A 47038-nucleotide genomic window follows, 5' to 3' on the forward strand; every position below is an offset into this window, starting at 1 on the left:
GCGGCGGGCCGCCGTCCGCGGTCGCGACCGTCGACCAGCTGCAGACGCGCATCGACAAGCTCCGCGAGTGGGCGATCAGCGGCCGCTGACCTTCCTCGTGTGGAGCGTCGTGGATCAGGCCGGCTCGCGCAGGCGTGCGCCGGGGCCCGGCTGGGGGACCACGTCGCGCACGGCGTCGAACTCGTGCCCCTCGGTGCAGGCGAACCGCGTGTGCACCTCGGCGCCGCAGTCGCGGTGGACGAACTCGACCGGCGGGCCCTCCGGGTCGGCGAGGTAGCGGTTGCCCCACTCCGCGATCGCTACCAGGACCGGATAGAGATCAAGGCCCTTGGGCGTGAGGCGGTACTCGTGGCGCGGCCGCTGGCCGGTGACCTGGTAGGGCACCTTCTCCAGGACGCCCTGCTCGACCAGCAGGCGGAGCCGGTCGGTGAGGACCTGCCGGGGGATCGCGGTGCGCTCCCGCATGTCCTCGAAGCGGCGTACGCCGTTGAAGACCTCGCGGGCGACGACGAAGGTCCAGCGCTCACCGAGGACGGCCATGGCCCGACCGACGGTGCAGTTCTCGGCGCTGTAGGCCATGGCGCTGGGCCGCTCGCTGGTGGTCATGGTCACATGCTAGGTCTCGTTGACAGACTCAGCAACGCGCAGGATGCTGGATCCATGAACGAGACCCAGCAGGAGCAGAGCTTCCCCCGCGAATGGCGCACGCATGAGTGGACGCCGCCCTCATGGGTCGACCCCACCCCACTCGCCGGGCTGGACGGGCTCGGGCAGCTGCACGCCCTGACCCGCGGTGAGATGCCGCCTCCGCCGGTGATGTCGCTGGTCGGGATGACCAGCTTCGAGGCCGAGTTCGGCAAGGTCGTTGTCGAGATGCCGGCGGCGGAGTTCCACTACAACCCATTGGGCAGCGTCCACGGTGGGGTGATCTCCACGCTGCTCGACACCGCTGCGGGATGCTCGGTGCACTCCACGCTCGCGGTGGGGGAGATGTACACCTCGCTCGACCTGACGGTGAAGTTCCTGCGGCCGGTCACCGTGGCCTCCGGCCTGCTCCGCTGCGAGGGCACCGTGATCCAGCGCGGCCGGCGTACGGCGCTCGCCGAGGCCCAGCTCTTCGACGAGGCGGGCAAGCTGCTCGCGCACGCCACGTCGAGCTGCATGATCTTCAGCTGACCCCACGAACGACGAACGCCGCCGCCCGGAGCCCGGGAGGCGGCGTTCGTGCGTCGTACCGGGTCAGAGGACCTTGGAGAGGAACGCCTGCGTGCGCTCGTGCTGCGGGTTGCCGAGCACCTCGTGCGGGTCGCCCTCCTCGACGATGACTCCGCCATCCATGAAGACCAGCTTGTCGCCGACCTCGCGGGCGAAGCCCATCTCGTGGGTCACGACCATCATCGTCATGCCTTCCGAGGCGAGGTCCTTCATGACCGCGAGGACGTCGCCGACGAGCTCGGGGTCGAGCGCCGAGGTGGGCTCGTCGAAGAGCATCAGGTCGGGGTCCATCGACAGCGCACGGGCGATCGCCACGCGCTGCTGCTGGCCGCCGGAGAGGTGGGCCGGGTAGGCACCCTCCTTCTCGGCGAGGCCGACCCGGGCGAGGTTGTGGCGGGCGATCTGCACGGCCTCGGCAGTGCTCCTCTTCTTCACGCGCTTCTGGGCGATCGTGAGGTTCTTCAGCACGCTCATGTGCGGGAAGAGGTTGAACTGCTGGAAGACCATGCCCATGCGGCTGCGCATCGCGTCGAGATCGGTCTCGGGGTCGGTGATGTCGACGCCTTCCACCAGGATCCGGCCGGAGGTCGGCTCCTCGAGGCGGTTGACGCACCGGAGCAGGGTCGACTTGCCCGAGCCGGAGGGCCCGATCACGCAGACGACCTGGCCGTTGTCGACGTGGAAGTCGATGCCCTCGAGGACCTCGTTGTCGCCGTAGCACTTGTGGAGGTCGCGGACCTCGATCGCCGGTGCTGTCGGCTGGTTGACGGTCGTGGTCATCGTGCTGCCCTCATCTGTCGTCGCTCGAGCCACGCCACCAGCTGGGTGAGCGGCAGCGTGATGATCAGGTACATGACGGCGGCCATGGTCAGTGTGGTCGCGTTGCCCGAGAACTCGCCCGACATGAAGTCGCGACCCACGGACGTCAGCTCACGCTGGCCGACGCCGACGCCGATCACGAAGAGCAGTGCCGTGTCCTTGATCAGAAGCACGAATTCGTTGGTGAGGGGCGGGATGACGATCCGGAAAGCCTGGGGCAGGACCACTGAGATCGTCGTCCAGAACGAGCTCATGCCGAGGCTGCGCGACGCCTCCTCCTGGCCCTTGGGGACAGCCTGGATGCCCGCGCGAAGCGTCTCGGCCATGTACGCACCCGCGACCATGATCAACGCGAGTAGACCGGCGCCGACCAGGCCGCCGGGCGGGGTCCACTGAAAGGCGATCGGGACGGCGAAGGCCATCGCGAGGATCACGATCAGTGCCGGCAGCCCGCGGAAGAACTCGATGTAGGCGGTGGCCACCCACCGATACAGCAGGATCGGCGAGAGCTTCATGAGAGCAAGGACCAGCGCCAGGGCGAGGCCGCCCGAGAACGCGATCGCGGTGTACATCAGCGTGTTCACGACGCCGATGAAGACCATGTCCTTCCACGCCCCCGCGACGACGTCGGGGTTGAAGAAGTAGTCGCCCACGGTCGCCCAGTCGCCAGCGAGCGCGACGACGATCACGAGCGCGATGAGAACCGCATACAGGCCAAGATGGATGAGCCGGGACCGGGTGGAGCGCTTCATGCGGACCACCCGGCCTGGCGGAGACTCTGCACCATCACTTGACGGCGAAGTACTTGTCGTACAGCTCGTCGTAGGCGCCGTCGTCGCGCATCTCCTCGAGCGCGCCGTTGACATCCTCGACCAAGGCGGTATTGCCCTTCTTCATCGCGAGGCCGTACTCCTCTTCAGTGGAGTACTCCTCGACGATCTCGTAGCCGCCGGCCTTCACGTGGTCGAGGTTGACAGGAAGGTCCTGGAGAAGAGCATCGACCTGACCGGCCTTGATGGCTGCGAACATCTCCGCATCGCTCGGGAAGGTGATGAGCTCCGCGCCCTTGGCGTTCTCCTCGGCGTAGTCCTTGCCCGTCGTGCCCTGCTGGACGCCGACCTTCACACCGTCGAGGTCGTCGATGCCGGTTATCTTCGAACCCGCCGGCACCAGCAGCGACTGAGCCGAGTCGTAGTAGCCGTCGCTGAAGTCGAGGTTCTTCTTGCGGTCGTCGTTGATCGTCATCGCCGACGCGGCCAGGTCGCACTGGCCCGAGTTCAGCGCGAGGCCGCTCTGGAGGGCGTCGAACGACGAGTCCTTGATCTCGATCTCGAGATCGAGGCGCTCGGCCACCTCGCTGACGATGTCGATGTCGAAGCCCTTGAAGCCGGTCTCGGAGTTCTTGTCGAAGTCCTCGAACGGCGGGTAGGGGACGTCCGAGCAGACGGTGAGGGTGCCGGCCTTGATCAGAGCGGCGCCCGAGTCGGTGGTCTCGCCGCCGTCGGAGCCACAGGCGGCGAGGCCCAGGGCGAGCACGGCAGCAGCTGCAGTGGAGGAGAGGGTCCGGAGTGTCATGCTCGGCACACTAGGCGATCGCCGGTCACAAGTGGATGCCGGTTGTGTTGCATGTCCGTCTGGGATCCGAGATTCCCGCGGGAGCGGGGCGACTGCTCCTCCGCGCTCCCGCAGGAGTCGCTCAGACGGTCGTCAGCGACGGGTAGTCGGTGTAGCCCTCGGCGCCGCCGCCGTAGAAGGTCGCGAGGTCGGGCTCGTTGAGCGGGGCTCCGGTGCGCAGGCGGTCGTGGAGGTCCGGGTTGGCGATGTAGGCGCGACCGAACGCCGCCGCGTCGATGTGGCCGGCCTCAATCAGCCGCTCGGCCTTGGCCACGTCGTACGCACCGGCGCCGATGATGATGCCGGGGAACGCCGCGCGGAGCTGGTCGCGGTACTCGTCGGTCAGCTCGGGGCCACCGGCCCAGTCCGGCTCGGAGAGGTGCAGGAAGGCAATGCCGCGCTTCGCGAACTCCGCGGCGACGTAGAGGCCCGCCTCGGCCCCCTCCGGGTCCGAGGTGCCGTTGAAGGAGCCGATGGGGGAGATCCGGATGCCCACGTGCTCGGCGTCCCAGGCGTCGATCACGGCGTCGAGGACCTCGAGCATCAGCCGGGCCCGGTTCTCCAGCGAGCCGCCGTACTCGTCGGTGCGCTGGTTGCTGTCGGCGGCGAGGAACTGGTGGAGCAGGTACCCGTGAGCGCCGTGGATCTCGGCCATGTCGAAGCCGGCCGCACGGGCGTTGACGGTGGCGCGGCGGTAGTCCTCGACGACGTCGGCGATCTCCTCGCCGGTCAGCGCGTGCGGCACCGGGCAGTCGGCCCGGTAGACCTTGCCCTCGGCGTCCTTGAGCGAGGTGCGGTTGCGGAAGGGCATTGCGCTCGCCGAGACGGGGAGCGCGCCGCCCTCGTGCAGGGACTCGTGCGAGACGCGACCGGTGTGCCACAGCTGCGGCGCGATGCGGCCGCCCGCGGCGTGGACGGCGTCGGTCACGAGGCGCCAGCCGGCGACCTGCTCGGCGCTGTAGATGCCCGGGGTGTCGGCGTACCCCTTGCCCTGCGGGGAGATCTGCGTGCCCTCGGTGATCAGGAGGCCCGCGCCGGCACGCTGGGCGTAGTGCTCCGCCATCAGCTCGTTGGGCACGTCGCCCGGCTGCGTCGCGCGCATCCGGGTCAGCGGCGCCATGACGACGCGGTGGGGGAGCTCGACGGCTCCGACGGTCAGGGGCTGGAAGAGGCGGCTGGTCACGAGGGGGCCAACACGTGCGCGCGCCAGGTTCATTCCCTGTGACGCGCACCATGACGACGACGCCGTCATGGGAGTGCTCCCGGGTCGTTTGACTCCTGGGCCGAACGCGGTCTCCTCCCTTCCGGACTCGGGTCCGTTCCAGCAACGAAAGAGCGACTCACACCCCATGGCATCCACCCTCCCCGGCATCCGTCGCACGACCGCCCGCGGCGGCGCGGTTGCACTTCTCGCCACCGCTGTCGCCTCGGCGGCCGTCCTGATGCCGGCGACCCCGGCCCAGGCTGCGGTCACCAACCAGACCCTGACGGGCACCGCGGCCGGCACGCGGATCGTCGTCCTCGGCGGTGCCGTGGAGTCCGGCCCGACCGCCGCGAGCAGCCTGACGACGCCGTACACCGGGAAGTCCGCGACCAACTCCCTGGCCTCGGTCGACGTCACCGGCATCGCGAGCACGGGCGTCCTCAGCACGAAGGTCGCGACCTCCACGATCACCGGCGGCAGGCGGATCAGCTCCACGGCCCGCGTCGCCGGCCTCAGCCTCCTCGGTGGCCTGGTCAAGGCGACCGCCGTCGAGAGCACCAGCACCGTCTCCGTCGTCAACGGCATCGCGACGCCTTCGGGGTCCGCGAAGTTCGTCGACCTCGCCGTCGCCGGTACGACGATCCCGCTGAACGTCCCGAAGAACTTCACCGTCAACGTCCCGGGCATCGCCAAGGTCGTCATCAACAAGGCCGTCGGCACGCAACTCTCCGACAATGCGGCTCGTGAGACCGGTGCCGGCATCGAGATCACGTTGCTCGAGGCGCTCGCCGGCCACGGCGCGGGCACGGTGGTCCAGGTCGCACCGACGGCGGCGGCTGCGGTGCTGCCCGCGCCCGCGCTCGGCGCCCCCGTCGGCGGCCGCGGCTATGCGACGCGGGTCACCGCGAACGTCGGCGGCACCGTCCAGGTGACGTCCGGCCCGACCGGCCTCGCCACGATGCCGGTGGGTGGTACCGCGGGACGCGACGTCACCAACAACACCGTGGGTGTCCACCTCGGCACGGTCGCCGACGCCGGCACTGTCGCGGGCACCGTCAACGGCTCGCGTACGCAGGCTGCCTCCCGCTCGACCGTGAGCTCGCGCGTCGCGGCGGTCCGGCTCCTGGGCGGCCTGATCAAGGCCGATGCAGTCACCGCCGTCGCCCAGGCGTCCAAGACCTCGACCGGCTCGGTCGTGCTCACCGGCCAGTCGAAGCTCGTCAACCTGACGATCGGCGGCATCGCGGTCCCGCTCGACGTCGCCCCGAACACCCGGATCAACGTCCTCGGCCTGGTCACGGTCACGGTCAACCAGCAGATCCGCACCGCGACGGGCATCACCGTGCGCGCCCTCGACGTGAAGGTCATCGGCTCCGGCCTCGGCCTGCCCGTCGGTGCGCACGTCGAGGTCGCCACCGCCAACGCGTGGGTCGTCTCCGCCGGCTGACCTGACCTCCGCGTCGCCGCCCCCGTGCCCGCCGGCACGGGGGCGGCGTGCGTCCGGGCAGGCCTCACGCCTGTGGAACCATGGGGGCCGTGTCGACCGCAAGCCCCGAGGTCGGATCCGAGACGGTCCCCGACGAGATCACCTTCCTCAGCAAGCCCTGGGTGACGGTGGTCTGGAACGACCCGGTGAACCTGATGTCGTACGTCTCCTTCGTCTTCCAGAAGTACTTCGGCTACTCACAGGCCGAAGCGGAGAAGCTGATGCTCGAGGTGCACAACGACGGTCGCTCCGTCGTCTCCACGGGCACCCGCGAGGAGATGGAACGCGACGTCCAGGCGATGCACGAGTACGGCCTCTGGGCGACGATGGAGAAGCAGTGACCGAGGGGTTCCACAAGCACCGCCGGAGCGGTCGCGTGATCGCGGAGTTCACCGGCTTCGAGGCCGACCTGCTGCGCTCCCTCGCCTCGCAGCTCGTCGAGCTCCTGCACAGCGAGGTGGCGACCCCCGTCGAGCACGACGACCCGATGGCCGCCCTCTTCGACTTCACGGGCCCGACCGACGCGCCCGAGGACCCGGTGCTCCAGCGCCTCTTCCCCACGGCGTACGTCGAGGACGCCGAGGCCGCGGGAGAGTTCCGGCGGTTCACCGAGGGGACCCTGCGCGACGGCAAGTCACGCGGTGCACGAGCCGTCATCGACGCCCTCGAGGAGGGCGGCCTGCCGGTGGACGACGTCGACGACGCGGTCCACGTCGACGTCGAGCTGGACGAGGTCGAGGCGCTGACCTGGCTCAAGTCGTTCACCGACATCCGGCTCGCGCTCGCCACGCGCCTCGGTGTGGAGGAGGGTGACGAGGAGCGCTGGGCGCGGCTGCCCGACGACGACCCTGCCGCGCAGGCGCACGACATCTACGAATGGGTCGGCTACCTCCAGGAGACGCTTGTCGAGGCGATCTCGAGCTGACCACCTCAGCCTTCCGGCACCCGCTCGATGAGCGTCGTGACGCCGTTCTCGCCTAGGCTGTGCGCCGTGTTGACCATCGACCAGGCGACGTACGACGCGATCGTCGCGCATGCCAAGCGGGACCACCCCGACGAGTGCTGCGGCATCGTCGCCGGCCCCGAGGGCAGCGACCGCCCCGAGCGCTTCATCGAGATGGTCAACGCCGCCGGCAGCCCGACGTTCTACGAGTTCGACTCCACCGAGCTCCTCGCGCTCTACAAGGAGATGTGGGCGAACGACGAGGAGCCGGTGATCGTCTACCACTCGCACACCGCGACGGAGGCGTACCCCAGCCGCACCGACATCGGCCTGGCCAGCGAGCCCAACGCGCACTACGTGCTGGTCAGCACGCGTGAGCACGGGAATAACGAGGGCCCCGTGGAGTTCAGGTCGTATCGCATCATCGACGGCGAGGTGACCGAGGAAGAGGTCGCCGTCGTCGCCCAACTGCCCGCGAGGAGCAACTGACATGGCCATCGAGGTCCGGATCCCCACCATCCTGCGCACCTACACGGGCGGTGAGAAGGCCGTTCCGGCGGAGGGCACCACCCTCGCGGCGCTCATCGACGACCTGGAGTCGCGCCACACCGGCATCAAGGGCCGCCTGATCGAGGAGAGCGGCGAGCTCCGCCGCTTCGTCAACGTCTACGTCAACGACGAGGACGTCCGCTTCATCGGCGGCCTCGAGGCCGCGCTCTCGGACGGCGACCAGGTTGTCGTCCTCCCCGCCGTCGCCGGCGGCTGAGCCGCACCCCGCGCACGCCCTCCGCGGCGTTGTCCTCGCTCGACGGCCAACCCCGGGCCGCCTTCGCTCGTCCGCCTTGCGGAGCACGCACGCGGAGCACGGCTCCCGACTGAGAGAATGCCGCCATGGCCCGCTACGACAACCTCCTCGCCTCCGTCGGCAACACCCCGCTGGTGGGGCTGCCGCGGCTCTCCGCGATGGTCGGCGGCGGTGACGACGTCCGGATCTGGGCCAAGCTCGAGGACCGCAACCCGACCGGATCGATCAAGGACCGCCCGGCCCTGAAGATGATCGAGGAGGCCGAGAAGAGTGGCCTGCTCCGCCCGGGCTGCACGATCCTCGAGCCCACCTCGGGCAACACCGGCATCTCGATCGCGATGGCCGCGAAGCTCAAGGGGTACCGCACCGTCTTCGTGATGCCGGAGAACACCTCCGAGGAGCGCCGCCAGATCCTGCGCATGTGGGGAGCCGAGATCCACTCCTCGCCCGCGGCCGGTGGCTCCAACGAGGCGGTCCGCGTCGCCAAGCGCATGGCCGACGAGCACCCCGACTGGGTGATGCTCTACCAGTACGGCAACGACGCCAACGCGCTGGCGCACGAGCTCGGCACCGGGCCGGAGCTCCTCGCGGACCTGCCGTCGATCACGCACTTCGTCGCGGGCCTCGGCACCACCGGCACGTTGATGGGCGTCTCCCGCTACTTCCGTGCGGCCAAGCCCGACGTCCGCATCGTCGCCGCCGAGCCGCGCTACGGCGAACTCGTCTACGGCCTGCGCAACCTCGACGAGGGCTTCGTCCCGGAGCTCTACGACGCCTCGCTCATCGACACGCGCTTCTCAGTCGGCCCGCGTGACGCCGTACGCCGGGTCCGGGAGCTGCTCGAGATGGAAGGCATCTTCGCGGGCATCTCGACCGGGGCGATCCTCCATGCCGCGCTCGGCCAGGCCGCGAAGGCCGTGAAGGCGGGGGAGAAGGCAGACATCGCCTTCGTCGTGGCGGACGGTGGCTGGAAGTATCTCTCCACCGGCGCCTACGAGGGCACGGTCGACGAGGCGGAGGATCGCCTCGAGGGCCAGCTCTGGGCGTGACGGCCATCTCTGCGTGACGCGGCTCGCAAGTTGCGGCGCGCAAACGTGAACAGGCCGTAACGTGGTCTCCCGTGAAGGTGACGGTGATCGGCTGCGCGGGTTCCTACCCCGGGCCAGAGGCTCCCGCGAGCTGCTACCTGGTCGAGGCTGACGACGAGGGTGGGCGCACGTGGCGCATCCTCCTCGACCTGGGCAGCGGTGCTCTCGGCGAGCTGCACAACCACGTCGACCCGCTCACCATCGACGCCGTCTTCGTCAGCCACCTGCACGCTGACCACTGTCTCGACCTCTGTGGCTACTACGTCATGCGGAAGTACCACCCGACCGGTCCTGCTCCCCGGATCCCGTGCTGGGGCCCGCACGACACCGACCGCCGGATGGCGAAGGCCTACGACCTCGACGAGGACCCCGGCATGAACGAGGAGTTCGAGTTCCTCGTCTACGACGGTCCGGTCTCGCTGGGTCCGTTCACTGTGACGCCCACGCCGGTGCTGCACCCCGTCGAGGCCTACGCGCTGCGCGTCGAGGCCGACGACCGCGTGCTCGTCTACAGCGGCGACACCGACGTCTGTGACTCGCTGGTCGACGCAGCCCGCGACGCCGACCTCTTCCTCGCCGAGGCCGCCTTCCGTGAGTGCGACGAGAACCCTCCCGGCATCCACATGACCGGGCGGCAGGCTGCCGAGGTGGCGCTGAAGGCCGGCGTCGACACCCTCGTGCTCACCCACGTCCCCGCCTGGCACGACAAGAACACGGCGGTCGAGGAGGCATCCGAGGTGTGGTCGGGCCCGATGCACCTCGCCGCCAAGGGCGCCGTCTACGAGGTCTGAGATCGTGCCGCGCGAAGTCCCCGCGCTCGCGCGCGAGCTCGGTCTCGAGCCGCACCCCGAGGGTGGCTGGTACCGCGAGACCTGGCGCTCGCCCGTCGCGGTGACGCTGCCCGATGGCCGCGTGCGTGCCACGGGGACGATGATCCACTTCCTGCTTCCGGCTGGGGAGCGCTCCGCCTGGCACCGCGTCGCCTCCGACGAGATGTGGATCGCCCAGACGGGCGTGGTCACGCTCGAGATGGGCGGCTCCGCCGACAGGCCTGCGACCGCGTCGGCGCACCTCGTCGGCACCGACATCGCCTCGGGTCACGCGTCGCAGGTGCTCGTCCCGGCCGGCGTGTGGCAGCGCACTGTGCCGTCGGCGTACGACGCGCTGGTGAGCTGCCTGGTGTCGCCCGGCTTCGACTTCGCCGACTTCGAGCTGGAGGTCTGAACCTCAGAGCAGGTCGGCGTCGTGGACGCAGATGGCGATCTGCACGCGGTTGGTCGTGCCGAGCTTGTCGAAGAGCCGGCCGACGTGCGCCTTGACCGTCGGCACCGAGAGGTAGAGCTCCTTCGCGATCTCTGCGTTGGACAGGCCGCGGCCGACCGCGAGCGCGACCTCGTGCTCCCGCTCGGTGAGCGAGGCGAGCCGGGCCAGCGCGGCGTCGGCGCGGGCCTCGGTCGGGTTGCCCGCGGCGGAGTCGGCGCGGATCTGCCGGATCAGCGACGCCGTCGCGGAGGGCGACAGCATCGGGTCGCCGGCGGCCACCTGGCGGATCGCGGTGACGATGTCGGCCGGAGGCGTGTCCTTGAGGAGGAAGCCGTCCGCACCGGCCGCCAGTGCGGTGGTGACGTACTCGTCGGCGTCGAACGTGGTCAGCACGATGACGCGGGGTGGTGACGGCCTGGCATGCAGGTGGCGGGTCGCCTCGAGACCGTCCATCACCGGCATGCGGATGTCCATCAGCACGACGTCGGGCTGCCGCTTCGCGCAGAGCTCGAGCGCCTCGGCACCGTTGCTGCCCTCGCCGACGAGCTCGATGTCCGCCTGGCCGCCGATCATCAGGCCGAGTGCCGACCGCACCAGCGCGTCGTCGTCGACCAGCGCGACACGAATCATTTCTCCCACGGGATCCATCCTCTGATCACCCACGTCGACAATTCCCTCCCGGCATCCAGCCGTCCACCCACGAGCTCGGCGCGTTCGCGCAACCCGACCAGCCCCAGGCCCGCTCCCGGCGTACCGGAGGGGGCGAAGCCGAGCGGGTTGCGGATGACGATCGTGAGGCCCTCCCGCGCATTGCCGCTCACCTGCACCTTCACGGTCGCGCCCGGTGCGTGCTTGCGCGCGTTGGTGAGGGCCTCCTGCACGATCCGGTACGCCGTGCGGCCGACGAGCTCGGGCACGTCGCCCTCGACGTCGGACTCGAGCGTCGCAGTCGACCCGGCCGCGACCTCCTCGGCGACCAGGGTCGGCAGGTCGGCGTACGTCGGCTGTGGGCGGTCGAGCGGAGCGCCGCTGGCCGGGTCACGCAGCACGCCGAGGACCGACCTGAGGTCGGTGAGGGCCTCGTTGGCGTTGGTCTGGATGACACCGACGTGCTCGCGGATCTGCTCGGCGGTGAGGTCGTCGCGGAACATGATCGCGTTGGCCTGCATGGAGACCTGGGAGATCCGGTGGGCGAGGACGTCGTGCATCTCGCGGGCGATCCGCGAGCGCTCGGCGCCCCGCGCCTGGTCGGCGCGCAGGCTCTGCTCCGCAGCTGCCCGCGCGACCTCGGCCTTCAGGGTCCAGATGAGCTCGCGCCGCGAGCCGATGTAGAGGCCCCAGCCGAGGATGGCAGTGGTGGCGACGAGATTGATGACCACGTCGAGCCAGACCGCGTCGTCGTTCTGCTGGGGCTGGTGGTTCACGAACGAGATGCCGGCACAGAAGCTGACCAGCCCGACGAGGGCGATCTCGCGGTAGTTGCGACGGGTGGCCACGGAGACGGCGGACAGGACAGCCGGACCGGCAGCAAGGCCCGAGACGGCGGCGGCGGCGTTCAGGATGAGCGCGATCGAGAGCGGGGTCCGCCGTCGGAAGGCGACGGCGACGTACGCAAGCGACCCCACGCTCAGGTCGAGCCACCACAGGCCGCGGTGGCCGTTCCACTGGTTCTCGAAGACGCTGCCCCAGCCGATCGCGGAGATGACCAGGCACAGCGCGTAGCGCCACAGGTGGGACCGCCAGGTCAGCGGCGGTGCGGGGTGCTCGGCGGTCACCTGCTCAGGGTAGGGGCGTGTCTCCCACGTGGGGGCCAGACTCGCGCCGCGCACGGGTTGACTTAGGTAGGGGGCAGGTCGCGACCTCGGGCCGATGCCACGGGGCGCAGGTCGCGACAGGATGGTTGGCATGATCAAGGTTGAGAACCTCACCCGGACGTACGGTGCCTTCACCGCCGTCAACGACGTGAGCTTCGAGGCGCGGCCGGGCCGGGTCACCGGCTTCCTCGGGCCCAACGGAGCAGGCAAGTCAACGACGATGCGGGTCATGGTCGGCCTCACGCCGCCGACCGCCGGGTCGGTCACGATCGGTGGCCACGACTACCGGGACATCCCGAACCCGGGTCGTCACGTCGGCGTCCTGCTGGACGCCTCCGCCCAGCACGCCGGCCGGACCGGCCGCGAGGTGCTGACGATCGCCGCCCAGACCATGGGCCTGCCGAAGGCGCGCGTGGACGAGATGCTCGCCCTCGTCGGGCTGACCCCCGAGGAGGCCAAGCGCCGGGTGCGCAACTACTCGCTCGGCATGCGGCAGCGCCTCGGCCTGGCCAACGCGCTGCTCGGCGACCCGTCGGTGTTGATCCTGGACGAGCCGGCCAACGGCCTCGACCCGGCCGGCATCCGGTGGATGCGCGGCCTGCTGCGCGGCTACGCCGACCGCGGCGGCACGGTGCTGCTCTCGAGCCACCTGCTCAACGAGGTGCAGCTCATCGCCGACGACATCGTGATGATCGGCCGCGGCCGGATCGTCGCGCAGGGCACTCCGGAGGACCTCGTGGCCTCCACCGGCACGCTCGTGCGTGCCGTCGAGCTCGACCAGATGAAGGCAGCCCTCACAGGGGAGGGGCTGGCGCACACGGTCGTCGCCGACGGACTGCGGGTCGACGCCGAGCCGCTGCAGGTCGGCAAGGTGGCGGCGGCCCACCAGGTCGCCCTGATCGAGCTCCGTCCCGCCGACGGAGCCGGTCTCGAGGACCTCTTCCTCGAGCTCACCGCTGACACCCAGCGTGAGTCATTCACCGAAGGAGTGCAGGCATGAGCGCCACCACCGCTGCCCCGCTGGGGCAGATCGACGTCACCGGCACGCCGCGTACGCCGTTCGGCCGGCTGGCGAAGGTCGAGCTGCGGAAGATGTTCGACACGCGTGCAGGACTCTGGCTGGGGCTCATCACCGCATTTCTGATCCTGCTGGCGTTGGCCATTCCGCAGCTCGTCGTGGCGCTCAACGACTCAGTCACGATCAGCGCCAACATCTTCATGACCCAGATCATGACGATCCCGCTCTCGCTGCTGGTGCCGGTCTTCGCGATCACGATCGTGACCAGCGAGTGGGGCCAGCGCACGGCCCTCGTCACCTTCGCGCTCGAGCCGCACCGCATGCGAGTGCTCCTCGCGAAGCTCGTCACCGTCGTCGGACTCGCCGCCGGCACCATCGCGATCGCCCTCGGACTCGCCCTGGCCGGCACGGCCGTTGCCGGCCTCATCGGCGACTACTCGCCCAACTGGAACCTCGGTGTCGACACAGTCGCCTGGGTCTTCGCCCAGCAGCTGCTCTTCTTCGTGATGGCCTTCGCGTTCGGCCTGCTGCTGCTCAACACGGCCGGAGCCGTCGCGATCTACTACGTCGTGGCGCTCCTTCTTCCGATGATGGTCTTCGGGCCGCTCTACGCGATCTTCGGCTGGGCACAGGACGTCGTCCCGTGGTTCGACCTGGGCTTCGCGCTGATGCCGTTCTCCACGGGCGAAGGCGGCGACGCCACGGACGCCGCCCGGGTCGTGGTGACCGCGCTGATCTGGGTGGCGTTGCCCTTCATGCTCGGCGTACGCCGGCTGCTGCGGGCTGAGCTGAAGTGAGAACGTTCCCCTGACGTTGCCTGACACGTCATCCGGACGGACCCGACACGTACCCCGTGCCGCCACGCTGGCGGCATGGGGTACGTGCGCTTCGCAGCACTCGGTGACTCAGTGACACACGGCGTCGGCGACGCCGTCCCGACCGGATGGCGAGGGTGGGCCCGTCTCCTGGCCGAGGCACTCGGCTCGAGCCACGACGTCTCCTTCTGCAACCTCGCGGTGAGCGGCGCGGTCGTCTCCGACGTACGGACGAAGCAGCTGCCCGAGGCGCTCGCGCACCGCCCGGACATCGCCTCGCTGATCGTCGGCGTGAACGACACGATGCGCTCGACGTGGGACCGCGACCGGATCCGGCGCGAGCTGCTCGAGACCGCGGCAGCGCTCCACGAGGCGGGAGCCCTGCTGCTCACGGTGCGCTTCCACGACCACGGCCGGGTCTTCGGCCTGCCGGGCGTGCTGCGTCGGCCGCTGCACGCGCGGATCGCCTTCCTCAACGAGGTGTACGCCGAGATCCACGGGGCGTACGGCGGGGTGCAGGTGGACCTGGGAGAGCGGTCCGAGGTGCTCGAGCGGGGCTTCTGGTCGGTCGACCGGCTGCACCCCTCGGAGCTCGGTCACCGCTCGCTGGCACGGTGCTTCGGGGAACGGCTCCACGAGCTGGGCTACGACCACGACCTTCCCGGGCACGCCTGCGCGGGCGGCGCCGTCCCGACCTGGCGCAGCGACCTGCACTGGATGGTGACCGAAGGCGTGCCGTGGTTCGGCCGGCGTGCCCGCGACCTCGGGCCGTGGGCCGCGCGGATGGCCGTGGTCGAGGCGCGTGGACGTGCCCCGCTGGGCCGTCAGAAGGTCCCAGTAGTCTCAGGCGCATGACTGACCTCGCTGTGGGTCGCGCCGACGGGCGCGCCGACGACCAGCTCCGCGACATCCGCATCACCCGCAACTGGCTCGATCACCCGGCAGGCTCGGTGCTCGTCGAGTTCGGCAAGACCCGGGTGCTCTGCGTCGCCTCCGCCTCCGAAGGCGTGCCGCGCTGGCGCAAGGGCTCGGGTCTGGGCTGGGTGACGGCGGAGTACTCCATGCTCCCCGGCTCGACCCACACGCGGTCGGACCGCGAGTCCACCAAGGGCCGCATCGGTGGCCGCACCCACGAGATCTCCCGCCTCGTCGGCCGGTCGCTCCGCGCCGTGATCGACTACCGGGCGCTCGGCGAGAACACCATCAACCTCGACTGCGACGTGCTCCAGGCCGACGGCGGCACCCGCACGGCCGCGATCACGGGCGCGTACGTCGCCCTCGCCGACGCCGTCCGGGTGTTGGGCGTGGAGAAGGCCCTGACCGGCTCGGTCGCCGCGGTCTCCGTCGGCATCATCGACGGAGTCCCGCGCCTCGACCTCCCGTACGAGGAGGACGTCCGCGCCGAGACCGACATGAACATCGTGATGACCGGCGACGGCAAGTTCGTCGAGGTGCAGGGCACCGCCGAGGGCGTCGCCTTCGACCGCGCCGAGCTCGATGCGCTGCTCGCCCTGGGCGAGAAGGGCTGCGCCGACCTCACCCGGCTGCAGCGCGAGGCGCTCGGTGCCTGAGGCCGCTGCCGCGCCGCAGGTCTTCCTGGCCACCCGCAACACGAAGAAGCTCGGTGAGCTCCGACGGATCCTCGAGCCCCTCGTCCCGGGCATCGAGGTGCTGGGCCTCGACGACGTCGCGGCGTACGACGAGCCGGTGGAGGACGCCCCCACCTTCGAGGGCAACGCCCTGCTGAAGGCGCGAGCCGGTGTGCTCGCGACCGGGCTCCCGTCGCTCGCCGACGACTCGGGCATCTGCGTCGACGCGCTCAACGGGATGCCGGGCGTGCTGTCGGCCCGCTGGTCGGGACAGCCGAAGAGCGACGACCGGAACAACGCGCTGCTGCTCGACCAGCTCACCGACGTACCGGATGAGCGCCGTGGCGCCCACTTCGCCTGTGCGCTGGCGTTCGCCTGGCCGGACAGTGGTGAAGACGGGGGAGCGGCCGAGGAGGTCGTGACCGGCGAGATGCGGGGGCACGTCGCGCGTGCGCTCAGTGGCACGGGCGGCTTCGGCTACGACGTGCTCTTCGTGCCCGAGGGTTGCTCGGTGACGTCGGCGGAGCTCACCCCGGAGCAGAAGGACGCCATCTCGCACCGCGGCCAGGCGCTGCGGGCGATCGCCCCCCGTGTGGTCGCCGTCCTGGCAGGACGGTAGCGGCGCGTGTCGGCGACCCTCGTCGCCCGCGGACTCGCGGGGGGCCATGCACACCGGACCCTCTTCGAGGGGCTGGACCTGACCGTCGCACCCGGTGACGTCGTGGGGGTGGTGGGCGCCAACGGTGCCGGCAAGTCCACCTTGTTGCGACTCCTCGCCGGGGTCGACGAGCCGCTGGCCGGCACGGTGTCGACGGCTCCCGTCGACGCCTTCGTCGGCTGGCTTCCGCAGGAGCACGAGAGGGTCGAGGGCGAGACCGTGCTCGGCTACATCGCCCGTCGCACGGGCTGCTCGGACGCGACGATGGAGATGGAGCGGACAGCGTCGTTGCTGGGATCGGACGAGCCGGGGGCCGACGACGCCTACGCGCTCGCGTTCGACCACTGGATGGCCTCGGGTGCTCCCGATCTCGAGGACCGCGTGCCGGCGGTGCTCGCCGAGCTCGGCCTCGACGTCGGTGCGGGCGCGCTCATGACCGCTCTCTCAGGTGGCCAGGCTGCCCGGGCAGCGCTCGCCGCGCTGCTCCTGTCCCGTTTCGACATCGTGCTCCTCGACGAGCCGACCAACGACCTCGACCTGGCCGGCCTCGAGCGGCTGGAGAGCTTCGTGACGGGCCTGCGGCAGGGCGTCGTACTCGTGTCGCACGATCGTGAGTTCCTGGCGCGTTGCGTGACGCGCATCGTCGAGCTCGACCTCGCGCAGAACAGGGTCGCCGTCTACGACGGCGGCTACGACTCCTTCCTCGAGGAGCGGGCGATCGCGCGCAGGCACGCGCGGGAGGCGTACGACGAGTTCGCGGAGAAGAAGGCCGACCTCGTGGCGCGGGCCAGGGTGCAGCGCGAGTGGAGCTCGCAGGGCGTGCGCAACGCGATGAAGAAGAGCCCCGACAACGACAAGATCCGGCGCAAGGCGCAGGGCGAGTCGTCGGAGAAGCAGGCGCAGAAGGTGCGCCAGATGGAGTCGCGGATCGCGCGTCTGGAAGAGGTCGAGGAGCCGCGCAAGGAGTGGGAGCTGCAGTTCTCGATCGCCGCCGCTCCCCGGTCGTCCTCGGTCGTCGCGACCCTCAACGAGGCGACGCTGTCGCTGGGCGACTTCACCTTCGGTCCGGTGTCGCTCCAGGTCAATGCGGGTGACCGCATCGGCATCACCGGGCCCAACGGCGCCGGCAAGTCGACGCTGCTGCGACTGCTGCTCGGGCGGGCTCTCCCGACCAGCGGCTCGGCCTCCCTGGGCGCGAGCGTGGCGATCGGCGAGATCGACCAGGCGCGCACGGGCCTCGACGACGCGCTCCCGCTCGGTGATGCCTTCGAGGCGGTGGTGCCGTCGATGGCCTCGGGCGAGGTGCGCACCCTGCTGGCGAAGTTCGGCCTCAAGGCCGCGCAGGTGCTCAGCCCCGTGGGCGCGCTGTCGCCCGGGGAGCGCACCCGCGCCGCCCTGGCCCTGCTCCAGGCGCGCGGGGTCAACCTGCTCGTGCTCGACGAGCCGACCAACCACCTCGACCTGCCCGCCATCGAGCAGCTCGAGCAGGCGCTCGACGCCTACTCCGGTGCGCTGCTGCTGGTCACCCACGACCGGCGGCTCCTCGACAACGTCCACCTCGACGAGCGCTGGGCGGTCGACGCCGGGCGTGTCACCCTGCTCTGAGAACCCGAACCCGAAGGTGTCCCCGTGCTGATCCGCAAGAACCTCGCCCGCACGCTTCTTCGCCTGACGCGCTGGAAGCTCGTCGGCGAGGTGCCCCGGCGCGGCATCCTCGTCGGAGCGCCGCACACGTCCAACTGGGACTTCATCGCGATGCTGGCGATCGCGTGGAGCAGTGGGGTGCAGCCGCAGGTGCTGGTGAAGGAGTCGTTCTTCAAGGGGCCGATGGGTCCGCTGCTCCGCGCGCTCGGCGGGATCCCGCTGGACCGCGCCAACCCCGGCGATGCCATCCGTGCGATGCTGGCGGAGGCTGACGACTCGTTCCTCCTGTGCATCGCGGCCGAGGGCACGCGCTCGCAGGGGGAGTTCTGGAAGTCGGGCTTCCTCCGCATCGCCCAGCAGACCGGACTCCCCGTCTCGATGGGCTTCGTCGACGGACCGACCCGCACGATGGGCATGGGCCCGACGTTCGTCCCGACCGGCGACTTCCGCGCCGACATGGACGTCGTACGCGCGTTCTACGCCGACAAGCGGGGCTTCAAGCCGGAGAACCGCACCGAGCCGCGGCTGCGCGAGGAGCTTCAGGACTGAGCGGGCTCAACGGAACAAGGTGAAGACTTTTCGTCAGCATGTGACGAAAAGTCTTCACCTTGTTGAGGGTGCCGAAGGGGGGAGTCGAACCCCCACGCCCGAAGGCACGCGATCCTAAGTCGCGGGCGTCTACCTGTTCCGCCACTTCGGCCTAGGCCTGATTCTAGGTGCCAGAGCTGCCTTGGATGTTGGCGCCTTGGCTTGTGAACTTGCCGCGGCTCCTGCCGGCGAAGTTCGGTGTCTGACGGTGGCAGTTTGGGCACAGGAAGCGCAGGTTGGTCAGGATGTTGTTGAGGAAGTCGCCGTCGATGTGGTCCACCTCAAGCGTGAGTGGCAGCCCCTGCCAGGTGCCGTCGTTTCCGCAGAGTGCGCATGCATAGGGCACGCCTGATTCGACCAGTGCCCGCTTGAGTCGGGGTGGCTTCTCGCGCGTAGAGCCCTCGGGTCGGCGAACGAGAATGGCTACGGCGGGCCGCTTCGTCGGCTTGCGCGCCTCGACGTTGTGCAGTTGGAAGTGGGACGTGTCCAGGCCGAACTTCTTGATCGTCCGACTGATGTGGGCGTGAGCCCCGCCGTTCTGCCGAAGTCCCAACAGTCGGAGAACGCCAGCGACGGAGTTCGCTTCCGCAACCAGGGGCGCGAGCAGCTCCGGTGTGTATTTGCGATACGGCCGAGATCCGCTCATGGCACGACGCTAGGCAGCACCACTGACAACGTAGGGCCGTCAGACGGCCGCCTGTGGATCAGTCGAGGCCGAGGTCGCGGCGGAGCTTGGCGACGTGGCCGGTGGCCTTCACGTTGTACTGCGCCACGGCGACCTTGCCGTCCTCGTCGACGACGATCGTGGAGCGGATGACCCCCTCGACCAGCTTGCCGTACAGCTTCTTCTCGCCGTACGCCGCGTAGGCCTTGTGCACCTCGAGGTCCGGGTCCGAGGCGAGGGTGATCGTGAGGCCGTCGCGCTCGCGGAACCTGGCAAGCTTCTCGGGCTTGTCCTTGGAGACGCCGACGACCTCGTAGCCAGCGCTCTTGAGGGAGGCGATGTTGTCGCTGAAGTCGCACGCCTGCTTCGTGCAACCCGGCGTCATCGCGGCCGGGTAGAAGTAGACGATGACCTTGCGGCCGCGCAGGTCCGACAAGGTGACGGGGGAGCCGTCGTCGGTCGGAAGGGTGAAGTCGGGGGCAACGTCGCCGGGCGAGAGTCGGGTCGCGGTCATGCGGCTCACCGTAGCGGCCGCATTTCGGGCGCGGCCAACCGCGTCACGCCCGCGGCTCGGCTCCGTCACACCGGCACCATGGTGCGGTAACGTCCGGAACGGGGTTGCTGCTCGTTCGCGGGCTTGGAGGAGGTGGAGTGTGGAGCTGCGCACGTACGTCGGCGTACTCGTCCGCAACTGGCTCCTCATACTCGTCGCCGTCGTCGTCGGCCTCGCCGCTGCGGGCGCAGTGATCCTCCTCAGCACGCCGCGCTACAGCTCGACGGCAAAGATCCTCTTCAGCGCCACCCAGGTCGAGACCGGTCAGGACCTCGCGTACGCCGGCACGTATGTGCAGTCGAGGATGCAGACCTACAAGGGGCTCGCGACCAGCCCGGCGGTCCTCGACGAGGTGATCGACCAGCTCGACCTCGACCTGACCCACGGTGAGCTCGCCCGGCAGATCTCGGTCGAGACCAGCCAGATCGACACCCTCATCGGGATCACGGCGGAGTCACGGGACCGGAAGGAAGCCGCGAAGATCGCCGACTCCGTCGCGGCCCAGCTCATCGGTACTGTCGCCGGGGTGGAGAACCCGGGCGCGGCGGCGAGCGAGCCGGGCGTCCGCGGCGTCATCGTCGGTGACGCCGACGTCATCGACAGCCCGTCATCGCCGGACGTCGCAGTCGACCTGCTCGCGGGCCTGCTCCTGGGTGCGTTCGTCGGTGTGGGCGCGGTGACCGTGCGCCACCTGCTGCGCGACCTGGAGCCGGCGTGATCCACGGGATCAAGGTGCGTCCACCTCTCGACTCCCCGCCGCCGACGGGCAGCCGGATCGCGCGGACCCTGAAGGCCTCTGGCTGGATGTACTCCTCCCGCTTCCTCGTCTTCGTCTGGGCGCTGCTGATCACCCATACGTTCGGCATCGAGTCCTACGGTGTCTACGCCATGGCGTTCGCGGCCGGCTCGCTGCTCGGGGTACCGCTCGACAGCTACTTCACCACCCGAGGTCCACGCGTCGCGCGCGAGGTCTTCCTGCGGGAGCGGACCACGCGGGCGATCTTCGGCTTCTCGCTGATCATGCTCGGCGTGATCGCCTGGCCGTTCTCGATCATCGTCGGCTTCGCGGTCATCAAGGCAGGCAGTGACGTCGCCTTCCAGGCGTCGCGGAGCTCCTTGATCCGCGACGGCCAGCCGGACCGCGCGCAGCGTGCCGACGCGATCCGTCAGGTTCTCGGCATGGGCCTGGGCAGCACGTACCTGCTGCTCGCCCAGGAGCCCCAGCTCAGCCTCGGTGCGGCGCTCTACCTGACCGGCACGGCACTCCCGGTCATCCTCGGGCTGCAGGCGATCACGCACGCACGACCGTCGCTACCGGAGATCAACCTCCGCTCCTTCGTCATCCTCGCGGAGTCGGCGCTGGGCGTCGCCTATGTCCAGTGCGAGGTGCTCATCCTCGGTGGCCTGGGCCACATCGCCGAGGCTGGCTACTACTCCTTCGGTGCGACCCTGGTCTGGTCGCTCGCAGCTTTGGGCCAGTCCTTCGGCACGACCTTCCACCGGGACCTGCGCGCCTCGCAGGGCGATGTCAGCACAGGCCCCCAGCTCCGTACGGCGCTCCGGCTCTCGCTGGCGACCGCGGGCGCCCTCGCCCTCTTCGCGCTGGCTGCATGGATCTTCGAGGGGGGCACCTCCCTCTGGCTCACCTTCGCCATCCTGATCCCCGTGAGCTTCCTCCGGACCCTCAGCAGCGTGGCGACGGTCGTCCTCGTCCTCCAGCACCGCGACCGGTTCCGCCTGAGCGTCACGGCGGTCAGCATCGGGGTCAAGATCGGTCTCGTCTTCCTGCTCAGCAGCCTCGGTGGCCCCGGCGCGGCCCTCGCGTTCCTCGTCGCCGACATGATCATGTCCGGCGCCTACTCGTACGCCGTCTACGGCGGCCGCGGGCGTCCGGCCGCGGTGGCGTGAGCGGCGGCTCCGGCGCCCGCCGCCGGATCGTCTTCCTGCTCGGCAAGGACCCTGCGCTCGCGCGCGGGGGAGACGTCACGATCTTCGGCCTGCTCCGCCGCATCGCGGAGGAGCGCCACGAGACCTCGTCGATCTGTCTCAGCGAGGAGCCCGACAGGCGCGACGCGGGGGTGGTCCGCGTGGCCAAGCCGCCCGTCTCGCTGGCCCGTGTCGCCGCGGGGGCGCTCCGCAGCGGGCGGAGCCTGGTGCACGAGCGGTTCGACGTCGACGGACTGGTCGCCGCGGTGGAGGCGACGGACGCGGATCGCGTGGTCGCGGTGCACTCCTACCTCGCCGAGCCCTACCTGCGCGCGGCGAACGCCGATCCGGCCCGCCTGCTCGTCTCCACCGAGGTCTCCGAGGCGCCGGTCTGGCGCTCCCGCGGTCTCGCCGGTCGCCTCGAGGCCCGGCGGATCGACCGCGACGAGCTGCGGATCGCGCGGCAGGCCCGGGCGATCGCTGGCTACGACGCTGCCGAGATGGCGGAGCGGCGTGCGCTCGGCATCGACGCACGCTGGCTCCCGTTGACGCTGCCACCGCAGCCGCCGGCCGACGTGGCGGGCTCGCCGCCACGACTCGTCCTCCTCGGCAATCGTCACTGGCCTCCCAACGCGCGGGCCGTCGACCGGATGCTGGCCTGGTGGCCCGCGATCGCCCGGGGCATCCCCGGCGCCGAGCTCTGGCTGGTCGGTCCGCGCCCGGACGGCCCCCGTGTCGCGCTGCCCGGTGTGGTCGACCGGGGCGAGGTCGCGGACGTGGCTCCGCTCCTTGCGTCCTGCCGCGCCATGGTCGCCCCGGTCGCGGTCGGCGGCGGCGTACGCGTGAAGGTCCTGGAGGCTGCCGCGCGGGGCCTTCCTGTCGTGACCAGTCCGGCCGGCGTCGGGTCGGTGGAGCAGCTGCTCGGCCTCGCTCCGGTGGACGACGACCGCTTCGTCGAGCGGTGCCGTGCGCTGCTCCAGGATGCCGGAGCCGCCGCGGCGGAGGGGCGTCGCGTGCATGCCGTCAACGCCGACCTGTGGACGTCGCGCCGGGGCCGCGACGCGGTCCTGGACTGGCTGGACGCATGAGCGCCCCCGTCGTGCGGGGCCAGGCCGGCCTCCGTCCCCGCACTGTCTCCGACGTCCTGGTCCTCGTGACGGTGGTGCTGGGCGTTCCCGCGCTCGTCGTTGGCATGACGGCCGGCTCCGCGACCGTCCAGCTCGGGGTCGTTGCCGTGCTCACGGCGTTCGTCGCCGGCTGGGTGACGACCGTCCACCCGCGCGCCACCCTGGCGGCGTTCGCCCTGGTCCTCGGGCTGGCCCCCTACGCGAAGCTGCCGGGCACCGGCGCGCCCCTCATCCTCGTGCTCGCGCTCGGCAGCTGGGTCGCACTCGCGTTCCTGCCGGGCGCGCGGATCCGGCCGGGCTGGCCCGAAGCAGCGCTCGCCCTGGTCGCGGGGGTCGCCCTCCTCTCGGTGCTCGCCACGAGCCCGAGCCCCAAGGCGCTCGTCGAGTACGCCGCGTGGCTGGCCGCCACCTCCGTCGTCGTGCCGATGCGCTTCCTGACCGCACCCGCCCGGCGGGTCGTCGTCGATGCCCTGGTCGGGGGAGCGGCGGTCGCCGCGGTGGTCGGTGTCGCGCTGCTCAGGCTCGACCCGAACGGCTTCTTCCTCGCCCGGCTCTCCTTCGTCGGCTACCGCCCCGGCGCGGACAACGCCCAGTACGTCCCCGGCACCGAGCAGAACGCGCTGCGCCTCACCGGCACCTACGTCGAGCCCAACGTCGCAGGGCTGGTGCTCGCGGTGGCGCTGCTGCTCGCCGTGGCGGCGTACCGGGGCTGGCTGCGCGTCCTGCTGGTCGTGGTGATCGGTGCCGGCCTGGCGATGACGCTGAGCCGGTCAGCGCTGGGCACGGTCGTCGTGGCCTGCGGCCTCGTCGTGCTGCTCAGCCGGAGCCGCCAGCGCTGGTGGCTCGTCGGCGCGGGTCTCGTCGGCAGCGTCGGCGCGCTCGCGATCCCTGTCCTGCGCGAACGCCTGCTCAACTCCTTCGGGCCCCACGACACGGGCTCGCTCGCCCGCGAGCTCGCCTTCTCCGACTTCGCGAAGTCACTCGACAACCACTGGATCTGGGGCCTGGGCTGGGACCGCGAGGAGTTCCGCAGCCAGGCCGTCGGGCGCACGGTCAACTTCGTCGCGAACGCGCCCCTTCTCACCATCTACCGCGGGGGAGCGATCCTCGGGCTGGTGGTCGCGGTCGTGCTGCTCGTGCTGGTGCTCCGCGCAGTGCACGCATCCCGCGGCGGCTTCGAGACCGCCGTGCTGGCGTGTGGCGTCGCCGGCTTCTGCCTGGTCGCGCTCCAGCTCGACTTCCCGGTCGTCATCCAGCACCCGGCGACCGCCGTCTTCTCGGTGTTGATCGGGCTGTCGCTGGGCAGGCCTTGCACGGACGACGAGCGCGAGGAGTCCCGGTGACCGCGGCAGACCCGGTGCAGGCACCGGCACGCAGTGCCCGCTACCTCGGCGGCCTCGAGGGGATCCGCGGCCTGGCCTGCCTCGGCGTGATCTCCGCCCACTCGTGGACCCACTGGGCGCCCGAGACCACGCCGGCCGGGCTCGCCCAGTCGATGGCACTGGGTCTGGTCCTCTTCTTCGCGATGTCGGGCCTGCTGATCTCGCTCCCGTTCGTCCGCGACGTGGCCCGCGGGGAGCGACGCACCGACGTACGCCGGTTCGCGCTGCGCCGGATCGCGCGGGTCTTCCCCGGCTACGTGGCGATCTTCCTGCTCTGCTCGTTCGTCTTCCGGGCGGTGTACGTCGGCAACGCGGTCGTCGTCGGCCGCCCCGGCAGCGACGCGGGCGCCGGGATGATGACCGACCCCGGTGACCTGCTCGCGAACCTGACCCTGGTCCACACCCTGCTGCCCTCGACCGTCCAGACCGGCATCAACCCGTCGTGGTCGCTCACGGCCGAGCTCTGCTTCTACGCGCTCCTGCCGCTCCTGCTCGTCCCGCTCGTGCGCTGGGGCGGGGGCTTCCGGAGGCGTGCCTTCTGGGTCGCGGCTGCCCCGGCACTCGGCTTCGTGGTCCTGGGCCTCGCCGGGCGCGCGGTCGCCGAGGGGTGGTGGCGCCACACGGCAGGGATGGAAGCGCTCACCGCGGAGTTCGGCCCCAACGGGATCGCGGTGCTCACGCTCAGCTTCCTCGGCATCGCCGACAACTTCGGCGTCGGGATGCTCGTCGCGGTCGTCTTCGTCTGGATGGAGAAGGGCCATCTCGGCTGGCTCACCCGGCGCCGCATCCTCGTGGTCGGCACCCCCGTCGTGGCGGCGGCAGGCGCCCTGACGCTCTGGGCCGCCGACCGGCACCCGTGGTTCGTCACCGCCGCGATGGGCCTCGCGGCGACCGTCATGCTCCTCGTCCTCGTCGAGCCCTCTGCGCGGCGGACGTCGTCGGCGATCGTCCGCCTCTTCAGCGTCCGCCCGCTCGAGCACATCGGCGCCATCTCGCTCAGCGCCTACCTCTGGCACTACCCGGTGCTCCTCCTGGTCTCGCGCATCGACCGGCATCTCGGGATCGTCGGGGGAGACGAGGTGGTGACGATGGTCTGGGCCCCGTTCCTGGTCGCCGTGGGCTCGATCGCCCTTGGCACGCTCACCTACCGCCTGGTGGAGAAGCCGGCGATGGAGTGGGCCGGACGCCGCTGACACCACCGGAAAGCATCTCTGTCCAATCAGTGAACCGATAGCCTCGCCCGCGTGACCAACCCGGGTGTCCCCCTCAAGGTGGCGATCGCGCACGACTACCTCACCCAGCGCGGTGGGGCCGAGCGCGTCGTCCTCGCGATGGCGCGCGCCTTCCCGGGGGCGACGATCCACACCACCCTCTACGACCCCGACGAGACCTTCCCCGAGTACGCCGACCTCGACGTCCGCACCTCCTGGCTGAACCGCTGGCGCTTCTTCCGCAAGAACCACCGCGCCGCCCTGCCGCTCCTGCCGTTCGCCGCCTCGTCGATGGAGATCGATGCCGACGTCGTGCTGGTCAGCAGCAGCGGCTGGGCGCACGGCATGCGGACCCGTGGCAGCAAGCTCGTCTACTGCTACACGCCCGCGCGCTGGCTCCACCAGTCCTCGCGCTACCTCGGCGACCACCCGGGCTTCCTCGAGTCGCTGATCCTCTTCCTGCTCCGGCCGCTCCTGAAGCTCTGGGACCGGCGCTCGGCGCGCGACGCCGCGGCGTACATCGCGATCTCGAACCTGGTCCAGGACCGCATCCACGCGGCGTACGGCCTGGATTCGACGGTGCTGCCCGCGCCGTGGCCCGACACCCGCTCGCACGACTCCGAGCCGATGGCGAACGTCGAAGGCTGGCTCGGCGGTGCGCCGTACGAGCTCTGCGTGTCCCGGCTGCTGCCCTACAAGAACGTCCGCTCCGTCGTCGCCGCGTACGCCGACGAGCCCCGCCGCCGCCTCGTCGTCGTCGGCAGGGGCCCGGAGGAGGAGGCGCTGCGCGAGATGGCCGGCGACAACGTCCTCTTCCTGCAGAACATCTCCGACGGGCAGCTCGCGTGGCTCTACCGCGGGTGCACCGCGCTGATCGCGATCAGCTACGAGGACTTCGGGCTGACCCCGCTCGAAGCCGCGTCATTCGGTCGCCCGAGCGTGGTGCTGCGCTGGGGAGGCTTCCTGGAGACCCAGGTGGAGGGCGTGACCGCGATCTTCGTCGACCAGCCGACACCCGACGCCGTCCGTGCGGGGCTCGCCGCGGTGGACGCGTCGACGTGGGACGCCGCGACGATCCGTGCCCACGCCGACCGCTACGGCGAGGACGTCTTCGTCAAGGCCCTCCACGAGGCCGTCGATGCGGCGGCCGCGCAGCGCTCGCCGCGCACCTGGGGCGCTGGGCCGGCGTAGTAACCTCCTCGCGTGACCAACGACATGCGCCAGATCGAGCAGGAGATCGAGGCGACCCGCGAGCGCCTCGCCGGCACCATCGACCAGCTGGTCTACCGGGCCCACCCCAAGACGATCGCCAACCGTCAGGCGACGGCTGTGAAGGCGACCTTCGTCGACCTCCAGACCGGCGCACCGCGCACGGACAACATCCTCAAGGTCGTCGGCGGCGTCGCCGGTGTGGTCGCTGCCTTCGTGGTGATCCGCAAGCTCAGCAACCGGTGACCCCGAAGGTCACCCCGGCCGGTGACAAGACGCCGGTCAAGATGCTCCACGACCGGATCCTGGTCGAGATCGACCGGGACGCGGGGGAGCGGCGCTCCTCCGGAGGCATCGTGATCCCGGCGACCGCCGCCATGGGCGGCCGCCGGCTCGCCTGGGCGCGGGTGACCGCCGTCGGCCCCAATGCCCGCTCCGTCGAGCCGGGTGACCGGGTCCTCTTCGACCCCGAGGAGAAGGCCGAGGTCGAGGTGCACGGCGAGATCTACGTCGTGCTGCGTGAGAAGGACGTCCACGCGGTCGCCGCCGACCGACTCGGTGAGGCCGAGACCGGCCTTTATCTCTGACCCGGCGAACGCCGACCGCCGCGCCTCCTGCAGGGGACGCGGCGGTCGTTGCGTGCGGGAGGGTCAGTCCTGCTGGCGGCCCTTGAACTCGTCCATGGTCTTGTGGATCCCGAAGACCTTGCCGACGAGGAGGTCGCGCAAGCCGGTGGGCAGGATGCCCTTGATCGTCTCGTTGAGGTAGACCGACTTCGGCATGATCACGAAGGCGGTGCCCTTGCGCATCGCCTTCCACACCTCGTTGACGACGTCGTCCGGCTCCAGCAGCGGCGTCATCAGGCCCGACTTGGCGCCCTCGAACATGCCCGTCTTCACGTAGTACGGGCAGACGGTGGTGACCTTGATGTCGGTGCCGGCCTGCTCGAGCTCGAGGCGCACCGAGTCGGAGAAGCCGATCGCGCCCCACTTCGACGCGGCGTACGCGGCCATGCGGGGGTTGCCGACGAAGCCTGCGGAGCTCGCGACGTTGACCAGACGGCCTTCCTTGCCTCCCTCGATCATCGCCGGGAGGAAGGCGCGGGTGATGAACATCGGCGCGAGCGTGTTGATCCGGATCGTGAACTCGGTGTCCGCGGCGTTGTCGGTCTCCCAGAAGTACTTGTTGCCGCGGACGACGCCTGCATTGTTGATCAGGACGTCGGGCGTGCCGACCTGCTCGAGGACGAGGGCGGCGTTCGCCTCGATCGCGTGCCGGTCGGAGACGTCGACGAGGTAGGTGTGGACCTCGGTCGCCCCTCCGGTCTGGCGGAGGTGGTCGGCGGTCTCGGCCAGGGCCGTGTGGTTGATGTCCCAGAGGACCACCGCGAGGGCGCCCTCGGCGACCGCGCGCTCGGCGTACATCTTGCCCATGCCCATCGCGGCGCCGGTGATGAGGACGATCTTGCCTTCGACGTTCTTCATGGCGGTGATCGTAGGGGGAGCGGCCGGCTGTGGGGGAGGTCTGGGCGCCGCAGTGACGCAGGCAACGCGATCCCGATTTCACCCGGCGCTCGTCCGCTGCTAATGTTCATCTCGCTTCAAGCGCGCGCCATTAGCTCAATTGGCAGAGCAGCTGACTCTTAATCAGCGGGTTCGGGGTTCGAGTCCCTGATGGCGTACACAGCAAGCAGCAAGCCCTTCGGATCCATCCGGAGGGCTTCTGCCATTTTCTCGGCCTCTTCGAAGGTGATGTCCACGTCGCCGGTGACACCGATGCGGCGTGACATCCACATCTGAGTGACACCCATCTGGCGCGCGAGCGTGCGCTGGCTGACGCCCTGGCGACCCATCTCGGCGCGAATCTCTGCAGCGAGGACCCGGGAGAAGCTCGACCGGTCCGGCAATGGGGTGATGTTGCTGATCGTCATGCCGGCAACGTAACGCAAATCGGCGCATCCGCACCAGTGGCGAGATAAGCCGACACGCCGACAGGGACGCTCGATTTGCAACGGGTAACGCTCAACGTGTCAATATCCCCGCATGAATCACAAGGAAACGGCAGAACGGCACATCGCCGCCGTGCAGACACACCGAGAGTCACTCCGGGACCTGTACCGCGACCCGAACCGCAACCCGCAGCTGGTCGCCCGGATCAACGCCGAGCTCGGCGACGGGCTCAAGCTCGCAGAGATCCACTCGACGCTCGCTGTAGCCGACGAGCTCGCCGCGATCCGAGAGGTGCTCGCCTCATGAGCGCCTACTTTCGCGACTGGCTGCTGCTCGTCGCTACAGCCGTCGCGGTCGGGATCTGGGGGCTCTTCCTCGTCTACTTCTGGACGATGTCGTGACCGGCCCGCAGCCTGGCGTCGCCGCGTCAGTGCGGGACTGCCCGACCTGCCAGCGCGTCCGCAACGTCCGCTGGACGCACGCGCGGGACTGCCGCTGCCTGGAGTGCTCGCACGCTCGCGAGCACCGGCGCGACCCCAACCTGCTCGCGACCCTCCTGGCTGAGCGCTTCGGCACTCCGTCGCGCCTCTCGTGACCGCGCATGCACATCACTCCCGCCCTGGCGTCCGAGATCGCGGCATGGAACCGCGCTCAGGCGCGAGCTCGTCGGGAGTACCTCGTCAACCCGTCGGCGCTGGCGAAGCGCGCGCCGACCTGTCTCGCGGACGGATGCCGGCACCGCACCGAGCACCCGAGCCGCATGTGCTGGAGGCACCGATGACGCGCCCGCAGTGGTGGGACTGGTGCGCGGCCGCCCGTGACCTCGCTACGTCCGCGGGGGAGTACGCGACGGCGATGTCCTGGGCATCGCTCTGCTGGGACTGGCGACGCGGCGCGCTCTCCGACCATGAGCGCGCACGGCCGATGACCGTCGATCACCTCAGGGACCTGGTGCCCGGTCAGCCCTCCGAGCGCACGATGCGCGACCACTTCGCCCGCCTGGTTGCTGGCGGGGTGCTCGAGGTGCTGCACCCGGGCGGCCGTGGTCGGGCGAAGACTTACGCCCCGGTACTCCCCGGGATTACCGGCAACTCACTGCCGGTAATCGCAGGCAACACCGGCAACTCACTGCCGGTAATCGAGCCCATTACCGGCAACTCACTGCCGGAAAGGCGGCAACCGGCTGCCAGCACACAGTTCTCATCAGAAGTTCCAGATTCCCCCCTCGCCCCCGCGCGCACGCACACGCACACACGCGAGGACGCCCCAACGATGGGGGGCAGGCCTTCGGCCGAGAACAACCCCGGCACCGAGCACGTCGCCGCTCTCCTGACCGCGCTCGAGCTGCGACTGCCGGGAACGTCGGCGCGGGTCGCCCCCGGCTACCGGGCGCAGCTCGCTCGTGGCTTCGCTGCGCTCGAGGTCGTCGGCTGGCGTCCGGTCGACGTGATCGAACGGCTGGCCGAAGGCTCGCTGCGTGGCGTCGGCTCTCCCGGCGCTGTCCTGGTCAGGCGGCTGGCGGATCTGGCATCCATGCCGCCCCCGGTCACCGCCGCTGAGGCCCGCGAGGTCCGAGAGGCCGCGCGGTCCCGTCCTGCCTGCGACCACGGCACCCCGGGCGGCTGCTCGAGCTGCTTCATGTGCCGCCGACATCAGCCCGACGAGGACGGCGTGCGCTGCGTCCAGTGCGCACCTGACGACCTCGTCGGCCCTCCCGGCAATACCGCCCCGCTCTTCCCCATCACCCCACCCGAAGGGACCACCTCATGAAGACCTGCGACCACCAGACCCCGGGCGGCTGCACCCGCTGCCCGCACTGCCGGAACAACGCCGCCGACGCGGACGGCGTGCTGTGCCACTGCTCGCCGCAGCACATCGCGATCGGTGACCTGGTCCGCGTCAACGACCGCGGCCCCGTCTACCGCGTCACCGAGCTCCGAGACGACAGCGGCACGTACGCCGCCGTCGCGCCGATCTCCGGCCTCGCCAGCCCCCGCATCGTCCGCACCGCCCACCTCACGAAGGAGAACATCTGATGACCTACCGCGAAGCCGAGTCCCTGAAGCGACTCAAGTCCGAGATCGACCGCGCCGCCCCGCGCCGCTCGACCGCCTCGGACGGCTGGATCGGAGACGCCGCGCACGCCTCCCGGACCTCCGACCACAACCCGTGGCTGAAGGACGCCTCCGGGGTCGGCGTCGTCCGCGCCCGCGACTTCACCCACGACCCCGCTGGCGGTCTCGACTGCCACAAGCTCGCGCTCTTCCTCGCTGATGCCCTGGGCGGGCATCCGGCACTGCGAGCGGGCGCGTACATCATCTGGAACCGCCGGATCATCTCCGCCAAGCGGCTCTCTGAGGGCTGGCGCCCGTACACGGGCAGCAACCCGCACACGAAGCACCTGCACCTGTCGGCCAGCACCACAGCCGGAGAGGCCGGCTACGACTCGACCCTCACCTGGGGATGGCCCCCGAAGGCGCCGAAGGTCGCGCGCAACACCGAGCTGCGCATTGACGAGATCTCCTCGCGCTGGGACCGGCCCGTCGCCTCGCTCAAGGCGGACATCGACCGTTCGTCCGCGGCAGCCGACGTGATCCTGCTTACGGAGGTGTACGACCGTCGCGCCGCTCTGGCTCGGATCGTCCCGGCCGGTTGGACCCTGCACCAGGTCACCGGCAGCGACCTCGCGGAGGTCGCGATCCTCACCCGCGACGCCGAATGGGTCGCGCTCCACTACTCCGCCAACGTCGTCGGCCCCGACCCCGGCCCCGGCAACCGCGTCGTGTGCGGCCTGGCGGTGCTCGAGCACACCAACGGCCACCGATTCATGGTCTCGATCTCGCACATGCCCTCCGGCGTCGAGAGCAACTGGGCCGGCAAGCGCGCCCGGATCTACCGCCGCGCCGTCAAGGGCATCGAGAAGCTGCACACCGACCGGTTCTTCACCTACGCCCCCAACGCTGAGGCCGCGTTCGCTGACTGGAACCTCAACGCACACCGACGCTGGGTCCGCGCCTACTTCAAGTCCGCCGTACGCCGCATGACCTTCCCCCGCGCCGCGATCGTCCCCAAGGGCGGCACGCACGCGGGCGGGCGCCTCATCGACTTCTTCCTGCGCCGCGGATGGCGCGTCAACCGCTGGGTGATCCTCCCGGCCACAGACGGCTCCGACCACCGCGCCATCCGCGTCCACGGCCAGATCGGAGACGCGAAGTGATGCGCTCCGACGCCCGCAAGCGACTCCCCAACAACACCACTACGAAGGACCAGGACATGGACCAGACCGTCACCATCGCCACCGAAGTCGCCCGCACCAGCCGCGGCCTGACCCTGCTCGAGGAAGCGCTGCTGGTGCGCGTCGAGCAGACGACCGCGAGCCTGACCGACTACGCCGAAGAGTGCGAGCGCCTCCGGGCCACCGTGCGGCAGGCCAAGACGCGGGCGTGCAGCCTGTGCGGCAGCGTGGACCGGGGCGAATGATGCGCGGCCTGATCCCGGTGTACGTCGTCGCCATGGTCGCCTGGCGCGCCGGACGCCGCTACGGCAAGACCGAAGGCGAGATCTCCGGCCTGGGCAAGGCGTCGGCGTACTACGCGAGCGGCCTGCTCGACGGTCGCGCGCTCGGACCGCGCCGCGGGAGGCGGTCATGAGCACCCACGTTTCGGACGACATGCCGGGGATCTCGCGCGACTCCAGCCGCCTGCCCTACCTCGAGGCCACCGGCGACTTCATCGACGTCGCCCACAACCTCGCCGACGACACCATCCGGCTGTCGATCGTCCACCCGGACTACGCGACGTGGCTCGACCCGCTCGAGGCGCGCGCGGTCGCCGCGGCGCTGATCCGGTGCGCTGATCGGGCCGAATCAGTTCTGTGAGCGGCGATCTCACGAAGCGCGGGCGTCCCCGTCGTCGCCACTGGTGGAGAGAGTTCTGCACCACGACGTACAGGGACGCCCGCGACGCCTGGGAAGCGCTCCGGGAGTCGGGGGAGTGCATGCAGCTCGAGGACGACGACTTCCGCGAGCTGCACCCCGCGCCCACGTTCAAGGCGACGCTGATCGGCCTCCGAGGGCACGGCGCGCGGTGGCACACGGCGGCGTGACACGCCGGTACGTCGAGCACCGTCCGGAAGTTGCCCGCGGATAACGCCCACGGTGAACGGCGTACGGCGCGCGACGGTCGCGAGCCGACCACTCGAAGGAGATTCCGATGCCCAGCACCCGCAGCATCCTCACCACCGCCGCGATCGCCCTCGCCGTCGTCGTCGCCAAGGACAAGTTCGGCTCGAAGGTCGGCCTCTGATGGCGAAGCGTCCCGCCCGCGGGCTCGCGTTCTGGGGCGCGGCCGGCGTCTCGGGCGTGATCGCCCTGACGCTGCTCAACGTCGTCGCCGACAAGGCAGGCGGCGGCCTCTCGTCGTTCCGTGACTACGTCGTCCGCCGCAACGGCTGACGAGAACAGGACCCCTCATGAACACCCAGATCGCCACTCGCTACATGCAGGGCATCGCCGTCCCTGAGACCTCCGTCAACCCGCAGGAGTTCTTCGCCCGCACCCGTCGCCGCCGCCAGCTCGAGGCGTCGAAGGCGTTCGCGGGCCTGGGCAACCAGGACACCTTCGAGATGAAGAAGGTCGACATCCTCGCGGGCATCCTGATCAAGCTCACCGGCACGGTCACCTCGACCCCCGGCGCCGGCACGGTCGCCACGACCGCCCGCTGGCCGTACGACCTGATCAAGAACGTTCGCTTCACGGCCAACGGCCAGGCGAACATCATCAACGTCTCCGGCTCCAAGCTGAAGGCGCGCGAGGTCATGAAGCACAGCGACCTCACCGACCGTGGCATCGTCCAGTCGGTCTCCGACGCCAACGTGCAGTCCGGCACCCTCGCCCTCGCTTCCGAGCGCTGGGGCGTCGGCAACCGCGACACCGCGATCGCGGGCGGCAACTACGACTACGACCTCGCCTGGTACCTCCCGATCGCGGAGGACGACCAGGACCTCATGGGCGCGATCTTCGCCGCCACGTCGAGCACGGACCTCACCGTGCAGATCGACTGGGCGACGTCGGCCGAGCTCTTCGTGCTCACCGGCAACGCCACCGCGGCCGTCTCCGGCACCGTCGAGCTCGAGGCGCTCCGGTTCTCGATCCCGATCGGCCCCGACGGCCAGATCGTGATCCCGGACCTGACCACCTTCCACTCGCTGATCCAGACCCGCCACACCGGGCTCGGCAACGGCGTCAACGAGCTGCGCCTGATGGGCCAGGGCGCCGGCAAGACGCTGCTGCGCACGTACGCGCAGCTGTGGAACGGCGCCGCGGGCGCCAACAACCCGGTCGAGGTCAACTCGACCAACTTCGGCACCCTCGCCTGGCGCTTCGGCGGCAACGAGACGCCGGATTCGGTCCCGAACGGCCGCATGCTCCGGATGCTCAACGAGCGGGACTACAACAGCGACATCGGCGCTGCTGTCCATGGCTTCTGGTGCCACGAGTTCGCCTCCGAGAACGCCTTCCGCGACTCGGTCGACCTCGGCACCACGTCGGAGTTCCGCCACGTCCTGGACATCCTCCCGGCCGTCGTGCTGAACAACGCCGCGCTCGAGGTCGTCACCGAGACGATCTACACCGCTGGCGCGGGTGCGTGAGTCCGATGCAGGACTGGATCAAGCCCGCTCCCGCCAAGTACGGCGGCGCGATGCTCGGTCAGCAGCAGGCCGTCACCAAGGACGCGACCGCCACCACGACGGTCGCGCCCTCGGTCACCCCGAAGCTGGCGGGCCTCACGTCCCCGTCCGGGCCGATGTTCTGGTTCGCCGCGCTCGCGGCGGGCGGTGTCGCCCTCATGGCGTACTCCACGTACGTCCCCGTGGTCGGCTGAGATGGCCGGCACCCGCAAGGCCACCGCTGGCCGTGCGCGGGCTTCGAGCTCGCGCACGGTCGGCGGCACGCTGAACCAGATCACCCTCACGCCGCCGAAGAAGGTCGGCGCGGGTGATCTGGCTGGCTTCGGTGCCGGCCTCCTGGCCTACGTCCTGGTGCTCAACTACCTGCGCAACGGCAAGGCCGGTGTTACCGGCTGGCTTGACGCGAAGTTCCTGAACAACCCGCACCCGGAACTCGCACGCGCAGGCAGCAGCTCGGGCACGCCGACTCTGCCGGCCATCCCCCCGGGCGCCATCGTCCGCCCGATCACGGGGGACCTGGAGTCCACTCGCCCGACCGTCGTCAACGTCTAGGAGCTCGTCATGGGAGGCATCTTCGTCGGCGTCCTCGGCGTCTGGGTCATCGTCCAGGTCGTCGCGGGCGGCGCGCTTCAACGGCTCGGGGTGACCCCGTGACCTGGCGCGGCGTCTTCTCGGGCGTCCTCGCCCTGGTCGCACTCGAGGCGGTACTGCGCTCGGAGAAGTCCGCCGCTCGCTTCGGCGGGATCTTCAAGGACATCGGGACGCTCGCGGAGCACGTCCTCTCGCCCGCCGTCCCCGCCATCCCCGACATCGCAGGTGTCGGGACCACCAACTGAGAAGGGAAACCATCATGAAGCAGGCAATGAAGTACGGCGCCGGTCTGATCGGGCTGTACCTGGTCGTCTCCAAGGGCACCAACGCCGGCCGCGCGATGAAGGACGGCGCCTCCGGTGGCGTGTCCATCATCAAGGCGCTGCAGGGTCGCTGAACCATGCTCCCCTCCAACCAGGTCACCACGACCGTTGTCGAGTACGGCGTCGACCGCCGCAACCCGGCCGCGGGCATCGTGCGTGATGCGATCACTCGCCTGCACGGCTTCCTCGTGCCCGTCACGCACGGCGCGGACGGCATGGACGAGACCACCTTCCACGGCTACGCCGACACGGTGCAGAGCTTCAAGGGCGCTGCGTCCCCCGCGGGGAATGCGATCACCTACCGCGACGGCGGCGCTGGGGAGATCTCCGACGCCCTGGTCTCCGGGCCGATGGGCGACCCTGCACGCCGTGTCTTCGCGGCCCGACTTCGACGGAGGCTCGCATGAGCATCGCTCCCGGCGCTGAGCGCGTCCCCCTGACGGGCAGCACGCCCCCGGCGACACCTTCCCCGGCCTCCGGTGGCCCGAAGGGCGTCAAGCTCGACCAGAAGACGCTCATGATGGGCGGCGCTGTCGTCGTGGCCCTGATCGCCTTCGCGTCCTCGCGTGGCGGCGCGGGCGGCACGAGCGGCGGCAACTTCGACACCGTCGAGCTCGACACCACCGAGACCGACCTCTACACCGCGGTGCAGCCCGAGCTCGAGCGGATCAACGACCAGCTCGAGGACCTCGGCATGCGCGACACGCCGGCCCCGGCCAAGCCGCAGGTCATCGTCAACGTGAGCAAGCCGACGCCGTCGAAGGCAGCACCCAAGCCAGGCACGGCCACGCAGCCCAACCTGCGGCTCTACACCGTGAAGAGGGGCGACAGCCTCTCCAAGATCGCGGCGCGCTTCAAGGTCAGCCGGATCCGGCTCTACCGGGCCAACAGCGGGCGCATCGAGGCCGCGGCGAAGAAGCACGGCAAGAAGAACTCCGGGAACGGCCGCTGGATCTACCCCGGCACGGTGCTGGTGATCCCGAAGTGAGCACCCTCTCCTACGAGCGTGTGTACGCCCTCGCGGCTGGCGCTGGCCTGTCGCGTGACAAGGCGATCATCGCGACCGCGATCGCCGCGGCCGAATCGGGCCTCAACCCGAACGCTCGAGGAGACGTCAGCCTGCAGGACGCGAAGTGGGGACCGTCGATCGGGCTGTGGCAGATCCGCTCGCTGAAGGCCGAGACCGGCAAGGGTTCCACCCGTGACGGGCAGCTGCTCTACGAGCCGACCTTCAACGCCCGATCGATGGCGTCGGTCTCGGCCAAGGGCAGCAACTTCTCGCCCTGGTCGGTCTACAAGAGTGGCGCGTACAAGAAGCACCTGCCCGCCGCTCAGAAGGCAGCCGGCGCGCCGTCGGTGCAGGGTATCGGCGGCACCACCAGCTCGAGCACGACAGCCCCAGGTGCCGCCACGTCGCTGGACGCCCCGCAGGTCCGTCCCGCCGCGTGGGGAGACAACCCGCTCGACGTGATCGGCAGCGCTGGCGACGCCACAGCCGACGCGGTCGCGACCGCTGTCGGTGGCAAGCTGCTCGACGTCGCCCGGGCCACGATCCCGTACGGCCTGGCGCTGACGCTCGGCGCGTCCCTGATCCTGCTGGGCGCGTGGAAGACGACGAAGCCATGACCAACACCTACCCGGGCATCGAGCCCGTCAAGGATTGGGTCCGCGCGGCCGCGCGCGAGGTCGGCAACCGGTTCGGCATCGCCAGCATCGGCGGCTACGGCAAGCGCTCCAACGCGACCGACCACGACGACGGCCTGGCGCTCGACTACATGACGCGCAACGGTGGCCCGCTCGCGGACTACGTGAAGGCAAACGCCGCGCGCCTCGGCGTCACCTACGTGATCTGGAACCAGCGGATCTGGTCCGCTGCCCGCAACTCCGAGGGCTGGCGCAAGATGCCCGACCGCGGCTCCGACACCGCGAACCACAAGGACCACGTGCACGTGTCATTCCGCTCGACCGCACCGTCTGGCTTCAAGCCAGCCGGACCCCCGTCCGGGAAGGGCACCGCGCCCCAGGCGCAGGGAAGCGACCCGTGGGCGGGCATCGACCCGAACGCCAACACCTACGTGATGGCAGAGGCCGCGCTCTTCGACGGCGCCGCTGAGGTCGTCGTCTACGGCGTCGCGCTGACGCTCGGCGTCGGCCTTCTCGTGCTCGGCGCGTGGCGGGTGTCCGCGCCGGCACGCAAGGTCGCGGGGGAGATGGGATCCGCAGCTACGACCGCAGCTGCCTCACTGGCAGGACCGCAAGGCAAGGCCGCCGCCTCGGCGGTCACCGCACTGAAGGGAAGCAAGGCATGAGCGACAACAACGAGCCGCAGGCAGAGCAGCTGATCGCGTTCACCGCGTGGCTGGAGAACCTGCGCAGCGAGGTCTCCGAGACCGTGTCGGGCGTGCTGCTGCGTGGCGCACGCGTCGTCCAGGTCGGCCTCAACGGCACGGCGCGCCCGACCTCGAGCGCGGGTGCCCTGGTGGGCTTCTCCCTGCTCAACACCACGGGCGCCGCGATCACCGTTCGGCTGCGTGACGGCCGGGACGCCGACGCGCCAGTGGTGCAGCTGGTGACGCTCGCCGCGGCAGAGGCCAAGTCCGAGTGGTGCGGCCCCGCGGGGCTCAACCTCGTGACCGGCCTCTTCGTGGACGCACCCGCGGGCCTCGAGGGCGCCGTCTACCTCCGGGGGACCGACTGATGGCGGCCAACGTGGTCGACACCGTGATGCTCACGGCCGCCGCCGCGCTCGCGGGGCTTGTCGTGACGGCCCTGTGGCGGCTCGGAGCCGTGCTCGTCGGCCTCCCGGCTGCACTGAATTCGCTCACAGAGCTTGTGAGAGAAATGCACCGCGACGTGCGGGGCCTCGAGGACCGCGTCAGCCGCCTCGAGGCGGGGGTGGCGGCATGAACCGCGAGTTCTACGTTGTCGCCGCCCTCGTCGCGCTCGACATGATCCTGCTCGCGCTGCTCGCCTGGGCTGCCGTCGAGATCCCCGACCCTCTGCTGGCGAGCGCACAGGTGCTCGTCGGAGCTGTCGCGGGCGCACTCGGCGTCCGCGGCCTCAACCGTCCCCAGGAGGACTGACACATGGCCGGATCGCTCTCCCAGATCACCCGTGACCGCCGCTCCGTCCTCGCGTGGCTCGGTCTCGTGCTCGCCGTCGTCTCCGTGTACGACGTGACCACCAACAAGCGCTGAGCCCATGTATCTCCCCGAGCCTTCCTCAAGCGCGAGCGCCTGGGCGGTCAGCGACTACCGTCAGCGCACCGGGCGGACACAGCCTGCGGCGGGTGGCGTCTGTCAGCTCGACTTCGGCCAGGTCCCCGAAGGCGAGCTGTGGCTGGTCGAGCGCGTCGTCGTCTCCTGCGACTCGAGCACGCCCACCGCAGCGTTCCTCTACGACACCAGCGTGGACGACTCCCGCGTGCTCGACGGCACACGCGTGGGGAACTTCGACGTGGCCGACAACAACTCACCGATCCAGGTGGCATCCGGCACCACCCTCGTTGTCGCCTGGGACGGTGCGAGCAATGGCGCCATCGGGCAGGCGCGGGTGCAGTACGTCGTGCTGAGGAAGGACGGGTACTGATGGGGTTCCGCTCGCCGCTGAACGGCATCCCGCCGTCCTCGCTGACAGACGACATGATCGCTGACGGCGCGATCACTGGCCCCAAGCTCTCGGCCGACGCGATCGACGGCAAGACCATCACGGGTGCCTTCATCCGCACCGCCGCGGCCGGGAAGCGCTGGGAGCTGGACTCCAACCCGGCCAACGAGCTGCGCGCCTACTCCGGGCACCCCGACGAGGTCGCTTCGGGTGGCCTGACCATCGAAACGATCGGTGACGACAGCGTGCTCACGCTCGAGACCCCGTCTGTCACTGGTGCCGGCGTCGCGCGTCTGAAGATGGTCGCGGCCGACGTGGTGGGCGTGGCGGAAAGCGACATGTACCTCACGGCCCGAGAGGTGACAGTCGGGACGTCCAGCGGCGCTGGCGGTGGCTTCAACGTCTACGACACTGCCCTGGTTAACCGTCGCTTCTCGGTGGCAACGGAGACTGGCTCAGACGGCATCAGGATCAACGACTCTGACCTGGTGCGCGGCATCAAGCGCGGCACCGCAACCGTGTCCCTGGTCGCTGCGCCGGCCGCGTCGTTTGACGTTGCCGTGACGTCCCCGACCGGAAGCCCGCCCGCTGTGGTGCTCTGTACCGTGGCCGACTCAACGGTCTACTTCGCCACGACCACGGTGCAGTCCGCGACGACCATCCGCATCTGGGTGCGGCGCTGGGACGGAACCTCCGCCACGGTCGGCGTGGCAGTCGATTGGCTCGCGATCTACTGACCCTGCTGACTACTGCTGGGCGTGCTTGTAGCCCTCCGACATCGGCAGCGGCGGCACGCGGTACAGGGCGTGCTCGCGGGCGTCGTACATCATGAACCAGTGCTCACCCATCGCGCGCGTGGCATCGAGCTCGCGCGCGAGCACCTTCGGCTCGATGCCGATGGAGGCCGCGATGCGCTCGCGGTCGCGCGGGTGCGGCAGGTCGTAGATCACGACGCGGTCAGCCTGGGATAGCAGCTTCGGGTCGATACCCATCGGCCGCGGCGTCGCCGCGATCAGGGAGACGTACCAGTGCCGCGACTGCGCCAACAGGGTGCGACCCTCCGGCCCGATCCGTCCCGCGGGGAACACCTCTTCGGCCTCGTCCACCCAGACGAGCACGCGCCGGTTCTTCGGGCGTAGCGCGAGGCCCAGGGCGCGGTCGAGATCCTCGCGGTAGGTCGGGGACGCCTGGTCAGCGACCCAGCGCAGCACGACGGGTTCGCCGCGGCGCTTCGGCGCCGGCATTGCGGCGGGCAGCTTGTGCACCGTGACCTGCTGGGGCAGCGAGGAGTCGGCGTCGCCGGTCGGGTCGATCACGAGCTTGTCGACACCGGGCCATGCCCGGAACGTCTCGCGCGCGTTGACCGACTTCCCCGACCCCTTGCGGCCACAGATGAAGATGATCTGGTTCTTGTCCGGGTCGAGCGCCGGGAACGGGTGACGCTCGCTCACAGCGCCGCCCTCAGAACCGCGACAGTCGGCGCGACGAGCACGCACACGCCCAGGAGCACGAGAACCTTCCACGTGCGGTCCGGACCGGGGTCGTACGTCGTCACGCGGCGTCCTCAGCGGGCTGCTCCACGAAGACCGAGGAGCGCACGAGCTGCGCGCGCTTCGCGAGCTGCTTCACGACGTAGTTGACGACGCCGAGCACCAGGGCGACGCCGTCGTTGACGTCGGGATTGGTGGCGGCGTCAGGCACGCGGCGTGCGGCGATGGACGCGAGCGGCGTCGCGATCGCCTTTACGTCCTCGTCGTCGGGCAGGTACAGGCCCTCAGCGCGCTCGAGCGTCTCGGGCTGCGTGAGCGTCGTGTGCGCGACCGTGCCGGCCGTCCGTACCGCCTGGCGCGCCGCGGGCAGCAGCGCGCGGGCCTTCGCCTTAAGAGTCGAGGGGGGTTCGGAAGCCGTAGCGGCGTCGCGGTCGCTCCGGTCGCTGTCGTCGGGAAGGTCCGACGACGGGAGACTCAGGTCCGGCTCCTCCGTCGTCCCCTCCCACGGGCTCGGGTCGCTCGGCTGGTGGAACAGCACCGACGCCATCGGGCTCTCCTGCGTCGTCTCCTCCTCGAGGCTGCTCGGGCTCTCGGACTGGGGGAGCTGCTCGCTTCGGTCGGGGTTGCGGGACATCGTAGGAGACCTCCTTGACCACATGCGCGGTCGTCGTTTCGGGCTGGTTGGTCGGCTCGGTCTCGCCCGCGGGCGCGGGCGCTCGATCCTTCGGGAGTCGGCGCGCGGTGACCTTCTCGGTGCACCCGTCCGACGCGCACTCACCCGTCCAGGTGGTGCGGTTGACAGCGGCGTGTGTCTCGGTGACGTGGCCGGCCTTGCAGGTGCCTCGCACCTTCGGGCCACGTCGAGAACCGTTCGGGGTTTGCGTGCTCACGCGCTCGATACTCCGAGCACGGGCGCGTTACGTCCGGGTAGTCACTCGACGTTCGCGCCCGCGTGTCGCCATTCCCCCTAGGTAAAGGACCAACCCATGCCCACCGTGATTGACGAGTACGCCGCCCTCCCCGGCCGCATCGCAGACGCCGCGCAGCACGTCGAAGACGCCCGCACGGCGCTCGTCAACGAGCTCGAGCGCCGCGACGACCTGATCGCGCAGGCGATCGACCAGGCCGGGATGAAGTACGCCGCAGTGGCGAAGGCCGCGGGCCTCACCGCGCCGCAGATCGTGCGGATTATGTCCCGCTCGAGCGCCGACGACGACTAACCTCCGGGCATGCGTCGTTTCGTTCTCCCCGTCCTGCTTGTCCTCGTTGCTGGCGTGGCAATCGCCGCGCTGGTAGTCGCGCTCGGAGCCCCGGAGGCGAGCAAGGAGCAAACGTCGCCGGACCTGAAGCAGCTCGAGGCGAAGGTGACCGCACTGTCGGCCCGCGTTGACGGCCAGGCGAGGACGATCGCGGCGCAGCAAGCTCGACTGAGCAAGATCTGTGACAAGGACGTGGTGGGCCGCTTCGACGCGAACCTGACGGGCCAGCAGAGCGCGTACACGGGGACCGACTGGACCTACTGGACCAACCTCACGGGCCTGCTGGGATCGATCTGTGGCGACCTCTACGAGGCAGAACCCGCGAGCGTGGACTAGAGCCCGTCAGCGGCGCCCATCATCGCCGCACGCACCGCCGCTCGGGACACCTGCGTGTAGATCGCGGTCGTCTCCGGCTTGGAGTGGCCGAGCAGCTCTTGCACGGCGCGCAGATCCTTCGTCTGGTCGTACGCCCGCGTGCCCGCGCGGTGGCGCAGCGTGTGCGTCGTCAACTTCGAGTCCAGGCGCGCCTCGATCGCCTGCAGCTCGGACGCCACGAGCTTGCCCAGGTGAGCCGGCGTCAGGTGCCGGCCGTGCGACGACGGGAAGAGGTAGCCCGCGGGCATCCTCAGGATCTCGCGCGCGATCTCGTCGGGCAGCGGCACCAGGCGCTCATGCCCGCCCTTGCCGCGCACCCAGAGGCAGTGGCCGGCGAGGTCGTCCTGGACGTGCTCGCGCTTCGCCTTCGCGATCTCCCCGCGCCGCAGGCCGCACGCGCCGCCCAGGCGCACCGCGAGCCGCACGCGAGGGTCCGTGGCACGCAACGCGATCCGGTAGACCGCCTCCGGGGTCGGGCGGGGGAGTGCGCGCGGGACGTTCGGCGGCAGCCACAGGTGCGGCGGGGAGTGCGTGACCCGGCCCGTGGCGAGCGCCCAGGAGTAGAAGCTGCGCAGGCTCGCCCGGTAGGCCCGCGCGGTGTTCGGCAGCCAGGGCTTACCGGCCACCCATGCGGTGAGCCCGTCGAAGGTCAGCGACTCCGGGGTGCCGCCGACCTCTCGGGAGAAGCGCGTCACGTGATACACGCGCAGGTCGATCGTCGCCACGCGCAACTTGCGGGCGGTCATGTACGTCTGCCAGGCCGCGATCTCGCGTGCCCACTTTGTGAGTCCAGTCATATCGAGGCCGATTTCTACGGGAGAAGCCGAACTAGGAAGCACCACGTGCCAGCCTCTAGGGCCAGAAATCACCCGGTGCGCGCAGAGAACCCCCCGAATGGGCCACGTCGGAAATAGCCAGATGGCCGATGCGCTACCAGCTGGAGCGGCGAAGCGCCTCGATCGCGGCGTCGATCGTGCGCAGGACGCAGCGCCCGCAGATCGGTCGGGCGTCCTCGCGTGGTGGCCTCGGGCCGGCGTAGCTGACGCACTCGAAGCAGGCCATTGGGTTGTAGTGCCCCCAGTTGCGCGGGAGGCCGCAGCCGCGGTGGTCGGGGTCGCTGTGCCCGACTGCGCTGCACTCGCTGCACACCCATACCCGAGACGCCTGGTTGCGCTGAGCCAGCCCGCTCATGCTCCCCTCCGGAAGGGGATCACTTCGGCCAGTTCCTGCTGGTCAGCGGCCAAATCAGGGGAATCAGCGGGTTCGGGGTTCGAGTCCCTGATGGCGTACAACACGAGGGCCTGACCAGCAGAGATGCGGTCAGGCCCTCTGTCATTTTCCGTTGCCCGTCGTACGCCGCGGCGCTCTGGGTACCTCCCTTCCTGACCCACAGGAGGAGACAGTGATGGAGACCTGGACCTGGATCGTGATCGCCGTCGTGGTGGCGCTCGTCGTCATCGCAGCAGTGATGGCCGGCATGAAGAAGAAGCAGGAGCACGACCGGCAGCACGCCGCCGAGCTGCGGGAGACCGCCGGCCGCCAGAAGGTCGCCGTCGAACGGCGCGACGCCGAGGCGCGCACGGTCGAGGCGGAGGCGGAGCGGGTGCGCGCGGAGGCCGACCGGTTGGAGGCGATCGCGCAGGAGCGTCGTACGGACGTCGAGTCGCAGCGGGCGTCGTACACCGACCGGCTGCAGAAGGCCGACGAGCTCGACCCGGACGTCAAGCACCGCGCCGACTGAGAGGCGCGGCCCCCTTGCGGAATAGATGATGTGTCATCTAATGTTGAGGCAGGCGAATCCCGCCGATCCTTGAGGAGGATCCGATGCCCGCAGTGACCGTTGACGACCTGACCGTCCTGGACCGCATCCAGGCGCCCGGGCTGGGTGACCAGCCGCGCGGCGTCGTGCAGGTCACCACCGCCCCGACCGGCTACGAGGGGGAGGGCTTTCCGGTCCGTCGTGCCTTCGCCGGCATCGACCACCGCCACCTCGACCCCTTCCTGATGATGGACCAGATGGGCGAGGTCGACTACGCGCCCGGCGAGCCGAAGGGCACGCCGTGGCACCCGCACCGCGGCTTCGAGACCGTCACCTACATGATCGACGGCGTCTTCGAGCACCGTGACAACCACGGAGGCGGCGGCACGATCACCAACGGTGACACCCAGTGGATGACCGCCGGTGCGGGCATCCTGCACATCGAGACCCCGCCGGAGTGGCTGGTCCAGTCGGGCGGCCTCTTCCATGGAGTCCAGCTCTGGGTGAACCTGCCGAAGTCCGACAAGCTCATGCAGCCGAAGTACCAGGACATCCGCTCCGGTGAGGTGAAGCTGCTGAGCACGCCGGATGCCGGCGTCCTGGTCCGGGTGATCGCAGGCCAGGTCGGCAACAACGCCGGCCCTGGTGCGACGCACTCGCCGATGACGATGGTGCACGCGTCACTCGAGCCGGGCGCGAAGCTCGAGCTGCCCTGGAACGTCGACTACAACGCGCTGGTCTACGTGCTCAACGGGCAGGGCACCGTCGGCGTCGACGGTCAGCCGCTCAAGTCCGGTCAGACCGCGGTCCTCGGCGCGGGTGACTTCCTCACGGTGCAGGCCGACCAGCGCCAGGAGTCGCGTACGCCGCGGCTCGACGTGATCATCCTCGGCGGCGAGCCGATCCGCGAGCAGGTCGCGTGGGCCGGGCCGTTCGTGATGAACACCAAGGCCGAGGTCATGCAGGCGTACGAGGACTTCCAGAAGGGGCGGTTCGGCCACATCCCGGCCGGCTGACGCCCTGTCGTCACGTCGCGAGGGCCCCGGTGGGCGCACCGGGGCCCTTGGTGTGTGCAGGTGGGGTGTGACCCAGATCCGATTGCAGAGTTCCTTCTCGTGCTGCTTGGGTAAGGCGCTCCTAACTAAGGATCACCTAAGAAACTCGGAAGGTCCAACTACATGCGCCGCAACGCCGTCCTCGCCCTCGCCACCCTCCCGCTTGCTGCCGCCAGCCTCGCTGCCTGCGGCGCCGAGGAGGAGATGGCAGACTCCGCCGTCCCGGCCGGGGTCGAGAAGCAGTACGAGGTTCTCGCCGAGGAGATCGCCGAGAAGGGCAAGACGGTCGAGTCCGGTGCCTGGACCGTCAACCTGATCACCGAGGCCGCCGAGCCGTGGCACGAGGTGCACGGCATGGGCCACACCGCGTTCCGTGACGTGAAGGCCGGCGAGACCAACCACATCGAGATCATCCCGGTGGACACCGCCTCGGGGCGGATCGTGCCCGACGTCCCGATCACCCTCGAGGTGATCGACGCCGACGGCACCGTCGTCGCCAAGCAGCAGCTCAGCTTCTACGGCTCGACGTTCTTCCACTACGCCGACAACTTCTCCATCAAGGAGAAGGGCGAGTACACGATCAAGGCGACCCTCGAGGCTCCGGCGTTCCCGTGGCACGGTGCCGAGGACGAGGCGCCTGCGCTCTCCGACGGCGCGGTGGTCGAGTTCGACGGCGTCGAGCTCGGCGCCGAGTGACCGAGCTCCTCGAGCGTGCCGTGGAGCCGGCGGCCGGGACGACGGCAGACATCGTCCCGGCTCGCCGGCGCCCGGAGTGGCTGCCGCTGGCCGCGGTCGGATCGCTGATCCTGGCCACGGCGCCCGCCGTCGTGTGGACGTGTTCGCACACCCACCCAGCGCCGCTGCTCCACGACGTTGCCCTCTTCGTCCATCTCGCCGCACTGCTGGTCGGCTTCGGGGCAGTGCTCAGCGTCGACTGGGTCGCCGCTCTCTTCATCCTCGGCAAGCGGAGTTTCCACGAGATGATGCGGGCCGCCGACAACGCGGCCGTGCCCGTCTGGGCGGGGTACGCCGGCCTGGTGCTGTCCGGCCTGCTCCTCGAGCCGGATCTGGCCAGCCCGGTGACGCAGGTGAAGCTCGCGCTGGTGCTGGTCATCGGGCTGAACGGTGTCGTCGCCCTCGGCCTGCACCGGGCGCTGGGTCGCGGCGCGGACCTGCGGTGGATGGCCCTCGGCGGCATGTGTGCCACGGTCTCCCAGCTGGCCTGGTGGGGCGCCACGGTCGTCGGCTTCCTCAACGCCCACTGATCCCTGACACAATGAGGGCCGCAAGCCTCCGTAGCTCAGCTGGATAGAGCACCGGCCTTCTAATCCGATGGTCGCAGGTTCGAATCCTGCCGGGGGCGCCACTTCCTCGTCGTCACTGCACGGCGGCGAGCAGCTCGGCCGTGGGGTCGGCGGCGGGGGTGCCGTCGATGATCGCGGTCGGGGTGGACCGGACGCCTGCCTTCGACATCGCATCCGTGGCGGCGACGACCCATGCGTCGAACGTGCCGTCCTCGATGAGCGGGGTCACCTCGGCACGGCCTGCGCCGGCCTTGACCGCCTGCTCGATCAGCTCGTCGTTGGTGGGGCCCGCGGTGCCCTCCTCGGGCTGGGCTGCGAAGAGGGCGTCGTGGAATGCCGCGAAGGCGTCGGCGCCTGCGACCTCGTGGACCGCCAGGGCAGCGTTGGCCGCACGCGAGGAGTAGGCGTTGGCCGACGCACGGTCGAGGAACGAGACGATCCGGTACTCGACCTTCACGGTGCCGTCCGCGACGCCTTGGCGGACCGCCTCGGACGTCGCGCTCTCGAGCAGGCCGCACGCGGGGCACTGGAAGTCCTCGTAGATGACGACCGTCCTTTCGGCGTCCTCCTCGCCGACCACGACACCGTGCTCGGCCGTCACTCCCGAGGGGACGGTGTCGACCGCTGCGCCGGTCGTGTCGCGACGCCCCTGGACGAGGACGCCGATCGTCACGACCAGGGCGAGAACCGCGGCGACTGCGGCCACGACGTACAGGTTGCGGCGGCGTGAGGCCGCCTCTTCGGTCCGGCGTACGGCGGCGGCGCGCTCGGCGGGGGTGGGACGGTTCATCAAGAGGGCCTTCCGGGAGGGGGAGTCGGGAAGAGGAGGGAGTCCGCGGCGAGCCGGGTGCGTGGTCGTACGACGAGCCAGGCCGATGCGGCAGCCAGGGCCAGGTCACGGGCGATCTCGCCGGGGTACTTCGAGGTGGCATCCGCGTCGAAGCCACCGCCGCCGAAGCAGCCGCAGTCGATCTGGAGGCCGCGCGCCCACGCCGACGCGATGC

The 47038-nt window shown here is 70.1% G+C and carries 69 protein-coding genes and 3 tRNA genes; 55 read left to right on the plus strand and 17 right to left on the minus strand.

Annotated features, from left to right (window positions below; genetic code table 11):
- Positions 1-114 precede the first annotated feature (114 nt).
- The gene (locus tag VLF38_RS11185; protein WP_325271340.1) at positions 115-606 is read right to left on the minus strand and encodes a helix-turn-helix domain-containing protein; all 492 of its coding nucleotides are present in this window, start codon (positions 604-606) and stop codon (positions 115-117) included.
- 54 nt (positions 607-660) lie between these two features.
- Here VLF38_RS11185 and VLF38_RS11190 point away from each other — a divergent pair, with 54 nt between their 5' ends.
- Positions 661-1176 carry a PaaI family thioesterase gene (locus tag VLF38_RS11190; RefSeq protein ID WP_325271341.1) on the plus strand — a complete coding sequence of 172 codons (516 nt, stop codon included), beginning with the start codon at positions 661-663 and terminating at the stop codon, positions 1174-1176.
- A gap of 63 nt (positions 1177-1239) precedes the next feature.
- Here VLF38_RS11190 and VLF38_RS11195 read toward each other — a convergent pair whose 3' ends face one another.
- The 4 genes from VLF38_RS11195 to nemA all read right to left on the minus strand — a co-directional run bounded on the left by VLF38_RS11195 (position 1240) and on the right by nemA (position 4831).
- Entirely contained in the window at positions 1240-1995 is a 756-nt protein-coding gene (locus tag VLF38_RS11195) for an amino acid ABC transporter ATP-binding protein (RefSeq protein WP_325271342.1), read from the minus strand.
- Positions 1992-2786 carry an amino acid ABC transporter permease gene (locus VLF38_RS11200; protein ID WP_325271343.1) on the minus strand — a complete coding sequence of 265 codons (795 nt, stop codon included), beginning with the start codon at positions 2784-2786 and terminating at the stop codon, positions 1992-1994. The genes VLF38_RS11195 and VLF38_RS11200 overlap by 4 nt, the downstream gene beginning before the upstream one ends.
- Positions 2787-2820: 34 nt before the next feature.
- A complete protein-coding gene (locus VLF38_RS11205) occupies positions 2821-3609 on the minus strand; it encodes an ABC transporter substrate-binding protein (RefSeq protein ID WP_325271344.1) in 789 nt (262 codons plus the stop codon).
- Between the two features lie 121 nt (positions 3610-3730).
- Positions 3731-4831: an N-ethylmaleimide reductase gene (gene nemA / locus VLF38_RS11210; RefSeq protein WP_325271345.1), complete on the minus strand. Its 1101-nt coding sequence runs from the start codon at positions 4829-4831 to the stop codon at positions 3731-3733.
- Positions 4832-4997: 166 nt separating this feature from the next.
- Between nemA and VLF38_RS11215 the strand changes: the two genes are divergently transcribed.
- The 8 genes from VLF38_RS11215 (at position 4998) to VLF38_RS11250 (ending at position 10398) form a co-directional block, all read left to right on the plus strand.
- The gene (locus tag VLF38_RS11215; RefSeq protein WP_325271346.1) at positions 4998-6299 is read left to right on the plus strand and encodes a choice-of-anchor P family protein; all 1302 of its coding nucleotides are present in this window, start codon (positions 4998-5000) and stop codon (positions 6297-6299) included.
- 89 nt (positions 6300-6388) lie between these two features.
- Positions 6389-6679, plus strand: coding sequence for an ATP-dependent Clp protease adapter ClpS (gene clpS, locus VLF38_RS11220; protein ID WP_325271347.1), 291 nt, complete (start codon positions 6389-6391; stop codon positions 6677-6679).
- Positions 6676-7263, plus strand: coding sequence for a DUF2017 domain-containing protein (locus VLF38_RS11225; protein ID WP_325271348.1), 588 nt, complete (start codon positions 6676-6678; stop codon positions 7261-7263). The genes clpS and VLF38_RS11225 overlap by 4 nt, the downstream gene beginning before the upstream one ends.
- A 66-nt stretch (positions 7264-7329) precedes the next feature.
- On the plus strand, positions 7330-7770 hold the full coding sequence (locus VLF38_RS11230; RefSeq protein ID WP_107700410.1) for a Mov34/MPN/PAD-1 family protein: 441 nt from the start codon (positions 7330-7332) through the stop codon (positions 7768-7770).
- A gap of 1 nt (position 7771) precedes the next feature.
- A complete protein-coding gene (locus VLF38_RS11235) occupies positions 7772-8047 on the plus strand; it encodes a MoaD family protein (RefSeq protein ID WP_325271349.1) in 276 nt (91 codons plus the stop codon).
- Between the two features lie 125 nt (positions 8048-8172).
- Entirely contained in the window at positions 8173-9135 is a 963-nt protein-coding gene (locus tag VLF38_RS11240; protein ID WP_325271350.1) for a cysteine synthase family protein, read from the plus strand.
- A 71-nt stretch (positions 9136-9206) separates the two neighbouring features.
- The gene (locus VLF38_RS11245; RefSeq protein WP_325271351.1) at positions 9207-9965 is read left to right on the plus strand and encodes an MBL fold metallo-hydrolase; all 759 of its coding nucleotides are present in this window, start codon (positions 9207-9209) and stop codon (positions 9963-9965) included.
- A gap of 4 nt (positions 9966-9969) precedes the next feature.
- On the plus strand, positions 9970-10398 hold the full coding sequence (locus VLF38_RS11250) for a cupin domain-containing protein (protein WP_325271352.1): 429 nt from the start codon (positions 9970-9972) through the stop codon (positions 10396-10398).
- 3 nt (positions 10399-10401) lie between these two features.
- Here VLF38_RS11250 and VLF38_RS11255 read toward each other — a convergent pair whose 3' ends face one another.
- Both VLF38_RS11255 and VLF38_RS11260 read right to left on the minus strand, forming a co-directional pair.
- Entirely contained in the window at positions 10402-11067 is a 666-nt protein-coding gene (locus tag VLF38_RS11255) for a response regulator transcription factor (RefSeq protein WP_325271406.1), read from the minus strand.
- The gene (locus VLF38_RS11260; RefSeq protein ID WP_325271353.1) at positions 11064-12212 is read right to left on the minus strand and encodes a sensor histidine kinase; all 1149 of its coding nucleotides are present in this window, start codon (positions 12210-12212) and stop codon (positions 11064-11066) included. The genes VLF38_RS11255 and VLF38_RS11260 overlap by 4 nt, the downstream gene beginning before the upstream one ends.
- 130 nt (positions 12213-12342) lie before the next feature.
- On the opposite strand from VLF38_RS11260, the gene VLF38_RS11265 reads away from it, so the two are divergent.
- The 7 genes from VLF38_RS11265 (at position 12343) to VLF38_RS11295 (ending at position 18524) form a co-directional block, all read left to right on the plus strand.
- Positions 12343-13251: an ABC transporter ATP-binding protein gene (locus tag VLF38_RS11265; protein WP_325271354.1), complete on the plus strand. Its 909-nt coding sequence runs from the start codon at positions 12343-12345 to the stop codon at positions 13249-13251.
- Entirely contained in the window at positions 13248-14066 is an 819-nt protein-coding gene (locus VLF38_RS11270) for an ABC transporter permease (protein ID WP_325271355.1), read from the plus strand. The genes VLF38_RS11265 and VLF38_RS11270 overlap by 4 nt, the downstream gene beginning before the upstream one ends.
- A 75-nt stretch (positions 14067-14141) precedes the next feature.
- Complete coding sequence (locus VLF38_RS11275) at positions 14142-14939, plus strand: SGNH/GDSL hydrolase family protein (protein ID WP_325271356.1); 798 nt, start codon at positions 14142-14144, stop codon at positions 14937-14939.
- Positions 14936-15655 carry a ribonuclease PH gene (gene rph / locus VLF38_RS11280; protein WP_325271357.1) on the plus strand — a complete coding sequence of 240 codons (720 nt, stop codon included), beginning with the start codon at positions 14936-14938 and terminating at the stop codon, positions 15653-15655. The genes VLF38_RS11275 and rph overlap by 4 nt, the downstream gene beginning before the upstream one ends.
- The gene (locus tag VLF38_RS11285) at positions 15648-16292 is read left to right on the plus strand and encodes a non-canonical purine NTP pyrophosphatase (protein ID WP_325271358.1); all 645 of its coding nucleotides are present in this window, start codon (positions 15648-15650) and stop codon (positions 16290-16292) included. The genes rph and VLF38_RS11285 overlap by 8 nt, the downstream gene beginning before the upstream one ends.
- A gap of 6 nt (positions 16293-16298) precedes the next feature.
- On the plus strand, positions 16299-17936 hold the full coding sequence (locus VLF38_RS11290) for an ABC-F family ATP-binding cassette domain-containing protein (RefSeq protein WP_325271359.1): 1638 nt from the start codon (positions 16299-16301) through the stop codon (positions 17934-17936).
- Positions 17937-17960: 24 nt separating this feature from the next.
- Positions 17961-18524 carry a 1-acyl-sn-glycerol-3-phosphate acyltransferase gene (locus VLF38_RS11295; RefSeq protein WP_325271360.1) on the plus strand — a complete coding sequence of 188 codons (564 nt, stop codon included), beginning with the start codon at positions 17961-17963 and terminating at the stop codon, positions 18522-18524.
- 69 nt (positions 18525-18593) lie between these two features.
- Here the strand turns inward: VLF38_RS11295 and VLF38_RS11300 are convergent.
- The 3 genes from VLF38_RS11300 to bcp all read right to left on the minus strand — a co-directional run bounded on the left by VLF38_RS11300 (position 18594) and on the right by bcp (position 19741).
- Positions 18594-18675: transfer RNA gene (locus tag VLF38_RS11300), tRNA-Leu, on the minus strand.
- Positions 18676-18687: 12 nt separating this feature from the next.
- A complete protein-coding gene (locus tag VLF38_RS11305; protein ID WP_325271361.1) occupies positions 18688-19209 on the minus strand; it encodes an HNH endonuclease signature motif containing protein in 522 nt (173 codons plus the stop codon).
- A gap of 58 nt (positions 19210-19267) precedes the next feature.
- Complete coding sequence (gene bcp, locus VLF38_RS11310; RefSeq protein ID WP_325271362.1) at positions 19268-19741, minus strand: thioredoxin-dependent thiol peroxidase; 474 nt, start codon at positions 19739-19741, stop codon at positions 19268-19270.
- Between the two features lie 139 nt (positions 19742-19880).
- On the opposite strand from bcp, the gene VLF38_RS11315 reads away from it, so the two are divergent.
- The 8 genes from VLF38_RS11315 to VLF38_RS11350 are packed head-to-tail and all read left to right on the plus strand — an operon-like array spanning position 19881 to position 27222.
- Positions 19881-20498, plus strand: a complete 618-nt coding sequence (locus VLF38_RS11315) for a YveK family protein (RefSeq protein WP_325271363.1) — start codon at positions 19881-19883, stop codon at positions 20496-20498.
- Positions 20495-21688 (plus strand): hypothetical protein, encoded by a 1194-nt coding sequence (locus VLF38_RS11320; protein ID WP_325271364.1) that lies wholly within the window; start codon positions 20495-20497, stop codon positions 21686-21688. The genes VLF38_RS11315 and VLF38_RS11320 overlap by 4 nt, the downstream gene beginning before the upstream one ends.
- Positions 21685-22794, plus strand: a complete 1110-nt coding sequence (locus VLF38_RS11325; protein ID WP_325271365.1) for a glycosyltransferase — start codon at positions 21685-21687, stop codon at positions 22792-22794. The genes VLF38_RS11320 and VLF38_RS11325 overlap by 4 nt, the downstream gene beginning before the upstream one ends.
- Positions 22791-24176, plus strand: coding sequence for an O-antigen ligase family protein (locus VLF38_RS11330; RefSeq protein WP_325271366.1), 1386 nt, complete (start codon positions 22791-22793; stop codon positions 24174-24176). Before VLF38_RS11325 ends, VLF38_RS11330 begins: the two co-directional genes overlap by 4 nt.
- Positions 24173-25408, plus strand: a complete 1236-nt coding sequence (locus VLF38_RS11335) for an acyltransferase (protein WP_325271367.1) — start codon at positions 24173-24175, stop codon at positions 25406-25408. Before VLF38_RS11330 ends, VLF38_RS11335 begins: the two co-directional genes overlap by 4 nt.
- A gap of 51 nt (positions 25409-25459) precedes the next feature.
- Positions 25460-26617: a glycosyltransferase gene (locus VLF38_RS11340; protein ID WP_325271368.1), complete on the plus strand. Its 1158-nt coding sequence runs from the start codon at positions 25460-25462 to the stop codon at positions 26615-26617.
- A gap of 12 nt (positions 26618-26629) precedes the next feature.
- On the plus strand, positions 26630-26881 hold the full coding sequence (locus VLF38_RS11345; protein WP_325271369.1) for a DUF3618 domain-containing protein: 252 nt from the start codon (positions 26630-26632) through the stop codon (positions 26879-26881).
- Positions 26882-26922: 41 nt separating this feature from the next.
- The gene (locus tag VLF38_RS11350) at positions 26923-27222 is read left to right on the plus strand and encodes a co-chaperone GroES (RefSeq protein ID WP_325271407.1); all 300 of its coding nucleotides are present in this window, start codon (positions 26923-26925) and stop codon (positions 27220-27222) included.
- A 63-nt stretch (positions 27223-27285) separates the two neighbouring features.
- Here the strand turns inward: VLF38_RS11350 and VLF38_RS11355 are convergent, their stop codons facing one another.
- Positions 27286-28119 (minus strand): SDR family oxidoreductase, encoded by an 834-nt coding sequence (locus VLF38_RS11355; protein WP_325271370.1) that lies wholly within the window; start codon positions 28117-28119, stop codon positions 27286-27288.
- Between the two features lie 124 nt (positions 28120-28243).
- Between VLF38_RS11355 and VLF38_RS11360 the strand changes: the two genes are divergently transcribed.
- The 24 genes from VLF38_RS11360 (at position 28244) to VLF38_RS11475 (ending at position 39529) form a co-directional block, all read left to right on the plus strand.
- Positions 28244-28316 (plus strand) — tRNA-Lys (locus tag VLF38_RS11360).
- A 361-nt stretch (positions 28317-28677) separates the two neighbouring features.
- Positions 28678-28890 carry a hypothetical protein gene (locus VLF38_RS11365; RefSeq protein ID WP_325271371.1) on the plus strand — a complete coding sequence of 71 codons (213 nt, stop codon included), beginning with the start codon at positions 28678-28680 and terminating at the stop codon, positions 28888-28890.
- Between the two features lie 91 nt (positions 28891-28981).
- Positions 28982-29179: a hypothetical protein gene (locus tag VLF38_RS11370; protein WP_325271372.1), complete on the plus strand. Its 198-nt coding sequence runs from the start codon at positions 28982-28984 to the stop codon at positions 29177-29179.
- A gap of 182 nt (positions 29180-29361) precedes the next feature.
- Positions 29362-30354 carry a hypothetical protein gene (locus tag VLF38_RS11375; RefSeq protein WP_325271373.1) on the plus strand — a complete coding sequence of 331 codons (993 nt, stop codon included), beginning with the start codon at positions 29362-29364 and terminating at the stop codon, positions 30352-30354.
- The gene (locus tag VLF38_RS11380; RefSeq protein ID WP_325271374.1) at positions 30351-30620 is read left to right on the plus strand and encodes a hypothetical protein; all 270 of its coding nucleotides are present in this window, start codon (positions 30351-30353) and stop codon (positions 30618-30620) included. Before VLF38_RS11375 ends, VLF38_RS11380 begins: the two co-directional genes overlap by 4 nt.
- The gene (locus VLF38_RS11385; protein ID WP_325271375.1) at positions 30620-31801 is read left to right on the plus strand and encodes a hypothetical protein; all 1182 of its coding nucleotides are present in this window, start codon (positions 30620-30622) and stop codon (positions 31799-31801) included. The genes VLF38_RS11380 and VLF38_RS11385 overlap by 1 nt, the downstream gene beginning before the upstream one ends.
- A gap of 56 nt (positions 31802-31857) precedes the next feature.
- Positions 31858-32064 (plus strand): hypothetical protein, encoded by a 207-nt coding sequence (locus tag VLF38_RS11390; RefSeq protein ID WP_325271376.1) that lies wholly within the window; start codon positions 31858-31860, stop codon positions 32062-32064.
- Positions 32064-32234, plus strand: coding sequence for a hypothetical protein (locus VLF38_RS11395; RefSeq protein ID WP_325271377.1), 171 nt, complete (start codon positions 32064-32066; stop codon positions 32232-32234). The genes VLF38_RS11390 and VLF38_RS11395 overlap by 1 nt, the downstream gene beginning before the upstream one ends.
- The gene (locus VLF38_RS11400) at positions 32231-32461 is read left to right on the plus strand and encodes a hypothetical protein (RefSeq protein ID WP_325271378.1); all 231 of its coding nucleotides are present in this window, start codon (positions 32231-32233) and stop codon (positions 32459-32461) included. Before VLF38_RS11395 ends, VLF38_RS11400 begins: the two co-directional genes overlap by 4 nt.
- Before the next feature lie 426 nt (positions 32462-32887).
- The gene (locus VLF38_RS11405) at positions 32888-33037 is read left to right on the plus strand and encodes a hypothetical protein (RefSeq protein ID WP_325271379.1); all 150 of its coding nucleotides are present in this window, start codon (positions 32888-32890) and stop codon (positions 33035-33037) included.
- 17 nt (positions 33038-33054) lie between these two features.
- Positions 33055-34233, plus strand: coding sequence for a hypothetical protein (locus VLF38_RS11410; protein ID WP_325271380.1), 1179 nt, complete (start codon positions 33055-33057; stop codon positions 34231-34233).
- Positions 34230-34466, plus strand: a complete 237-nt coding sequence (locus tag VLF38_RS11415) for a hypothetical protein (protein WP_325271381.1) — start codon at positions 34230-34232, stop codon at positions 34464-34466. Before VLF38_RS11410 ends, VLF38_RS11415 begins: the two co-directional genes overlap by 4 nt.
- Before the next feature lies 1 nt (position 34467).
- On the plus strand, positions 34468-34824 hold the full coding sequence (locus tag VLF38_RS11420; protein WP_325271382.1) for a hypothetical protein: 357 nt from the start codon (positions 34468-34470) through the stop codon (positions 34822-34824).
- 98 nt (positions 34825-34922) lie between these two features.
- Positions 34923-35108 (plus strand): hypothetical protein, encoded by a 186-nt coding sequence (locus VLF38_RS11425; RefSeq protein ID WP_325271383.1) that lies wholly within the window; start codon positions 34923-34925, stop codon positions 35106-35108.
- 14 nt (positions 35109-35122) lie between these two features.
- The gene (locus tag VLF38_RS11430; RefSeq protein ID WP_325271384.1) at positions 35123-35260 is read left to right on the plus strand and encodes a hypothetical protein; all 138 of its coding nucleotides are present in this window, start codon (positions 35123-35125) and stop codon (positions 35258-35260) included.
- Positions 35261-35263: 3 nt separating this feature from the next.
- Positions 35264-35593 (plus strand): hypothetical protein, encoded by a 330-nt coding sequence (locus tag VLF38_RS11435; protein ID WP_325271385.1) that lies wholly within the window; start codon positions 35264-35266, stop codon positions 35591-35593.
- The gene (locus VLF38_RS11440) at positions 35590-36174 is read left to right on the plus strand and encodes a LysM peptidoglycan-binding domain-containing protein (RefSeq protein ID WP_325271386.1); all 585 of its coding nucleotides are present in this window, start codon (positions 35590-35592) and stop codon (positions 36172-36174) included. The genes VLF38_RS11435 and VLF38_RS11440 overlap by 4 nt, the downstream gene beginning before the upstream one ends.
- Complete coding sequence (locus VLF38_RS11445) at positions 36171-36812, plus strand: transglycosylase SLT domain-containing protein (RefSeq protein WP_325271387.1); 642 nt, start codon at positions 36171-36173, stop codon at positions 36810-36812. The genes VLF38_RS11440 and VLF38_RS11445 overlap by 4 nt, the downstream gene beginning before the upstream one ends.
- On the plus strand, positions 36809-37495 hold the full coding sequence (locus VLF38_RS11450; RefSeq protein ID WP_325271388.1) for a hypothetical protein: 687 nt from the start codon (positions 36809-36811) through the stop codon (positions 37493-37495). Before VLF38_RS11445 ends, VLF38_RS11450 begins: the two co-directional genes overlap by 4 nt.
- Positions 37492-37884, plus strand: a complete 393-nt coding sequence (locus VLF38_RS11455; RefSeq protein ID WP_325271389.1) for a hypothetical protein — start codon at positions 37492-37494, stop codon at positions 37882-37884. The genes VLF38_RS11450 and VLF38_RS11455 overlap by 4 nt, the downstream gene beginning before the upstream one ends.
- Positions 37884-38093, plus strand: a complete 210-nt coding sequence (locus tag VLF38_RS11460; RefSeq protein ID WP_325271390.1) for a hypothetical protein — start codon at positions 37884-37886, stop codon at positions 38091-38093. Before VLF38_RS11455 ends, VLF38_RS11460 begins: the two co-directional genes overlap by 1 nt.
- Positions 38090-38269, plus strand: a complete 180-nt coding sequence (locus tag VLF38_RS11465; protein ID WP_325271391.1) for a hypothetical protein — start codon at positions 38090-38092, stop codon at positions 38267-38269. The genes VLF38_RS11460 and VLF38_RS11465 overlap by 4 nt, the downstream gene beginning before the upstream one ends.
- A 118-nt stretch (positions 38270-38387) precedes the next feature.
- The gene (locus VLF38_RS11470; RefSeq protein WP_325271392.1) at positions 38388-38774 is read left to right on the plus strand and encodes a hypothetical protein; all 387 of its coding nucleotides are present in this window, start codon (positions 38388-38390) and stop codon (positions 38772-38774) included.
- Positions 38774-39529 (plus strand): hypothetical protein, encoded by a 756-nt coding sequence (locus tag VLF38_RS11475; RefSeq protein WP_325271393.1) that lies wholly within the window; start codon positions 38774-38776, stop codon positions 39527-39529. Before VLF38_RS11470 ends, VLF38_RS11475 begins: the two co-directional genes overlap by 1 nt.
- 9 nt (positions 39530-39538) lie before the next feature.
- Here the strand turns inward: VLF38_RS11475 and VLF38_RS11480 are convergent, their stop codons facing one another.
- Both VLF38_RS11480 and VLF38_RS11485 read right to left on the minus strand, forming a co-directional pair.
- On the minus strand, positions 39539-40243 hold the full coding sequence (locus VLF38_RS11480) for a hypothetical protein (RefSeq protein WP_325271394.1): 705 nt from the start codon (positions 40241-40243) through the stop codon (positions 39539-39541).
- Positions 40244-40343: 100 nt separating this feature from the next.
- Positions 40344-40916, minus strand: a complete 573-nt coding sequence (locus VLF38_RS11485) for a hypothetical protein (RefSeq protein WP_325271395.1) — start codon at positions 40914-40916, stop codon at positions 40344-40346.
- 352 nt (positions 40917-41268) lie between these two features.
- On the opposite strand from VLF38_RS11485, the gene VLF38_RS11490 reads away from it, so the two are divergent.
- Both VLF38_RS11490 and VLF38_RS11495 read left to right on the plus strand, forming a co-directional pair.
- Positions 41269-41502, plus strand: a complete 234-nt coding sequence (locus VLF38_RS11490; RefSeq protein ID WP_325271396.1) for a hypothetical protein — start codon at positions 41269-41271, stop codon at positions 41500-41502.
- Positions 41503-41511: 9 nt separating this feature from the next.
- Positions 41512-41877, plus strand: a complete 366-nt coding sequence (locus VLF38_RS11495; RefSeq protein WP_325271397.1) for a hypothetical protein — start codon at positions 41512-41514, stop codon at positions 41875-41877.
- On the opposite strand, the gene VLF38_RS11500 is transcribed toward VLF38_RS11495, so the two are convergent.
- The gene (locus VLF38_RS11500; protein ID WP_325271398.1) at positions 41874-42713 is read right to left on the minus strand and encodes a tyrosine-type recombinase/integrase; all 840 of its coding nucleotides are present in this window, start codon (positions 42711-42713) and stop codon (positions 41874-41876) included. The genes VLF38_RS11495 and VLF38_RS11500 overlap by 4 nt on opposite strands.
- Before the next feature lie 133 nt (positions 42714-42846).
- On the minus strand, positions 42847-43107 hold the full coding sequence (locus VLF38_RS11505) for a hypothetical protein (protein ID WP_325271399.1): 261 nt from the start codon (positions 43105-43107) through the stop codon (positions 42847-42849).
- Positions 43108-43321: 214 nt separating this feature from the next.
- Between VLF38_RS11505 and VLF38_RS11510 the strand changes: the two genes are divergently transcribed.
- The 5 genes from VLF38_RS11510 (at position 43322) to VLF38_RS11530 (ending at position 46096) form a co-directional block, all read left to right on the plus strand.
- On the plus strand, positions 43322-43657 hold the full coding sequence (locus VLF38_RS11510; protein WP_325271400.1) for a hypothetical protein: 336 nt from the start codon (positions 43322-43324) through the stop codon (positions 43655-43657).
- An 83-nt stretch (positions 43658-43740) separates the two neighbouring features.
- Positions 43741-44691, plus strand: coding sequence for a pirin family protein (locus tag VLF38_RS11515; RefSeq protein ID WP_325271401.1), 951 nt, complete (start codon positions 43741-43743; stop codon positions 44689-44691).
- A gap of 162 nt (positions 44692-44853) precedes the next feature.
- Complete coding sequence (locus VLF38_RS11520) at positions 44854-45426, plus strand: iron transporter (protein ID WP_325271402.1); 573 nt, start codon at positions 44854-44856, stop codon at positions 45424-45426.
- Positions 45423-45995 (plus strand): hypothetical protein, encoded by a 573-nt coding sequence (locus tag VLF38_RS11525; protein WP_325271403.1) that lies wholly within the window; start codon positions 45423-45425, stop codon positions 45993-45995. The genes VLF38_RS11520 and VLF38_RS11525 overlap by 4 nt, the downstream gene beginning before the upstream one ends.
- 24 nt (positions 45996-46019) lie before the next feature.
- Positions 46020-46096: transfer RNA gene (locus VLF38_RS11530), tRNA-Arg, on the plus strand.
- An 11-nt stretch (positions 46097-46107) separates the two neighbouring features.
- Here the strand turns inward: VLF38_RS11530 and VLF38_RS11535 are convergent.
- Entirely contained in the window at positions 46108-46824 is a 717-nt protein-coding gene (locus VLF38_RS11535) for a DsbA family protein (RefSeq protein WP_325271404.1), read from the minus strand.
- A partial coding sequence (locus VLF38_RS11540; RefSeq protein ID WP_325271405.1) for a MauE/DoxX family redox-associated membrane protein occupies positions 46824-47038 on the minus strand: 215 nt, incomplete at its 5' end. The genes VLF38_RS11535 and VLF38_RS11540, both read right to left, overlap by 1 nt.

It is taken from the genome of Nocardioides sp. (assembly GCF_035481145.1).
Taxonomy (GTDB): Bacteria; Actinomycetota; Actinomycetes; order Propionibacteriales; family Nocardioidaceae; genus Nocardioides.

Coding starts and splice junctions, on each gene's coding strand:
- VLF38_RS11185 (WP_325271340.1), bottom strand. CDS start 606: ATGACCACCAGCGAGCGGCCCAGCGCCATGGCCTACAGCGCCGAGAAC.
- VLF38_RS11190 (WP_325271341.1), top strand. CDS start 661: ATGAACGAGACCCAGCAGGAGCAGAGCTTCCCCCGCGAATGGCGCACG.
- VLF38_RS11195 (WP_325271342.1), bottom strand. CDS start 1,995: ATGACCACGACCGTCAACCAGCCGACAGCACCGGCGATCGAGGTCCGC.
- VLF38_RS11200 (WP_325271343.1), bottom strand. CDS start 2,786: ATGAAGCGCTCCACCCGGTCCCGGCTCATCCATCTTGGCCTGTATGCG.
- VLF38_RS11205 (WP_325271344.1), bottom strand. CDS start 3,609: ATGACACTCCGGACCCTCTCCTCCACTGCAGCTGCTGCCGTGCTCGCC.
- VLF38_RS11215 (WP_325271346.1), top strand. CDS start 4,998: ATGGCATCCACCCTCCCCGGCATCCGTCGCACGACCGCCCGCGGCGGC.
- VLF38_RS11235 (WP_325271349.1), top strand. CDS start 7,772: ATGGCCATCGAGGTCCGGATCCCCACCATCCTGCGCACCTACACGGGC.
- VLF38_RS11240 (WP_325271350.1), top strand. CDS start 8,173: ATGGCCCGCTACGACAACCTCCTCGCCTCCGTCGGCAACACCCCGCTG.
- VLF38_RS11255 (WP_325271406.1), bottom strand. CDS start 11,067: ATGATTCGTGTCGCGCTGGTCGACGACGACGCGCTGGTGCGGTCGGCA.
- VLF38_RS11265 (WP_325271354.1), top strand. CDS start 12,343: ATGATCAAGGTTGAGAACCTCACCCGGACGTACGGTGCCTTCACCGCC.
- VLF38_RS11270 (WP_325271355.1), top strand. CDS start 13,248: ATGAGCGCCACCACCGCTGCCCCGCTGGGGCAGATCGACGTCACCGGC.
- VLF38_RS11275 (WP_325271356.1), top strand. CDS start 14,142: ATGGGGTACGTGCGCTTCGCAGCACTCGGTGACTCAGTGACACACGGC.
- rph (WP_325271357.1), top strand. CDS start 14,936: ATGACTGACCTCGCTGTGGGTCGCGCCGACGGGCGCGCCGACGACCAG.
- VLF38_RS11305 (WP_325271361.1), bottom strand. CDS start 19,209: ATGAGCGGATCTCGGCCGTATCGCAAATACACACCGGAGCTGCTCGCG.
- bcp (WP_325271362.1), bottom strand. CDS start 19,741: ATGACCGCGACCCGACTCTCGCCCGGCGACGTTGCCCCCGACTTCACC.
- VLF38_RS11330 (WP_325271366.1), top strand. CDS start 22,791: ATGAGCGCCCCCGTCGTGCGGGGCCAGGCCGGCCTCCGTCCCCGCACT.
- VLF38_RS11350 (WP_325271407.1), top strand. CDS start 26,923: ATGCTCCACGACCGGATCCTGGTCGAGATCGACCGGGACGCGGGGGAG.
- VLF38_RS11355 (WP_325271370.1), bottom strand. CDS start 28,119: ATGAAGAACGTCGAAGGCAAGATCGTCCTCATCACCGGCGCCGCGATG.
- VLF38_RS11365 (WP_325271371.1), top strand. CDS start 28,678: ATGAATCACAAGGAAACGGCAGAACGGCACATCGCCGCCGTGCAGACA.
- VLF38_RS11375 (WP_325271373.1), top strand. CDS start 29,362: ATGACGCGCCCGCAGTGGTGGGACTGGTGCGCGGCCGCCCGTGACCTC.
- VLF38_RS11380 (WP_325271374.1), top strand. CDS start 30,351: ATGAAGACCTGCGACCACCAGACCCCGGGCGGCTGCACCCGCTGCCCG.
- VLF38_RS11385 (WP_325271375.1), top strand. CDS start 30,620: ATGACCTACCGCGAAGCCGAGTCCCTGAAGCGACTCAAGTCCGAGATC.
- VLF38_RS11390 (WP_325271376.1), top strand. CDS start 31,858: ATGGACCAGACCGTCACCATCGCCACCGAAGTCGCCCGCACCAGCCGC.
- VLF38_RS11395 (WP_325271377.1), top strand. CDS start 32,064: ATGCGCGGCCTGATCCCGGTGTACGTCGTCGCCATGGTCGCCTGGCGC.
- VLF38_RS11400 (WP_325271378.1), top strand. CDS start 32,231: ATGAGCACCCACGTTTCGGACGACATGCCGGGGATCTCGCGCGACTCC.
- VLF38_RS11405 (WP_325271379.1), top strand. CDS start 32,888: ATGGCGAAGCGTCCCGCCCGCGGGCTCGCGTTCTGGGGCGCGGCCGGC.
- VLF38_RS11410 (WP_325271380.1), top strand. CDS start 33,055: ATGAACACCCAGATCGCCACTCGCTACATGCAGGGCATCGCCGTCCCT.
- VLF38_RS11420 (WP_325271382.1), top strand. CDS start 34,468: ATGGCCGGCACCCGCAAGGCCACCGCTGGCCGTGCGCGGGCTTCGAGC.
- VLF38_RS11430 (WP_325271384.1), top strand. CDS start 35,123: ATGAAGCAGGCAATGAAGTACGGCGCCGGTCTGATCGGGCTGTACCTG.
- VLF38_RS11435 (WP_325271385.1), top strand. CDS start 35,264: ATGCTCCCCTCCAACCAGGTCACCACGACCGTTGTCGAGTACGGCGTC.
- VLF38_RS11440 (WP_325271386.1), top strand. CDS start 35,590: ATGAGCATCGCTCCCGGCGCTGAGCGCGTCCCCCTGACGGGCAGCACG.
- VLF38_RS11450 (WP_325271388.1), top strand. CDS start 36,809: ATGACCAACACCTACCCGGGCATCGAGCCCGTCAAGGATTGGGTCCGC.
- VLF38_RS11455 (WP_325271389.1), top strand. CDS start 37,492: ATGAGCGACAACAACGAGCCGCAGGCAGAGCAGCTGATCGCGTTCACC.
- VLF38_RS11460 (WP_325271390.1), top strand. CDS start 37,884: ATGGCGGCCAACGTGGTCGACACCGTGATGCTCACGGCCGCCGCCGCG.
- VLF38_RS11465 (WP_325271391.1), top strand. CDS start 38,090: ATGAACCGCGAGTTCTACGTTGTCGCCGCCCTCGTCGCGCTCGACATG.
- VLF38_RS11470 (WP_325271392.1), top strand. CDS start 38,388: ATGTATCTCCCCGAGCCTTCCTCAAGCGCGAGCGCCTGGGCGGTCAGC.
- VLF38_RS11475 (WP_325271393.1), top strand. CDS start 38,774: ATGGGGTTCCGCTCGCCGCTGAACGGCATCCCGCCGTCCTCGCTGACA.
- VLF38_RS11485 (WP_325271395.1), bottom strand. CDS start 40,916: ATGTCCCGCAACCCCGACCGAAGCGAGCAGCTCCCCCAGTCCGAGAGC.
- VLF38_RS11490 (WP_325271396.1), top strand. CDS start 41,269: ATGCCCACCGTGATTGACGAGTACGCCGCCCTCCCCGGCCGCATCGCA.
- VLF38_RS11495 (WP_325271397.1), top strand. CDS start 41,512: ATGCGTCGTTTCGTTCTCCCCGTCCTGCTTGTCCTCGTTGCTGGCGTG.
- VLF38_RS11500 (WP_325271398.1), bottom strand. CDS start 42,713: ATGACTGGACTCACAAAGTGGGCACGCGAGATCGCGGCCTGGCAGACG.
- VLF38_RS11505 (WP_325271399.1), bottom strand. CDS start 43,107: ATGAGCGGGCTGGCTCAGCGCAACCAGGCGTCTCGGGTATGGGTGTGC.
- VLF38_RS11510 (WP_325271400.1), top strand. CDS start 43,322: ATGGAGACCTGGACCTGGATCGTGATCGCCGTCGTGGTGGCGCTCGTC.
- VLF38_RS11515 (WP_325271401.1), top strand. CDS start 43,741: ATGCCCGCAGTGACCGTTGACGACCTGACCGTCCTGGACCGCATCCAG.
- VLF38_RS11520 (WP_325271402.1), top strand. CDS start 44,854: ATGCGCCGCAACGCCGTCCTCGCCCTCGCCACCCTCCCGCTTGCTGCC.
- VLF38_RS11535 (WP_325271404.1), bottom strand. CDS start 46,824: ATGAACCGTCCCACCCCCGCCGAGCGCGCCGCCGCCGTACGCCGGACC.